General features: G+C 38.3%; 52 protein-coding genes and 5 tRNA genes (2 of these 57 running past the window's edge). 25 read left to right on the top strand and 32 right to left on the bottom strand.

The window, feature by feature from the left end:
- A protein-coding gene (locus FBD94_RS12580) for a KUP/HAK/KT family potassium transporter (protein WP_131609910.1) crosses the window boundary here: on the bottom strand, nt 1-1,911 show its 5' portion. 42 nt of this gene lie to the left of the window's left edge; the window shows 1,911 of its 1,953 coding nt (coding positions 1-1,911); it begins with the start codon at nt 1,909-1,911; the stop codon falls past the left edge of the window.
- Nucleotides 1,912-2,132: 221 nt separating this feature from the next.
- Between FBD94_RS12580 and FBD94_RS12575 the strand changes: the two genes are divergently transcribed.
- The 4 genes from FBD94_RS12575 to bcp all read left to right on the top strand — a co-directional run bounded on the left by FBD94_RS12575 (nt 2,133) and on the right by bcp (nt 5,562).
- Nucleotides 2,133-2,648: a T9SS type A sorting domain-containing protein gene (locus FBD94_RS12575; protein ID WP_225874738.1), complete on the top strand. Its 516-nt coding sequence runs from the start codon at nt 2,133-2,135 to the stop codon at nt 2,646-2,648.
- Between the two features lie 105 nt (nt 2,649-2,753).
- Nucleotides 2,754-3,365, top strand: coding sequence for a fumarylacetoacetate hydrolase family protein (locus tag FBD94_RS12570; protein WP_131609909.1), 612 nt, complete (start codon nt 2,754-2,756; stop codon nt 3,363-3,365).
- Between the two features lie 5 nt (nt 3,366-3,370).
- Nucleotides 3,371-5,095 carry a M23 family metallopeptidase gene (locus FBD94_RS12565; protein WP_136880409.1) on the top strand — a complete coding sequence of 575 codons (1,725 nt, stop codon included), beginning with the start codon at nt 3,371-3,373 and terminating at the stop codon, nt 5,093-5,095.
- Nucleotides 5,096-5,100: 5 nt separating this feature from the next.
- Entirely contained in the window at nt 5,101-5,562 is a 462-nt protein-coding gene (gene bcp / locus FBD94_RS12560) for a thioredoxin-dependent thiol peroxidase (RefSeq protein WP_131609907.1), read from the top strand.
- On the opposite strand, the gene FBD94_RS12555 is transcribed toward bcp, so the two are convergent.
- Both FBD94_RS12555 and FBD94_RS12550 read right to left on the bottom strand, forming a co-directional pair.
- Nucleotides 5,531-7,045 carry a response regulator gene (locus FBD94_RS12555; RefSeq protein WP_169472290.1) on the bottom strand — a complete coding sequence of 505 codons (1,515 nt, stop codon included), beginning with the start codon at nt 7,043-7,045 and terminating at the stop codon, nt 5,531-5,533. The genes bcp and FBD94_RS12555 overlap by 32 nt on opposite strands.
- 249 nt (nt 7,046-7,294) lie before the next feature.
- Entirely contained in the window at nt 7,295-8,578 is a 1,284-nt protein-coding gene (locus FBD94_RS12550; RefSeq protein ID WP_131609905.1) for a sugar MFS transporter, read from the bottom strand.
- Between the two features lie 400 nt (nt 8,579-8,978).
- Here FBD94_RS12550 and FBD94_RS12545 point away from each other — a divergent pair, with 400 nt between their 5' ends.
- From FBD94_RS12545 to FBD94_RS12520, 6 genes are read left to right on the top strand one after another with little or no spacing between them, the layout of a single operon-like run.
- Nucleotides 8,979-9,845 carry a transketolase gene (locus FBD94_RS12545; protein WP_262710990.1) on the top strand — a complete coding sequence of 289 codons (867 nt, stop codon included), beginning with the start codon at nt 8,979-8,981 and terminating at the stop codon, nt 9,843-9,845.
- 2 nt (nt 9,846-9,847) lie between these two features.
- On the top strand, nt 9,848-10,807 hold the full coding sequence (locus tag FBD94_RS12540) for a transketolase family protein (RefSeq protein ID WP_131609903.1): 960 nt from the start codon (nt 9,848-9,850) through the stop codon (nt 10,805-10,807).
- A gap of 18 nt (nt 10,808-10,825) precedes the next feature.
- The gene (locus FBD94_RS12535; RefSeq protein WP_136880406.1) at nt 10,826-11,386 is read left to right on the top strand and encodes an RNA polymerase sigma factor; all 561 of its coding nucleotides are present in this window, start codon (nt 10,826-10,828) and stop codon (nt 11,384-11,386) included.
- A gap of 34 nt (nt 11,387-11,420) precedes the next feature.
- The gene (locus FBD94_RS12530) at nt 11,421-12,068 is read left to right on the top strand and encodes a hypothetical protein (RefSeq protein WP_136880405.1); all 648 of its coding nucleotides are present in this window, start codon (nt 11,421-11,423) and stop codon (nt 12,066-12,068) included.
- 11 nt (nt 12,069-12,079) lie between these two features.
- Entirely contained in the window at nt 12,080-12,532 is a 453-nt protein-coding gene (locus FBD94_RS12525; protein WP_136880404.1) for a hypothetical protein, read from the top strand.
- A 16-nt stretch (nt 12,533-12,548) separates the two neighbouring features.
- On the top strand, nt 12,549-13,736 hold the full coding sequence (locus tag FBD94_RS12520; protein WP_136880403.1) for an aspartate aminotransferase family protein: 1,188 nt from the start codon (nt 12,549-12,551) through the stop codon (nt 13,734-13,736).
- 37 nt (nt 13,737-13,773) lie between these two features.
- Here the strand turns inward: FBD94_RS12520 and FBD94_RS12515 are convergent, their stop codons facing one another.
- The 4 genes from FBD94_RS12515 to FBD94_RS12500 form a co-directional block, all read right to left on the bottom strand.
- Nucleotides 13,774-14,694, bottom strand: coding sequence for a DUF58 domain-containing protein (locus tag FBD94_RS12515; protein WP_131609898.1), 921 nt, complete (start codon nt 14,692-14,694; stop codon nt 13,774-13,776).
- Nucleotides 14,695-14,761: 67 nt separating this feature from the next.
- Nucleotides 14,762-15,079: a thioredoxin gene (gene trxA / locus FBD94_RS12510; RefSeq protein ID WP_090785159.1), complete on the bottom strand. Its 318-nt coding sequence runs from the start codon at nt 15,077-15,079 to the stop codon at nt 14,762-14,764.
- 132 nt (nt 15,080-15,211) lie between these two features.
- A complete protein-coding gene (gene dnaE / locus FBD94_RS12505) occupies nt 15,212-19,642 on the bottom strand; it encodes a DNA polymerase III subunit alpha (RefSeq protein ID WP_131609897.1) in 4,431 nt (1,476 codons plus the stop codon).
- Nucleotides 19,643-19,730: 88 nt separating this feature from the next.
- Nucleotides 19,731-20,216 carry a lipocalin family protein gene (locus FBD94_RS12500; protein ID WP_131609896.1) on the bottom strand — a complete coding sequence of 162 codons (486 nt, stop codon included), beginning with the start codon at nt 20,214-20,216 and terminating at the stop codon, nt 19,731-19,733.
- 143 nt (nt 20,217-20,359) lie between these two features.
- Here FBD94_RS12500 and mdh point away from each other — a divergent pair, with 143 nt between their 5' ends.
- Together mdh and FBD94_RS12490 are read left to right on the top strand one after the other, a co-directional pair.
- Nucleotides 20,360-21,298, top strand: coding sequence for a malate dehydrogenase (gene mdh, locus FBD94_RS12495; protein ID WP_131609895.1), 939 nt, complete (start codon nt 20,360-20,362; stop codon nt 21,296-21,298).
- A 4-nt stretch (nt 21,299-21,302) separates the two neighbouring features.
- Nucleotides 21,303-21,728 (top strand): aspartyl protease family protein, encoded by a 426-nt coding sequence (locus tag FBD94_RS12490; RefSeq protein ID WP_131609894.1) that lies wholly within the window; start codon nt 21,303-21,305, stop codon nt 21,726-21,728.
- Nucleotides 21,729-21,787: 59 nt separating this feature from the next.
- Here the strand turns inward: FBD94_RS12490 and gyrB are convergent, their stop codons facing one another.
- A complete protein-coding gene (gene gyrB, locus FBD94_RS12485) occupies nt 21,788-23,746 on the bottom strand; it encodes a DNA topoisomerase (ATP-hydrolyzing) subunit B (protein WP_131609893.1) in 1,959 nt (652 codons plus the stop codon).
- A 256-nt stretch (nt 23,747-24,002) separates the two neighbouring features.
- Between gyrB and FBD94_RS12480 the strand changes: the two genes are divergently transcribed.
- The 3 genes from FBD94_RS12480 to FBD94_RS12470 all read left to right on the top strand — a co-directional run bounded on the left by FBD94_RS12480 (nt 24,003) and on the right by FBD94_RS12470 (nt 25,890).
- On the top strand, nt 24,003-24,590 hold the full coding sequence (locus tag FBD94_RS12480) for an OmpH family outer membrane protein (protein ID WP_131609892.1): 588 nt from the start codon (nt 24,003-24,005) through the stop codon (nt 24,588-24,590).
- Nucleotides 24,591-24,656: 66 nt separating this feature from the next.
- On the top strand, nt 24,657-25,160 hold the full coding sequence (locus FBD94_RS12475) for a nucleoside deaminase (protein ID WP_131609891.1): 504 nt from the start codon (nt 24,657-24,659) through the stop codon (nt 25,158-25,160).
- Nucleotides 25,153-25,890 (top strand): EcsC family protein, encoded by a 738-nt coding sequence (locus FBD94_RS12470; protein ID WP_136880402.1) that lies wholly within the window; start codon nt 25,153-25,155, stop codon nt 25,888-25,890. Before FBD94_RS12475 ends, FBD94_RS12470 begins: the two co-directional genes overlap by 8 nt.
- Here the strand turns inward: FBD94_RS12470 and FBD94_RS12465 are convergent.
- Complete coding sequence (locus FBD94_RS12465) at nt 25,887-26,285, bottom strand: RNA-binding S4 domain-containing protein (protein ID WP_131609889.1); 399 nt, start codon at nt 26,283-26,285, stop codon at nt 25,887-25,889. The two genes, FBD94_RS12470 and FBD94_RS12465, sit on opposite strands and share 4 nt — an antisense overlap.
- A 78-nt stretch (nt 26,286-26,363) precedes the next feature.
- Between FBD94_RS12465 and FBD94_RS12460 the strand changes: the two genes are divergently transcribed.
- From FBD94_RS12460 to miaA, 6 genes are read left to right on the top strand one after another with little or no spacing between them, the layout of a single operon-like run.
- Complete coding sequence (locus FBD94_RS12460; protein ID WP_169472289.1) at nt 26,364-27,182, top strand: 2,3,4,5-tetrahydropyridine-2,6-dicarboxylate N-succinyltransferase; 819 nt, start codon at nt 26,364-26,366, stop codon at nt 27,180-27,182.
- A 4-nt stretch (nt 27,183-27,186) separates the two neighbouring features.
- Nucleotides 27,187-28,302 (top strand): glycosyltransferase family 4 protein, encoded by a 1,116-nt coding sequence (locus FBD94_RS12455; protein ID WP_131609887.1) that lies wholly within the window; start codon nt 27,187-27,189, stop codon nt 28,300-28,302.
- A 55-nt stretch (nt 28,303-28,357) separates the two neighbouring features.
- Nucleotides 28,358-28,924, top strand: a complete 567-nt coding sequence (locus tag FBD94_RS12450) for an L-threonylcarbamoyladenylate synthase (RefSeq protein ID WP_131609886.1) — start codon at nt 28,358-28,360, stop codon at nt 28,922-28,924.
- A gap of 26 nt (nt 28,925-28,950) precedes the next feature.
- Complete coding sequence (locus FBD94_RS12445) at nt 28,951-30,357, top strand: CCA tRNA nucleotidyltransferase (protein ID WP_136880401.1); 1,407 nt, start codon at nt 28,951-28,953, stop codon at nt 30,355-30,357.
- A 57-nt stretch (nt 30,358-30,414) separates the two neighbouring features.
- Nucleotides 30,415-31,068: an IS1096 element passenger TnpR family protein gene (locus FBD94_RS12440; RefSeq protein WP_131609884.1), complete on the top strand. Its 654-nt coding sequence runs from the start codon at nt 30,415-30,417 to the stop codon at nt 31,066-31,068.
- Entirely contained in the window at nt 31,068-31,985 is a 918-nt protein-coding gene (miaA, locus tag FBD94_RS12435; RefSeq protein WP_131609883.1) for a tRNA (adenosine(37)-N6)-dimethylallyltransferase MiaA, read from the top strand. The genes FBD94_RS12440 and miaA overlap by 1 nt, the downstream gene beginning before the upstream one ends.
- Here the strand turns inward: miaA and FBD94_RS12430 are convergent.
- From FBD94_RS12430 to FBD94_RS12350, 17 genes are all read right to left on the bottom strand, one after another.
- Nucleotides 31,982-32,296, bottom strand: a complete 315-nt coding sequence (locus tag FBD94_RS12430) for a DUF3467 domain-containing protein (RefSeq protein WP_090785128.1) — start codon at nt 32,294-32,296, stop codon at nt 31,982-31,984. The genes miaA and FBD94_RS12430 overlap by 4 nt on opposite strands.
- A gap of 90 nt (nt 32,297-32,386) precedes the next feature.
- Nucleotides 32,387-36,673 carry a DNA-directed RNA polymerase subunit beta' gene (rpoC, locus tag FBD94_RS12425; protein ID WP_136880400.1) on the bottom strand — a complete coding sequence of 1,429 codons (4,287 nt, stop codon included), beginning with the start codon at nt 36,671-36,673 and terminating at the stop codon, nt 32,387-32,389.
- An 87-nt stretch (nt 36,674-36,760) separates the two neighbouring features.
- Nucleotides 36,761-40,564 (bottom strand): DNA-directed RNA polymerase subunit beta, encoded by a 3,804-nt coding sequence (rpoB, locus tag FBD94_RS12420; RefSeq protein WP_131609881.1) that lies wholly within the window; start codon nt 40,562-40,564, stop codon nt 36,761-36,763.
- A gap of 153 nt (nt 40,565-40,717) precedes the next feature.
- Nucleotides 40,718-41,092: a 50S ribosomal protein L7/L12 gene (gene rplL / locus FBD94_RS12415; RefSeq protein ID WP_131609880.1), complete on the bottom strand. Its 375-nt coding sequence runs from the start codon at nt 41,090-41,092 to the stop codon at nt 40,718-40,720.
- Between the two features lie 63 nt (nt 41,093-41,155).
- Complete coding sequence (gene rplJ / locus FBD94_RS12410; RefSeq protein ID WP_131609879.1) at nt 41,156-41,677, bottom strand: 50S ribosomal protein L10; 522 nt, start codon at nt 41,675-41,677, stop codon at nt 41,156-41,158.
- 1 nt (nt 41,678) lies between these two features.
- On the bottom strand, nt 41,679-42,377 hold the full coding sequence (gene rplA / locus FBD94_RS12405) for a 50S ribosomal protein L1 (RefSeq protein ID WP_090785203.1): 699 nt from the start codon (nt 42,375-42,377) through the stop codon (nt 41,679-41,681).
- 23 nt (nt 42,378-42,400) lie between these two features.
- Entirely contained in the window at nt 42,401-42,844 is a 444-nt protein-coding gene (rplK, locus tag FBD94_RS12400; protein ID WP_073232496.1) for a 50S ribosomal protein L11, read from the bottom strand.
- A gap of 88 nt (nt 42,845-42,932) precedes the next feature.
- Entirely contained in the window at nt 42,933-43,475 is a 543-nt protein-coding gene (gene nusG / locus FBD94_RS12395; RefSeq protein ID WP_090785117.1) for a transcription termination/antitermination protein NusG, read from the bottom strand.
- 9 nt (nt 43,476-43,484) lie between these two features.
- Nucleotides 43,485-43,682, bottom strand: a complete 198-nt coding sequence (secE, locus tag FBD94_RS12390) for a preprotein translocase subunit SecE (RefSeq protein ID WP_090785115.1) — start codon at nt 43,680-43,682, stop codon at nt 43,485-43,487.
- 13 nt (nt 43,683-43,695) lie between these two features.
- A tRNA-Trp gene (locus FBD94_RS12385) sits at nt 43,696-43,766 on the bottom strand.
- 110 nt (nt 43,767-43,876) lie between these two features.
- The gene (gene tuf / locus FBD94_RS12380) at nt 43,877-45,064 is read right to left on the bottom strand and encodes an elongation factor Tu (RefSeq protein WP_131609878.1); all 1,188 of its coding nucleotides are present in this window, start codon (nt 45,062-45,064) and stop codon (nt 43,877-43,879) included.
- A 118-nt stretch (nt 45,065-45,182) separates the two neighbouring features.
- Nucleotides 45,183-45,254 (bottom strand) — tRNA-Thr (locus tag FBD94_RS12375).
- Nucleotides 45,255-45,338: 84 nt separating this feature from the next.
- A tRNA-Gly gene (locus FBD94_RS12370) sits at nt 45,339-45,411 on the bottom strand.
- A 32-nt stretch (nt 45,412-45,443) separates the two neighbouring features.
- Nucleotides 45,444-45,529: transfer RNA gene (locus FBD94_RS12365), tRNA-Tyr, on the bottom strand.
- A 38-nt stretch (nt 45,530-45,567) separates the two neighbouring features.
- Nucleotides 45,568-45,640, bottom strand: a tRNA-Thr gene (locus FBD94_RS12360).
- Nucleotides 45,641-45,847: 207 nt separating this feature from the next.
- Nucleotides 45,848-46,195, bottom strand: coding sequence for a ribosome hibernation-promoting factor, HPF/YfiA family (gene hpf / locus FBD94_RS12355; protein ID WP_131609877.1), 348 nt, complete (start codon nt 46,193-46,195; stop codon nt 45,848-45,850).
- A 14-nt stretch (nt 46,196-46,209) separates the two neighbouring features.
- The gene (locus FBD94_RS12350; RefSeq protein WP_136880399.1) at nt 46,210-47,094 is read right to left on the bottom strand and encodes a tyrosine-type recombinase/integrase; all 885 of its coding nucleotides are present in this window, start codon (nt 47,092-47,094) and stop codon (nt 46,210-46,212) included.
- Nucleotides 47,095-47,428: 334 nt separating this feature from the next.
- Here FBD94_RS12350 and FBD94_RS12345 point away from each other — a divergent pair, with 334 nt between their 5' ends.
- Nucleotides 47,429-49,225 carry an ATP-binding protein gene (locus tag FBD94_RS12345; RefSeq protein ID WP_131609875.1) on the top strand — a complete coding sequence of 599 codons (1,797 nt, stop codon included), beginning with the start codon at nt 47,429-47,431 and terminating at the stop codon, nt 49,223-49,225.
- Nucleotides 49,226-49,279: 54 nt separating this feature from the next.
- Here FBD94_RS12345 and rpsU read toward each other — a convergent pair whose 3' ends face one another.
- Nucleotides 49,280-49,474 carry a 30S ribosomal protein S21 gene (rpsU, locus tag FBD94_RS12340; protein WP_008243148.1) on the bottom strand — a complete coding sequence of 65 codons (195 nt, stop codon included), beginning with the start codon at nt 49,472-49,474 and terminating at the stop codon, nt 49,280-49,282.
- A gap of 151 nt (nt 49,475-49,625) precedes the next feature.
- On the opposite strand from rpsU, the gene FBD94_RS12335 reads away from it, so the two are divergent.
- The gene (locus FBD94_RS12335; RefSeq protein WP_131609874.1) at nt 49,626-49,997 is read left to right on the top strand and encodes a hypothetical protein; all 372 of its coding nucleotides are present in this window, start codon (nt 49,626-49,628) and stop codon (nt 49,995-49,997) included.
- A 79-nt stretch (nt 49,998-50,076) separates the two neighbouring features.
- On the opposite strand, the gene FBD94_RS12330 is transcribed toward FBD94_RS12335, so the two are convergent.
- The 3 genes from FBD94_RS12330 to FBD94_RS12320 all read right to left on the bottom strand — a co-directional run bounded on the left by FBD94_RS12330 (nt 50,077) and on the right by FBD94_RS12320 (nt 52,902).
- On the bottom strand, nt 50,077-51,249 hold the full coding sequence (locus FBD94_RS12330; protein ID WP_131609873.1) for an acyl-CoA dehydrogenase: 1,173 nt from the start codon (nt 51,247-51,249) through the stop codon (nt 50,077-50,079).
- A 217-nt stretch (nt 51,250-51,466) separates the two neighbouring features.
- The gene (locus FBD94_RS12325) at nt 51,467-51,994 is read right to left on the bottom strand and encodes an adenine phosphoribosyltransferase (RefSeq protein ID WP_131609872.1); all 528 of its coding nucleotides are present in this window, start codon (nt 51,992-51,994) and stop codon (nt 51,467-51,469) included.
- Between the two features lie 2 nt (nt 51,995-51,996).
- The gene (locus tag FBD94_RS12320) at nt 51,997-52,902 is read right to left on the bottom strand and encodes a ComEA family DNA-binding protein (RefSeq protein ID WP_136880398.1); all 906 of its coding nucleotides are present in this window, start codon (nt 52,900-52,902) and stop codon (nt 51,997-51,999) included.
- Between the two features lie 400 nt (nt 52,903-53,302).
- Between FBD94_RS12320 and FBD94_RS12315 the strand changes: the two genes are divergently transcribed.
- Complete coding sequence (locus FBD94_RS12315; protein ID WP_131609870.1) at nt 53,303-55,054, top strand: lysophospholipid acyltransferase family protein; 1,752 nt, start codon at nt 53,303-53,305, stop codon at nt 55,052-55,054.
- 153 nt (nt 55,055-55,207) lie between these two features.
- Here the strand turns inward: FBD94_RS12315 and FBD94_RS12310 are convergent, their stop codons facing one another.
- The gene (locus FBD94_RS12310) at nt 55,208-56,086 is read right to left on the bottom strand and encodes a YARHG domain-containing protein (RefSeq protein WP_136880397.1); all 879 of its coding nucleotides are present in this window, start codon (nt 56,084-56,086) and stop codon (nt 55,208-55,210) included.
- The gene (locus FBD94_RS12305; RefSeq protein WP_136880396.1) at nt 56,083-56,643 is read right to left on the bottom strand and encodes a DUF2306 domain-containing protein; all 561 of its coding nucleotides are present in this window, start codon (nt 56,641-56,643) and stop codon (nt 56,083-56,085) included. The genes FBD94_RS12310 and FBD94_RS12305 overlap by 4 nt, the downstream gene beginning before the upstream one ends.
- A gap of 287 nt (nt 56,644-56,930) precedes the next feature.
- Here FBD94_RS12305 and FBD94_RS12300 point away from each other — a divergent pair, with 287 nt between their 5' ends.
- Nucleotides 56,931-57,671 carry the 5' portion of a hypothetical protein gene (locus tag FBD94_RS12300; RefSeq protein ID WP_136880395.1) on the top strand. Its footprint extends 462 nt past the window's final position, so only the first 741 of its 1,203 coding nucleotides appear in the window; it begins with the start codon at nt 56,931-56,933; the stop codon falls past the right edge of the window.

Raw genomic sequence — 57,671 nt, 5'->3', positions numbered from 1 at the left:
AAATATCAACGGAACTTTTTCCACATCGACATAACTCGAATCCAATCCAAAACTCCGTTCTTCAGAAAGACTCAAGCGTTTAAGGATGAAATAATAATCCATAATGGTCCGTTCGTAAAGGCTAAGCTTAGAGAACTTAGACAAATGTTTTTCTAACAATACAAACCTAAAATCTCCGGCAATTTTGTGCTTATTCAAAGAAGTATACTGACTGGTAATATCTACTTCACCATTCTTAACCAATTCCTCAATTACCTTCCTATACAATAAATTAACCCGCTGCTCTACTCTGAAACCTAGTTTAAAGTCAATCCTGATTAATTTACCTGGAATCAGAAACTCTACTTTGTACTCCCTGGTATACGGTTCATCAACTACATCAACGTGAACTAACCAATAAACATCAGCCCGTTTTGGCTCTTTCTGAATAATCGAGTAAATGATTTTCGACTCAATTTCTGTCTTAAAATTCGCACTTGTCAAATACACTAGCTGCGATGAGTATTTTGGCACAGAGATGTCTTCACTCAGTTCACTTATAATCTGATAATAATCTTCAATTTCAACGTATTTAACAAATCTGTTCTTGATTTTCCTGGCGATGTACCAACTCCACATTACGGTAAACAGTGCGGAACCGATCAATACGGTCACCCAGCCACCATGGAAGAATTTAGACATATTACCCACTAAAAACGTCAGCTCGATCATCACATAGACCATCAAGAATATCGCTATGATGTATACAGGTATCTTCTTGCGTTTCATATAGGCCGCAATCAGAATGGTGGTAGCCAAAAATGTAAGGTTAATGGCCAGACCGTAAGCGCCTTCCATTGCGCCAGAGTTTTTAAATATTAAAACAATGGCTATACATCCTGCCCAAAGAATCCAGTTGATTGATGGCACATAAATTTGTCCTTTCTGGTTACTCGGATAATTGATCCGTACTTTGGGCCACAGGTTTAACCTTACGGCTTCAGAGATCAACGTAAAAGAACCTGTAATCATAGCCTGACTGGCAATTACCGCAGCAACAGTTGCCAGGGCCACCATAAACAATAAGTATGGAGCAGGCACAATTTCAAAGAAAGGATTTAATCCGGTGTCGTAATTGCCATGATGTAGAATCCATACGCCTTGTCCCAGGTAATTCAAGATCAGCATGATTTTAACAAAGATCCAGCTCACTCTGATGTTAGAACGCCCACAATGTCCCATATCTGAGTACAAGGCTTCGGCTCCAGTTGTACATAAAAATACTCCACCCAAAATCAGCAGCGCCATAGGGTTATTGACCAGCAATTTAACTGCGTAATATGGGTTTAAAGCTGCAAATATGGTAGGATCTTTTACTACAAATAATATCCCCAACAGACCTAAAGCGCCAAACCATAAAAACATAATTGGCCCAAACAGCTTACCAACAAGGTTTGTACCGAATTGTTGTATGATGAATAATCCGGTAATAATGGCTATTACAATGGGTATTACACTTACATTAGGAAATTTTAACTGCAAACCTTCTATAGCTGAAGTGACGGTAATACTTGGGGTAATGATCCCATCGGCCAATAATGCACAGCCTCCTACAACGGCTGGAATAACTAACCACTTGGCTTTTTTACGTACCAAAGAATATAGAGAGAATATCCCCCCTTCACCTTTATTATCGGCTCTTAGGGTAATGATTACATATTTGACTGTAGTTTGCAATGTTAGTGTCCAGATGATACACGAAAGGGCACCTAGAACAAGGTCGGGTGTGACCACCTGTCCACCTCCAACTACGGAATTAAAAATTGCCTTAAGGGTATAAAGAGGTGAAGTACCTATATCACCGTATACAATGCCTAAACTTACTAGTAAACCGCCGGCAGTAAGCGCATTAAAATTCTTATGACTTGACACTATTTAATAATATAAATTGATAGTATTTAATTAAAACAGAGGGCAAAAGTACAGTAAATAAACAAAATTAACCGATTAATGTTTAAGAAGAAATCCTGGCTTCATAACAATCAAAAACGATATTCAACGGAGAAACATGTTAAATATTGTTAAATATGAAAATAGTAAACAAAATCATTGATTTTTTTATTTAATTATTTATATTTTTGGCAGTACCAAACATGAAGATACAACGAAAAGCTGCTCGTCTCTTGAACATTTCCTGCATATTATGCATGAGTGTTTTGTGCAGCGTTAGTGTTTTCGGTCAAAAAACAGATAGTTCGGCGGTTGGCATCAGGGCGAAAAAGATCAATAAAACGCCTCAGATCAAAGGAAGTGTAACTACTTACAAACCAAAATACAATTTTGGTTATGTTCAGTACAACGACATCATTTCTGCCAATAAAAATGCGAACAACCTTAAGCAAGAAAAAATTCTTACTGTTTTAAAAGTCTATCCTAATCCTGTTGATGATCAAATTAACCTGATTTTACGTATAGATAGGGAGTCTAACCTTTCTGTTAAAATAATGGATCTGTTGGGCAACGAGATCGTTACACTCTCGAATGAGCGTGTGCCGGCAGGTGAGCAGACCAAGAGCTACACCATTCCTAACCGTTTAAATAGCGGCATTTATTTTCTTAAAATCATGTCGGGCACTGAAACTATTGTAAAACGCATTTCCGTTTTATAATAGGCCTAAACCTTGTATCCTCCTATTTCTTTCGTATTTTTGATATCAGAAAACATCGTGGCTTAATCCTTGTTAGCTACATCATTTAAAATACATCCGCACAGCATGAAGATAATTGCCATAGGACGCAACTATGCCGAACACGCCAAAGAATTAAACAATCCCATTCCCGATAGCCCGGTCATCTTTTTAAAACCAGATACCGCTGCATTAAAAGACAACAAGCCTTTTTACATTCCTGACTTCTCCTCAGATATTCATTATGAGCTTGAGGTTGTGCTAAAAATAAATAAAGAGGGAAAGCATATATCAGAAAAGTTTGCGCATAAATATTACGAAGAACTTGGTTTAGGTATAGATTTTACAGCGCGCGACATTCAAACGGCTCATAAGGCAAAAGGGCTTCCCTGGGAGCTGGCAAAAGCATTTGACCATTCGGCTGCAATTAGCAACTTCGTCCCTAAAACAGAATTCGAAAACATCTACGATCTACCCTTCGAATTAAAGATCAATAATAACAGCAGACAGAATGGGAATACAAAGCACATGATATTTTCGTTTGAAAAGATCATCTCCTTCGTATCGCATTACATTACCTTAAAAAAAGGAGACCTGATTTTCACGGGCACACCTGAAGGAGTAGGACAAGTCCACCAAGGCGATAAACTAGAAGCCTGGTTACAAGGAAAGCAACTACTTAATTTTGATATAAAATAGCGCTAATGATTAAAAAATATATACTACTGGGTCTTACAGTCTTATTTTCATTAAATACTTATAGCCAGCAAATTTTTAGTAATAATAAATATCCTCTGGTAGACTTTAGATCGCCTTTAGACATTGTCCCTGTAGCCTTAGCGGGTTCTTTTGGTGAACTTCGTGGTAATCACTTTCATTCAGGAATGGATTACCGTACCAATCAGCGCGAAGGTTATCCGGTTTACGCAATTGCTGATGGCTACATTTCACGTTTGCGTGTTCAGAATAGCGGCTTTGGCTTGGCATTATATATAAACCACCCAAATGGCTATACTTCTGTTTACGGGCACTTACAGCGATTTTCGCCTAAAATAGCGCAGCAGGTTAAAGCGATTCAATATCAGAAAAAGTCTTATGAGATTGATGAGTTTCCTAATGCACAATTTCTCCCAGTACGCAAAGGGGATCTTATAGCTTACACGGGGAATTCAGGTAGTTCGGGTGGCCCTCACCTTCATTTTGAGATCAGGGATACCAAAACTGAGGCGACAATCAATCCGCTATTGTTTGGTCTTGAAGTTCAGGACAACGTCCCACCAGTGATTCATTCGATGTATGTGTATCGCTTAAACAAAAAACCTTTTAATGAGTTTACTCCAAAACAATACTTTCAGGTTATAGGAGCTGGTGGCACTTACCATCTAAATAAAGTAAACACCATTAACTTGGGTGGCGAAGTAGGTTTTGGCATTATTACTACAGATAAGCACAATGGCGCATCTGGAACCAACGGCGTCTATTCTATAGAACTAGCATTAGATGGTCAAACCATTTACACCTCGGCATTAGAGAAATTTTCTTTTGAGAACAGTAAGGGCATCAACTCACATATTGATTACCCTACTTACATCAATACGAAGAAAAGCATCCAGAAGAGCTTTGTGGACCCGGCTAATCCACTAAAAATTTACTATAACTTGGTTAATAATGGAAGGATAGAATTCAGCGATGGAAAACTGCACCAGTTAAAATATACCATTACTGATGGCAAGGGCAACAAGAGTGTACTGGCCTTTAATGTACAGGCTGATGCGAAAGCAACAATCAACACACCCGCAGAAAGCCCAGGTACTTTAAACTTTGCCTACAACACTATAAATGAATTTAACAATGCAGAGGCAAAGGTTGTTATCCCTAAAGGAAGCTTATACAATGATTTGAGCTTTGTCTATAAAAAACTCCCTAAGCCAGCAGGTAATGCCTACTCTGCCATACACCAGATCCAAAACAACCTTAGCCCATTACATACAGGTTTTGACCTTTGGATAAAAGCGGATAGCGCTTTAACTAAATATAAAGAAAAGGCACTTATCGTAAACCTGGCCAGGTCATCACAAGGTGGATCTTTTGAAAATGGCTATGTAAAAGCCACACCGCGCTCTTTTGGTAGCTTTTTTATAGCCGTAGATACGATACCTCCTACCGTTACACCGATTAACATTGCGAATGGCAAAAGTATGGTAGGGATCAGTAAAATGTCTTTTAAAATCAGGGACAACCTTTCAGGCATCAAAAGCTTTAATGGCTACATTGATGGCAAATGGATTTTAATGGAGTTCGACACTAAGTCGGCCACTTTATGGCACAACTTCGATGAACGTACCACATCAGGAAAACATACGCTGGAGATCATTGTTACTGACATGAAAGACAATAATAAAAACTATTCAATTACTTTTTACAAATAGACATTATGAGTGAATTAAAAGAAGGCCAAAAAGCACCAGCTATTTCTGCAAAAGATCAGGATGGAAATACGGTATCTCTTGATCAGTTTATCGGAAAAACAGTTGTGCTGTTTTTTTACCCTAAGGATAACACTCCAGGCTGCACGGCTGAAGCTTGTGATTTCAGAGACAACTACCAGGGACTAACGGCTAAGGGAATTGTTGTTTTAGGGGTAAGTGTGGATGATGAGAAGTCTCATCAAAGATTTATAACCAAGCACAGTTTACCGTTCACACTACTAGCGGATACCGATAAAAAAATTGTAACGGATTACGGCGTTTGGGGCGAAAAGAACCTGTATGGTAAGAAGTATATGGGAACGAACAGAACAACTTTTATCATTGATGAAAATGGACTGATTGCACATATCATCAGAAAGGTTGACACCAAAAATTCTACTGCGCAGGTATTGGAGTTACTTCCTTAACTAAGCTGCTGATTTTTTCGTACAATTCATTGGCATGAAAGGGTTTTGAGATATAATCATTCATGCCAATGGAAAGACATTTTTCCATTTCTCCTTTAATGGTATGGGCAGTCATTGCCACAATTGGCACATCCTTTTTATATGATTTCAAATTACGGATCTGAACGGTCGCTTCATATCCATCCATTTCAGGCATCTGCAAATCCATCAATATGATATCGAAATCATCATTAATATACTTATGCAGGGCGATTTCACCATTCTCGGCTACGGTAGTTTCATAACCATGTCTTTGCAACAGTTTGATCACCAGCAGCTGATTTATAGCATTATCCTCAACAATCAATACTTTCACTCCCTTTCCTGACACTACATCAGAAGTCAAAGTTAGGTCTTTGCTATGCTCATCCCAGTTATCCTTACAGAGGTTAGTTTTGAAAAATGACAAGCTAAAACAAAACTCTGAACCTTGATTAAGCACGCTATGCACACGAATTTCGCCTTGTTGCAATGTAATTAAATGTTTTACGATGCTTAGACCAATTCCTGTGCCCCCAAATTTGCGGGTCATGTGGTTTGTACCCTGCTCAAAAAGCTCAAATATCTTGTCCTGCTTTTCTATCGGTATCCCTATTCCTGTATCCTTAACCCTAAACTCAATTGCAATCCGCTCATCGTCATCACTCGATACAGCCTTAGCAGTTATAGAAACATGACCATATTCAGTAAATTTTAGCGCATTAGAAGTTAAACTTAACAGAATTTGAGAAAGTCGAACTGAATCCCCATATATAATGGAATCAGGAATATTATCATCCAGGCTGTAGCTTAGCCCTATTTTTTTCTGTTTAGCATTGGCCTCCATTAATTGATAAATAGAAGATACAGTATCCCTTAAAGTAAATGGCAGTTTCATAAAGCTAACTTCACCTGTTTCAATATTGGAGAGGTCGAGAATATCATTTAATGTTGCCAACAGATGCTCACCGGATTTTACAATCATCTTAATCGATTCCAGTTGATCTTTGTCTGTTAACGACTCTTGTAAATATCTTGCAAAGCCCAGTATGGCATTCATAGGCGTTCTGATTTCATGGCTCATATTTACCAGGAAGTGCTTTTTTGCCTTTTCGAAATGCTCAGCCCGCTCCTTCTCCCGAATCAGGTTCTCTTCGGTAAGTTTAAGTTCCACAATCTTTTGTTCAAATGTATTGGCCATATCGTTAAAGGCCATTGCTAAAATCCCCACCTCATCTCTGGAATAGACTTGAACCCTGGTTTTGAAACTTCCTTTTGTAACCAGGTCGGCACCTTTGGTAATGCCATTGAGGTCTTGAATCAAGCTTCGATTAATTGTAATTATAGTAATCGTACCCATTGCCCCTAAAATCAATAAAAGCAACGAAAGAGAATTTATAGCAAATCCGGTGGCATAAAGCGCAATGAGAACTAATACAGCAATGATGCTTATTATGAAATACAATTTCCTTGAAATTGATATATCATTCAACCTCCTTAATAGAGTGGAAATAACCATAAATGGTACGCGTTAAATATTTTTGACCCCTAGTATTTTAAATACAATTTAAAAATAGGCAAACACATGCCTATTCAGACTGTTCATTTTGTTCAAAAAAAAGTGCAAAAAGAGGGTTATTATGAAGCGTTTACACACAAAAAGGGGCCGTGTCATTGTATGATACAGCCCCACCTTTTAAACTTTTATGATCAGTTATGCTTTCTTTCCAATTTTATGTCCGGATACAGCAAAAAACCAGATGTATAAATAACAAGGTAATACACTAACAAAAAACGCCAATTGAAAATGCATACCTGTGTAATCTTTCAAATAACCATAAATTAAAGGCCAGATGGCGCCACCTGCAATACCCATAATCATGATCGCTGAACCTGTTTTAGTAAATTTACCCAATCCTTTGATACCTAGTGGAAAAATAGCTGGCCACATTAATGAGTTAGCCAATCCTAAAAGTCCTACAAATATTACTGAAGTATAACCGTCGGTGAAGTAAGCCGCACAAACAAAGATCACGCCTAGAATTGCACAGATTTTAAGGGCTGCCTGTTGTGTAATGTATTTAGGGATAGTTGCAATACCAATAAAATAACCGACCAACATACTGGTTAAGGTTAACGTGGTGAAGTATTTACTAATATCAGGACTAATGCCTAATTCTTTACCATAAACGCCAATAATATCACCGGCCATTACTTCTGCAGCCACATAAACGAAAATACAGAATGCACCTAAAAACAAGTGTGGAAACTGGAAGATAGATGTTTTAGCAGTTTTTGCGTCTTCATCTTCAATCACTTCTTCTTTATCTACGTCTACCTCTGGTAAATGTGAATATTTAATGAACAATGCAAAAGCAACGAAAACAACAGCTAAAACAATGTATGGCATGTATACACGACCTAAAACTTCAGCAAGTAATACTTCTTTCTCGGCAACAGTTGTGGTTACATCATTAATCTTAGCTTCGATACCAGAAGCATTTTTAAGAAACAGGGTACCCATGACAATTGGTACAATAATACCCGCAAATTTATTACACAAGCCCATGATACTCATGCGTTTTGCAGCACTTTCTATTGGACCAATGATACTGATATATGGATTAGAAGCTGTCTGTAATAAAGATAAGGCTGCGCCCTGGATAAAAATCCCGGTTAAAAACAAACCAAAGCTTCTTGAACTCGCCGCAGGTATAAAAACAAGAGAGCCTACGCCCAAAATGATTAAACCAATGACCAATCCATTCTTAAATCCAAGTTTTTTAAGTATCCATGAAGATGGTAATGCCAAAAAGAAATAAGCAATATATGATGCGAAAGTAACCAAAAAAGCCTCGAAATCGGTTTTAAGACCACAAGCAAGTTTCAGAAAGGGAATTAACGTACTGTTGGCCCAGGTTACAAAGCCAAAAATAAAGAACAAAGCTCCAATCGTTACAATGGGAGAAATTACTGACGATTTTGTTTGGTTTGTCATGATTAAGTTTAATGTTTTAATTTTGTGTAAGGCCTACTTCTTTAAGAATTTTAAAAACTTCAAGCTCTAAAAATATAAATTTTCATTGAATTCCATGCTTAATTAAAATATAGTTATGCTATTTATCAGCGCAAACGGTTGTTTTTATGGAAGATTGCGGCTGAAAACAATTGAGTTGATTACAATTACAGCTGATGTAACTTTATTATTAACTATTAGGACTTAATTTTTTCTGCACAAACGTTTGTTTTAGCATTCTGAACCTACAAACCCTACATTTTGAGCCGTTAAGGAGATTTAATGGTTATTATAAATACCAATTCAACTAAGGGGCGTGATTAACAACAGGAAGGCTGCACTTTTGGATACAGCCCAATGTATTTTTAATTACATTTGTCGTATTAATCAACAACCCCAATTAATGAAACATAAAATAAGTGAATTAGAGGATATCGCTGCTCAAGTAAGAAGGGATATTGTTAGAATGGTACATGCCTGCCAATCGGGTCATCCGGGCGGATCATTAGGATGTGCAGATTTTATGACTGCATTGTATTTTGAAATCATGAACCACTCTACTGATTTTAAGATGGATGGAAAAGGCGAAGATTTGTTTTTTCTTTCAAACGGACACATCTCGCCAGTTTTTTACAGCGTATTGGCCAGATCAGGTTATTTTGAAGTAAGCGAACTAGCTACTTTCAGAAAGCTAAACTCAAGATTGCAAGGTCACCCAACAACACATGAAGGACTTCCGGGTATCAGAATCGCATCTGGCTCTTTAGGTCAGGGTATGTCTGTTGCTATCGGTGCAGCTCAAGCTAAAAAATTAAATAAAGATCATTCACTTGTATTTGTTTTACTTGGAGATGGTGAATTACAAGAAGGTCAAAACTGGGAAGCCATTATGTATGCTCCCCATAATAAAGTAGACAATCTGATTGCGTCCATCGATTATAACGGTCAGCAAATAGATGGTCCTACAGAAAAAGTATTATCTCTGGAAAACCTTCAAGCTAAATTTGAAGCTTTTGGATGGCATGTTATCAATTCTGATGGTAACGATATGGATTCAATTACTAAAGCTTTGCACTATGCTAAATCATTGACGGGTAAAGGGAAACCAATTTTAAACTTAATGAGTACGCAAATGGGTTATGGTGTTGATTTCATGATGGGATCTCACAAATGGCACGGCGTAGCGCCTAACGATGAGCAGCTTGCGGCTGCCTTAGCTCAATTAAGTAGTACCCTTAAAGATTATTAAGCATGAAGAAGTATACATACACTGAAAAAAAAGATACACGCTCTGGCTTTGGAGCTGGATTGCTGGAAGCAGGAAAAAAGAATCCTGAAGTAGTAGCACTTTGTGCGGACTTAGTAGGCTCTTTAAAAATGGATGCCTTTATTAAGGAATTTCCAGAACGTTTTTTCCAAATCGGAATTGCTGAAGCCAATATGATTGGTATAGCGGCTGGATTAACCATTGGTGGTAAAGTACCTTTTACAGGAACTTTTGCTAACTTCTCTACGGGAAGAGTATACGACCAGATTCGTCAGTCGGTTGCCTATTCTGATAAAAATGTTAAAATCTGTGCTTCACACGCGGGTTTAACCTTAGGTGAAGATGGTGCGACTCACCAGATTCTTGAAGATATAGGTTTAATGAAAATGCTTCCTGGTATGACGGTAATCAATACTTGCGATTACAACCAGACTAAAGCTGCGACTATTGCTATTGCCGAACATCATGGTCCTGTTTACCTACGTTTTGGCCGTCCGGTAATTCCTGTATTTACTGATCCTGATCAGAAATTCGAAATCGGAAAAGCATGGATGGTAAATGAAGGTACAGATGTAACCATTATTGCTACTGGCCACATGGTTTGGAAAGCAATTGAGGCTGGTGAAAAATTAGCTGAATTAGGTATCGATGCTGAGATTATCAATATCCACACGATTAAACCTTTGGATGAAGAGGCTATATTGAAATCAGTAAAGAAAACTGGTTGTGTAGTTACTTGTGAAGAGCATAACAAATTTGGTGGACTTGGAGAAAGTGTTGCGAGATTGCTTTCAACAGAATTACCAACCCCGCAGGAATTTGTTGCTGTAAACGATAGTTTTGGCGAAAGCGGAACTCCTGATCAGTTGATGACCAAGTATGGCTTAGACAGCATTAATATTATTGAGGCTGCTCAAAAAGTAATGAAAAGAGCCAATAAATAATAATAAAAAGATCGATTAATGAAGCAGGTTGAAGATTCAGAGATTTTAGAGAAATTCTTAAATACAAAAACTCGTGATGAAGCCTTTAACCTGCTTCTACATAAATACCAGCAAAAGATATATTGGCACGTCAGACGATTGGTTATTGACCATGATGACGCCGATGATCTGGTGCAGGATACCTTTGTAAAGGTTTGGAAGAATCTGGACAAATTCCGCAGCGACGCTCAGCTGTATACCTGGATTTATCGCATTGCGACCAATGAATCCATTACTTTTTTAAATAAAAAGAAACAACGGAACAATACCCCTTTAGATGAAGTATCAGCAGAACTGTCTGAGACTTTAATTGCCTCCTCTCATTTTAATGGGGATAAAGTTCAGTTAAAACTTCAACAAGCAGTGCTTACGCTCCCAGAAAAGCAACGTCTGATATTCAATATGAAGTACTTCGACGATTTAAAGTATGAGGAAATCTCTCAAATTACTGGCACCAGTGTAGGGGCATTAAAAGCCTCATTTCACATTGCCGTAAAAAAAATTGAAACTTTTATGCTAAATGAAGACATTACCTTTTAAACCTTTTGGGATATAATGCATCAATATACTTGTAATGGATAATCAAGAAGAAAATAACGATTGGAAAAAGGAAGCCCCAATATTGGCTGGCTTGTCTGTACACCATCCTTTTTCTGTTCCCGAAGGATATTTCGAGGAATTACCGCTTCACGTATCAAACGCTGTATATCTCGAAAAAATAAAGACTAAAGCGGCCGAATCTGGCTTTACTACGCCTATCAACTACTTTAACGAGCTTAGGGAAGACATCAATGCAGCCTTACTGAAAGAAAAAATTAAAGCAGCTGTGCCTGAAGGGCATGACTATGCCGTACCAGCAAATTACTTCGAGCAGCTACAGTCAAATATCTTGAGTAAGACGATTTATGAAGCCAAAACACCACAATCACCAAGGGTGGTTCGTTTATGGCATTCAAAGCTCTTAAAATACGCTTCAGCAGCTTGTTTTATTATAATGAGTGCTACCGGAGTTTATTTTTACCAACAACACAAACCGGCTCAAAAATTGGCCTATAATGAATTGGCGACTGAGCAAATTTTATATGACATTGATGAGGACGTCATTATTGACCATATAAAAGACAATGACTTGCAACAAGCAAAGCCTGCAGCTAAAGATGTAGCTTTGGAAAACTATATTCTTAGCAATTATTCACAAAATGAAATCGCTTCGAATCTATAAATCAATATCAAATGAAACAGTTACTTATTGCTTTTCTATTCATCCTCCCTATCATGGTTTCGGCTCAAGGATATGGGGACCGCAAAAATGAAATTGAATCGTATAAAATTGCTTACTTAACCCAAAAGCTAGATCTTTCTGCAGAAGAGGCTAAAGTTTTTTGGCCAATTTATACCGATTGGCAACGTGAACAAGATGAGCTACGCAAAGAACGTAGTCAAAAAATGATCAGCTTTAGAAAAATCACTGAAATCGAGGAATTGTCTGACAATCAGGTACAAACTTTAATTACAAATGATTTTAATATGAGACAAAGAGAATTAAACCTGGATAGACGCTATTATTCGAAATTGAGGGAAAATCTACCGATAAAAATCGTTGGCAAGTTTTATAGGGCACAGGAAGCCTTTAAAAGAGAATTACTGTCAAAATATAGAAATAGCACCAAGCAGCAGCCAAATTAATTTGTAATTTTGGCGTATGCTTACACAACGTCAGTTATTTCTTCAACACAACGCTCAAACGACTTTAGAACCGCTTTTATTAGAATTTGTTAAAGCCAGCGGAATGTATCTTTATGATGTAGAGGGCAGGAAATATATGGATTTAATTGCCGGCATTGGCGTAAGCAATGTTGGACACTGCCACCCCGCAGTTGTAAGTGCTGTACAGCAACAAGCAGCAAGTTATATGCATATTATGGTTTATGGGGAGTTTGTACAAAGTCCACAGGTAAACTTCGCAAAAGCACTAGCAGATGTATTACCTGCCAACTTAAATTGCACCTACTTCGTAAACTCAGGAGCTGAAGCTGTGGAAGGCGCTATGAAACTGGCCAAAAGATATACACATCGCGCTGAAATCATTGCCTGCCACAACTCTTATCATGGCAGTACTCAGGGTGCGCTAAGCCTAATGGGTAACGAAGAATTTAAACAAGCCTACAGACCTCTTTTACCCAATATTAAATTTATCAATTACGGGTCGTTACCGGATCTGGACCTGATTACGACCAATACTGCGGCCGTGTTTATGGAGACTGTTCAGGGCGAGGCAGGCATAAGAGTAGCCGACAAGGCTTATTTTGAAGCCTTAAGAACAAAGTGTACTGAAACTGGTACTTTATTGGTATTTGATGAAATACAATGTGGTTTTGGACGTACAGGTAAGCTATTTGGCTTTGAGCATTTTGGCATTGTTCCAGACATCCTTTTATTAGCTAAAGGCATTGGTGGCGGTATGCCTATCGGAGCTTTTATCAGCTCACACGAAATCATGATAGCTCTTGCTACAAACCCTATCCTTGGTCACATTACTACCTTCGGTGGGCATCCAGTAAGCTGCGCTGCCGGTTTGGCAACCCTACAGACTATCTTAAGCGAAAACATTACGGATGGGGTAACAAAAAAAGGCTTACTATTTAAAAAGCTACTTCAACACCCGGCCATTAAAGAGGTTCGTGGTATCGGTTTGATGATGGCTATAGAGTTTGAAAACTTTGAGCTCAATAAAAAAATCATAGATGCCTGTATCGTAGATGGCCTAATTAGCGATTGGTTTTTGCATTGCAGCAATTCGATGCGCTTAGCACCGCCGCTTATTATCACTGAGGAAGAAATTGGATGGGCTTGTGGGATTATCCTGAAGAATGTTCAAGCTTTAGCATAGCGTATTTTGCGCGGATGAAGACCGAATAACGAGTTATTTAACTCATTTTTTGTCTTTTAATCAGGTAAGCCTGTAGTATAGGATGAAAGCCTTGTGCAATGTCAGCGTCTATCATATCTATTTTGTACTGTGTACATTTTAATTGGATAGCCTGCCGATATTCCTGCATTCGGGAAAGATAAGCATCCTTAACTTTTGAAGTGTGTGTTTTCAATACAGCGCCTGTCTCCATATCTAAAAACTCATAAGGACGGTTTTCAAACTTAAAATCTACTTCTTTAGCCTTATCGGTTACGTTAAAAATAATCACTTCATGCTTGTTAAACTTTAGGTGCTGCAGCGCAGCAAACAAGCCCTCAATTTGATGCTCATCGTGTACCGTATTTAGCATATCACTAAAAACAACAACCAAAGAGCGTTTATGAATCAATTCTGCGATCTGGTGTAATGCTTGTTCAAGATCAGTTTTAATGTTCATTTGATCTGTTTTCAGCACCTCTTCCAACTTGGCCAACAAAAACTTCTGATGCGTTGTGGTAGACTTTGCAGGTGTATTTAAAACCAGATGGTCAGTAAACAAGCTCAATCCAAATGCGTCACGCTGCCTTTTTAGCAGATAAATCAGTGCTGCGACAGATTGTACTGAAAAATTGAGTTTATTATACTCTTTAAGCGGAAAATACATCGATGAGGAAACATCAATGATAAATTGGCAGCGCAGATTTGTTTCTTCTTCGTAACGCTTGCTAAACAGCTTGTCGGTACGCGCATATAGTTTCCAATCTATATTTTTAACGTTATCCCCAACATTATAAATTCTGTGTTCGGCAAACTCGACAGAGAAACCATGAAAAGGGCTTTTATGCAGACCTGTAATAAAACCTTCGACTACTTGCCGGGCAAGCAATTCGAGATTGGCATTAAAATGTAGACTTTGTTCATCAATTGGCGACTGCATAGTGTAAATATAAAAAAAGCGTTCATTAATGTTATGAACGCTTTTTTATTGTATGATATTAAGTTTATTACAACTGTTTATCTAATTTCTGTGCAAGTACTGATTTAGGCACGGCACCTACTTGTTTATCTACTACTTCACCATTTTTGAAGAACAATAAAGCAGGGATGTTACGGATACCAAACTGAGTAGAGATTTGAGGATTGTTATCAACATTAACCTTTCCTACAATCGCTTTTCCTTCGTATTCTTTTGAGATTTCATCTACTACAGGACCTACCATGCGACATGGACCACACCATTCCGCCCAAAAGTCAACTAAAACGGGTTTATCTGATTTTAACACTAATTCTTCGAAGTTAGCATCTGTGATTTCTAAAGCCATAATTCTATTTTTTTATATTAGTTATCTTAGTTTTTGCCTGAGCGTTCTCTACTTCCTTAATGTATACCGCTTGCAGACTACAAATATATAATCAATTGTAATGCCATCAAGCCAGCTAATGCCATTATGACATTAGTTCAACTTTGACCCCACGTTTAAAGCCTCCAATTGGTCAAGAAAATCGTTTGTAGGGTTAATTTTAAATGATTTTGATGGCATTTTTACCACTACATTTTGCTCCCTGTCGTATATATCAAACAGCAATTGACAGTTTTGCTGGTCAGTACTCGCCTTATTGTTTTCCAGAACAGCCAGTATCTGACTCATAAAATCATCATTCACACGTTCTATGGGTACCTGGATAGTTACACTCTTGGCCAGCTTGTCTCTTAATTCAGATAACAGATTGATAGAGGTGATTTTAAACTCCCAATCCCCTTCCTTTCTAAATCGCTCACCAACTCTTCCGCGAATCTGAAGAAAATATCCATCAGTTAAAAACTGTTTAAATTTGATAAAATCATCACCAAATAAAGCCATTTCGCTGGTGTCATCATAATCTTCAAAAACCATGGTACCAAAAGGTTTTCCGGTTTTTGTCATACGTTGTGCTGACAAAACAACCAAGCCTCCTACTACAAGCTCTCTATTCTTTATCGTTTCAAACTCAGCAAGCACCTCTTCGTTGGTATCACCAGTTCTTATTTTATTTACCAAAGCCAAGTGTCTTACCTTATGTTGGCAAAACTCCTTTAGCTCTAACTTATAGTTATCTAAGGGGTGACCAGATAAAAAGATACCAATCGCATCCTTTTCAAATTTAAGTCGGTCTATCAAGCTCCATTCAGGTGCAACTGGTAAAGAAGGCTCCAGAATCAGATCGGCAATAGAGCCCCCAAATAAAGAGGATTGTGAAGATGATTCATTGTTCTGGAAATCATTGGCATATTTAATCACCTTTTCAATACCATTCAGCTTGTCGTTGATCCCTACAAAAAAATACTGCGCACGATGATTCCCAAAACCATCAAAAGCTCCACTGTAAACAAAACTCTCGTAAGCCTTTTTATTTACGGTACGCGTATTTGATCTTCTGGCAAAATCGTACAAATCCTTATACATTCCGTTTTCTTTGCGGTCTTCGATAATGCTCTCTACCGCCTTATCTCCTACTCCTTTAATACCAGATAATCCGAAGCGGACTTCTCCTGCTATATTTACAGAGAATTTAGTACCAGATTCATTTACATCTGGGCCCAATACGCGAACACCCATTTGCTTGCACTCTTCCATAAAGAAGGCAACTTGCTTAATGTCACTCATGTTGTTGGACAGTACTGCAGCCATATATTCTGCAGGGAAGTGTGCTTTTAAATAAGCGGTCTGGTAAGCAATCCAAGCATAACAGGTAGAGTGTGATTTGTTGAAGGCATAAGATGCAAAGGCTTCCCAATCTTTCCAGATCTTCTCTAGTGTTGCTGGGTCATGGCCTTTCTCTGCCGCCTGTTTCACAAACTTAGGCTTCATCTTATCCAATACCTCTTTTTGCTTTTTACCCATCGCCTTACGCAAAACGTCGGCCTCACCTTTGGTAAATCCGGCAAGCTTTTGCGATAAAAGCATCACCTGCTCCTGGTATACTGTAATCCCGTAAGTTTCTTTCAAATACTCCTCACAGGCATCCAAATCGTACTTAATCTCTTCCTCACCGTTCTTTCTACGTACGAAACTTGGAATATACTCCAAGGGCCCAGGACGATACAAAGCGTTCATGGCAATCAAGTCACCAAATACGGTAGGCTTTAACTCCTTCATGTACTTCTGCATCCCGGTACTCTCATACTGGAAAATGCCGATGGTTTCACCTCTTTGGAAAAGCTCGTATGTTTTGACATCGTCAATTGGGAAGCTATCAGGATCAAGATCTATATCGTGCCTAAACTTAACCAGCTTAACGGTATCCTTGATCAGGGTTAATGTTTTTAACCCCAAAAAGTCCATTTTCAACAAACCGGCACTCTCTACCACCGAGTTATCGAACTGCGTAACATACAGGTCCGAATCTTTTGCTGTAGCTACCGGAACGAAGTTGGTAATGTCGCTTGGCGTAATAATTACCCCACAAGCGTGAATACCTGTATTTCTTAAAGAGCCCTCTAAAATCTGAGCCTGCTCTAATGTTTTAGCACCTAAATCTTTAGCCTCAGCAAGATTTTTAAGCTCCAGCACCTTCTCGTACTCATCTGGGCGAAGTGCCTCTTTTAAGCTTTTTTCATCGAGGGTGAAAATCTTGGCCAACTTCATGTTAGGAATCAGCTTAGCAATTTTCTCTGCCTCAAACAGAGGTAGATCCAATACCCGCGCCGTATCCTTTATGGAAGATTTGGCAGCCATCGTACCGTAGGTGATGATCTGAGCTACCTGATTAGCACCATACTTTTTGATTACGTAGTCCATAACCCTACCACGACCCTCGTCATCAAAATCGATATCGATATCGGGCATGGATACACGATCCGGGTTCAAGAAACGCTCAAAAAGGAGATCATACTTGATCGGGTCAATATTGGTAATCCCCAAACAGTAAGCTACAGCAGATCCTGCAGCAGATCCCCGGCCCGGTCCAACCGAAACATCCAGATTTCTAGCCTCAGCAATAAAATCCTGTACAATCAAGAAATATCCCGGGTATCCGGTTTTCTCAATGGTTTGCAGCTCAAAATCTAGTCGCTCCTCTATTTCAGGGGTAATTTCGCCGTATCGTTTTTTAGCACCTACGTAAGTCAAATGGCGGAGATATTTATTCTCCCCCCTTTTACCTCCATCGGTTTCATCTTCTTTCACCAAGAATTCGTCAGAGATGTCGAATTTAGGTAAAAGCACCTCACGTGCCAGTTTATAAATCTCGATCTTATCTACAATCTCCTGAATGTTCACAATTGCCTCTGGCAAATCTGTGAACAGCTTTTTCATTTCATCAGGTGATTTGAAATAGTATTCCTGATTGGGCAAACCAAACCTAAATCCACGACCACGGCCAATTGGTGTTGCTTGTTTTTCACCGTCCTTTACACACAATAAAATATCGTGGGCATTGGCATCTTTTTTATTGATGTAATAGGTGTTATTGGTGGCGATCAGTTTTACCTCATGTTTCTTTGCCAGTCCTACTAGCATACCATTAACAATATCTTCGTCTTCCTGACTATGGCGCATCAGTTCGATATAGAAATCGTCGCCAAACTGTTCTTTCCACCACAGCAATGCTTCTTCGGCTTGTTTTTCGCCAAGGTTCAATAACTTACTTGAAATCTCTCCATACAAGTTACCCGAGAGCACCAGGATATCCTCCTTATATTGCTCTATAACGGCCTTATCAATCCTTGGGATGTAATAAAAACCTTTGGTATAGGCAATGGACGACATTTTAGCCAGGTTATGGTAGCCCGTCTTATTCTTTGCCAATAAAACTACCTGATAACCATTGTCTTTTCTGGATTTGTCCAGGTGGTTATCGCACACAAAGAATTCGCAACCAATAATTGGCTTGATAATTTGTTCTTCAGGCGTTTTTCCTTCTGCTACAGCAGCTTCATTTCTGGCCTCAACACCTTTGTTATGGTTCAGTACCTGAGCCACAAAGTGAAAAGCCCCCATCATGTTTGCATGATCGGTCATCGCCACTGCGGGCATTTTATAACCTGCGGCCGCTTTTATCAGTGAAGGGATATTGATGGTAGATTGCAGAACGGAGAACTGTGTATGGTTGTGCAAATGAACATAAGTTGCTGCTTCCAGCTCCTTTTTATTCTCTGCAAGTTCAGTTTTAGAAACCTTAGGACCTTCGGCCTGTTGTAGCCGCTTTCTGATTTCCTCAGAAGCAGACTTAAGGTTAATATGATTTAAACCAACGCGTTCAAATACTTGTGGTGTACTTTGTTTAAATCGGTTTATGTAAGCCTGATCAGCCTGTAACTGGTCGAGTCTGAAAACCTCTAACTTGATTAGTTGTAAAAAACAACGGGTAGTAGCCTCAACATCGGCAGTCGCATTGTGCGCTTCAGAAAATGGTTCGCCAAAAAGATACTGGTGAAGTTCTGTTAGTGTAGGTAGTTTGAATTTACCTCCACGTCCGCCCGGAAGTTTTAACAACTCGGCAGTGGTTTCAGTACAGGTATCTAACACCGGCATTTGGGCCATAGGACTGTCTACACCCAATCGGTGAAACTCACAACCCATGATGTTCACATCAAAGCCTACGTTCTGCCCTACAACAAATTTAGCTTTAGATAAGGCTACATTAAATTTCTCTAATACTTCGTCTAGCCCAATACCTTGTTCGGCAGCTAGCTCAGTTGAGATACCATGTATACGCTCGGCATCATACGGAATATTAAATCCATCAGGCCTTACCAGATAATCCTGATTTTCTATCAGGTTACCTAATTCATCATGTAGTTGCCATGCAATCTGAATACACCTGGGCCAATTGTCAGTGTCAGTAATTGGAGCATTCCAATTGCGTGGTAAACCGGTGGTTTCGGTATCAAATATTAAATACATAGCTGGTAATTATTCTCGTTTCCTGAAATCAAAATGAAGGGACAAAAATACGGAATTTTAGCTGCCCTTGATTAAAGCAATTGTAATTTTAAGCATGTTCCTTTTCAGGCTCCGGATGTACAGCCTTATGTTCCTGAAATACAAGTTTTGAGGTGTCATATCCTTTTTGGCGGCAACGGTCTACAATCTCTTTTAACAAGTCTTTTGGCAATTCTGGTTTACGAGAAAGAATAGCGAGGGTTTTGTGTTTAGGATGTCCAACTACTACGTAAGAATAATCCTCAGCGAGCTCAATCACCCAATAATCATTCTTAAATGGCCAAACCAATTGTGCTTTGAAAACAGCATTCCCCGTGCCACGCACTACAAACAATTTAGACCGGATGTATTTTCGTTTTTGTTCAGCCACAACATTATAGGTTGTAAATACGGCGTAATAACCATCTGGGTGAATCACATAAGTCTCCACCTTTCTGCGCCAGTGTTTATCCATAAAAGTAGGAATGGAGTACAGCGAATACCACTTCCCTGCATAAGCCATAATATCTACTCGTTTTACTGGTTGGTTATCCATAAGTTCTCCGGTCGTTTAGTATTAGGCAAATGTAAATTCTTTCTCATAAAACCCCTAACGAAGAAGAAAGTTTTCAAAAGCATTTTTTAAACTCATGTAATTTTATAACTTCGACAGAAGGTAACATACATAAAACAAATATTATGAAGATAACAGTTGTAGGTGCCGGCGCTGTAGGTGCCACCTGTGCAGATAACATTGCCAGAAAAGAATTAGCTGAAGAACTTATTTTATTAGACATCAAGGAAGGTTTTGCTGAAGGAAAATCGATTGACATGATGCAAACTGCCGCTTTACTCGGCTTTGACACTAAAATTAAAGGTGTTACCAACGATTATGCAAGTACTGCGGATTCTGAAGTTGTAGTGATTACTTCGGGACTACCTCGTAAACCGGGAATGACTCGTGAAGAGCTGATCGGAACTAATGCTAATATCGTAAAAGGAGTTACTGAGAATATTTTAAAATACTCACCGAACACCATCATCATTGTGGTATCAAACCCAATGGATACCATGAACTACCTTACCTTAAAAACTTCTGGACTACCTAAAAACCGTATTCTTGGTATGGGTGGTGCATTGGATTCGTCGAGGTTTAAATATTACTTAAGTCTGGAATTGGGCTGTTCTCCTGCTGATTTGAATGCCGTAGTTATTGGCGGTCACGGTGATACAACTATGATTCCATTGATTAATCATGCAACCTGGAACAGTATCCCAGTTACTCAATTATTGAGTAAAGAACAACAGGATAAAGTTGTAAAAGCAACAATGGTAGGTGGTGCTACATTAACCGGACTAATTGGTACATCTGCCTGGTATGCTCCTGGAGCTGGAACCGCTGCCATGGTTGAAAGTATTGTACGCGATGAGAAAAAATTAATCTCTTCAGGTGTTTACCTGGATGGCGAATATGGTCAAAAAGATATTTCATTAGTTGTTCCTGTCATCATTGGCAAAAACGGGGTTGAGAAAATCCTTGATTTTAAACTGACTGATGAAGAGCAAGCTGCCTTTGCTAAAAGCGCTGATGCAGTGCGCAGCATGAACGCAGTGTTAACTGATATGAAACTGGTTTAATTTGATGAGAACAATTGCTGTTCCCCTAACTTTAATAAACTTACAAGACGACGGTTTCCACCTTTTGGTGGAAATTGTTGTTTTTGGGCAAAAGTTATTCGCTGTTGTGGATACCGGTGCTTCAAGATCTGTGTTTGATAAAACGTTTATTCAAACGCATGTTAAAGAACTGGAACACACCGAAGAAGCGCATGCGACTACACTTTTCACTACTTCAAGCACTTTACAGGCAAGCATCCCTAAATTAAAGATAGGGAGTTTGATTTTAAGAGATTATGAGACTGTTGCCCTTGATCTGGAAGCCGTTAATCAGGCGTATGAAGGATTGGGACATCCACCAATTAGTGCCATTATTGGTGGCGATCTGTTGTTGAAATTCCATGCAATTATCAACTACAAGAAAATGAAAATGTTCTTATATAAGGAATAAAAATGGGCTGAATCATTTTCATGATCCAGCCCATTTTTTACTATAATATATTTTTAATACTAAGCATCAATCTTCGCATACTTCGCGTTACGCTCAATAAATTCTCTACGTGGAGCAACCTCATCACCCATCAACATAGAGAAAGTATGATCACACTCAGCAGCATTTTCAATAGTAGCTTGCATCAAAGTACGCGTAGCAGGATTTAAGGTTGTATCCCAAAGCTGCTCTGCGTTCATCTCACCCAAACCTTTATAACGTTGAATATGTACACTTTCTTCTTTACCAGCACCTTTTAGACGTTGTACAGCAGCATCACGTTGATTATCATTCCAGCAATATTCAAACTCTTTACCTTTTTTAACCTGGTACAAAGGCGGAGCAGCGATGTACACATAACCAGCTTCAATAAGCGCCTTCATATATCTAAAGAAGAAGGTTAAAATAAGTGTGGTAATGTGTGAACCATCAATATCCGCATCCGTCATGATCACAACCTTGTGGTAACGTAGCTTAGTAATATTTAAAGCTTTATCATCTTCTGGAGTTCCGATACTTACGCCAAGAGCAGTAAACATATTCTTGATCTCATCATTTTCATAGATCTTATGCTCCATTGCTTTCTCCACATTCAGGATCTTACCTTTCAATGGAAGAATAGCCTGGAAGTTACGGTCGCGGCCCTGCTTAGCAGTACCACCCGCAGAGTCTCCCTCCACCAGGTATAACTCGCATTTTTCCGGATCACTATCAGAACAATCGGCAAGCTTACCAGGTAAACCTGAACCGCCCATAACACTCTTACGTTGAACCATTTCTCGAGCTTTACGTGCTGCTGCACGAGCTGTTGCCGCTAGAATAACCTTGTTAACGATCATTCTGGCTTCTTTCGGATATTCCTCAAGATAAATCCCTAAGGCTTCACCTACAGCAATATCTACCGCACCCATTACCTCAGAGTTACCCAATTTAGTTTTGGTCTGACCTTCAAACTGAGGTTCCTGAACTTTAACAGAAATTACAGCGGTTAAGCCTTCCCTAAAGTCATCACCAGTAATCTCAAATTTTACATTTTTAAGCAAACCTGATTTATCAGCATAAGCTTTCAATGTTCTTGTTAAACCTCTTCTAAAACCGGCAATATGAGTACCTCCTTCATGGGTATTAATATTGTTCACATAAGAGTGAACATTCTCAGAATAACTATCGTTATATTGTAAAGCAAGCTCTACAGGAATTCCATTTTTAATACCTTCAACATAGATAGGTTCAGGAATTAATGAAGGACGAGTTCCATCAAGGAATTGAACAAACTCTTTCAATCCACCTTCTGAGTGGAATAGTTCAGTCAAGAATTTACCGTCTTCCATTTCTTCGCGTTCATCAGTCAGCGTTAGCTTGATTCCTTTATTCAGGAACGAAAGCTCTCTTAACCTAGAAGCTAAAGTATCAAAACGATACTCCGTGGTTTGCGTAAAAATAGTAGGATCTGGTGTAAACGTAATTACTGTACCTCTTTTATCAGATTCGCCAACGATTTTAACATCATATTGCGGCTTTCCTTTTTCATATTCCTGCGCCCAGATCTTACCTTGACCGTAAACTTCGGCCTTAAGGTGTGTTGACAACGCGTTAACACAACTCACACCCACACCGTGTAAACCACCAGAAACTTTATAAGTATCCTTATCAAATTTACCTCCAGCGTGTAGTACAGTCATTACAATTTCAAGAGCCGATTTTTGCTCCTTTTGCATGATCCCTGTAGGAATACCACGACCGTTATCCTCAACCCTGATAGAGTTGTCTTTTAAAATATTTACATAAATAGTATCAGCATGTCCTGCCAATGCCTCATCGATTGAGTTGTCTACTACCTCATACACAAGGTGATGTAAACCTTTAATTCCAGTATCGCCTATATACATCGAAGGGCGCTTACGCACCGCTTCCAATCCTTCTAATACCTGTATATTATCTGCCGAATAATTTGACTTTGGATCTTTTTCTTCGCTCATATTTTTTTATAAAACAATAAGATTCAAATTTAACCAATTATGGTCAATTTAAGGCAAATGTGGATAACTATTTGACCAAATAATGCCCTAAAAACATTCTAAAAAACACACTTCCTTAGGATACTGATTTTGAAATTTTATATTTGTTGAAATTTACCCATAAAAAATAAACCAAACGAGCTTAAATTACGCTTCATTAGGCTTAAAAAACAAGGTAAAAAACCTAATTTTTGACAAAAAAGAACAATTAATATAAATGAAGACAACATTAAAATTAAGCGGTATTGCTACTGCAGTTGCACTAGTTTCTGTGATGGCATCATGCCAAAATAAAGATGATAAAGGCGCTACGGTTAAAAAATCTGATTCAACCACAGTTTCAAACAATGAGAAAATTGTTTACGTAAACTCTGATTCTCTACTTACAAAATATCATTATTTCAAAGATCTGAAAGAGAAATTAGAAGCAAAATCTAAAACCGCACAAACTGACCTTGCTTCAAAAGAGCAAGCATTTAAACGTGAAGTTGCACAGTATCAACAACAAGCTAACACGCTACCTGCTGACCAAAGAGCTTCAACAGAAGAAAGATTAGCTCGTAAACAACAAGAATTACAAGCATACAGTCAAAACGCTGGTGCTGCAATTCAAAATGAGCAAGCTGCTGAAAACGAAAAATTATACGATAAAGTTGCTGACTATTTAAAAGAATACGCAAAGAAAAAAGGTTATAAAATGGTATTAGGTTACTCAAAAGGAAACGGTACAATTTTATTTGCTGATGAAAGCTTAGATGTAACCAGCGAAGTGATTGTTGGTTTAAATGATGCTTACAAAAAATAATCATTAATAAATGACATTCAAATGCCCCGACCAATCGGGGCATTTTTTTTGTGCAATATTTTAATTATGACAAAGATGAACCAACACGAAAAATTCATGAAAATGGCCATACAGCTTTCGGAAGAAAATGTCCTGAATAATGTGGGCGAACCTTTTGGTGCAGTAATAGTGAAAGACGGAAAAATGATCGCCAAAAGTGCAAATAAAGTAACCTCAACAAACGACCCAACGGCCCACGCGGAGGTATCCGCAATACGAATTGCCTGTAAAAAGTTAAAAACGTTTGATTTAAGTGGTTGTGTAATTTACACAAGTTGCGAGCCCTGTCCTATGTGTTTAAGCGCAGTCTATTGGGCAAAAATTGATACTATTTATTATGCCAACACCAAACAGGATGCTGAATACATCGGCTTTAGTGATAAATTTATTTATGACGAATTGAACAAACCGATGGACCAACGCAAACTCCCAATCCAACAAATGATGAGAGACGAAGCTCAACAGGCCTTTAAACTGTGGAAAAAAAAGTCCTTTACGAATAGCCTATTAAGCACCACAAACAATGAATAGCTATAACCAAAAAATACACATCGAACTGGAGTTCTGGAAAAGAGAGATGCTGCGCAAACCATCTTTTCTAAATAGGATGACCAATAATATCCAGAAAAAACTCAATAGCTATATTCCAGATAAAGTTCACAAAACCATTACCACAGCAATGAAAGCAATGGTAAAAACAGTGCTCTATGGCTCTACTTATACAACATCAGCTATGGCCCCAAAAGAGATGAGTATGATACACCGCGAATCTCTGATCTTACAAAAAATAGATAATTACTGCAAAACTGGAGCTGCAGAAGGTGGGATTACAGGAGCAGGTGGTTTTTTAACAAGTATGGCGGATTTCCCAATTCTAATTGCCATTAAAATGAAATTGCTTTTTGAAATCGCGGCTTTATACGGCTTTGAGGTGAAAGATTACCGGGAGCGACTTTACATCTTATACATATTTCAATTGGCATTTTCGAGCAAACAGGGCACAACAAAAGTGTTTATGCATATCCAAGACTGGGAAAAACAATTGTCAACACTTCCAGAAGACCCTAATGATTTTGACTGGTTGACTTTTCAGCAAGAATACCGCGATTATATAGACCTGGCTAAACTAGCCCAGCTACTCCCAGTTGTTGGTGCAGCAGTGGGTGCCGTTGCCAATTACCAATTGATTAAAAAATTAGGAAAAACAGCTATGCAAGCTTATAGGTTACGATTAATTGAAAATCCAAAACTGTCAAGTTAATCCTCTTCAAACATACCCCCTATTAAATCGTCAGTTTCGCGTCTGTCTTTTTTAGTTGGCCTTCCTGTACCTCGATCCCGCTTAAGCGCCGGTGCATGAAACATGGACTTAAATCCATGTGTTTCCTCTATAGGAGTAATATCTTTATATTTTGTAACAGCAATTTTAGCCTCAACCCTGTTGTACAAAAGCTCTACCACCTCAATTAATTTCTTTTCAATTCCTTTAGATACCTGATAAACATCTCCGGGCTTTACAATTGCCGAAGCTTTAAGATTTTGACCATTAAACTTCACACGCCCAGCCTTGCAAGCTTCAGTTGCCAAGCTCCTGGTTTTAAATAATCTTATTGCCCATAAGTATTTATCTATCCGTAATTTCTCTTGTTCAGCCATAAAAATCAAAAATACATTAAGAAAACACATCGTCAATACATAAAATTGATTTATTTTGTCAAAAAATAACAAACGATCATGATAGCAGAATTAAAAAAGTTGGTAGAAGCCGCTTGGGAAGACAGAACTTTATTAGAATATAGCGAACATTGCGAAGCAATTGAAACTGTAGTTATGCAGTTAGACAAAGGCGAATTACGCGTTGCAGAACCAGTCCTTAACTCTTGGGGTATTAATGAATGGATAAAAAAAGCAGTAATACTTTATTTCCCGATCAGACAAATGAAGGAAATTGAAATGGGCCCTTTTGTTTTTCATGATAAAATGAAATTAAAAACCAATTACAAAGAGATAGGTGTAAGAGTTGTTCCTGGTGCAAGTGCCCGTTATGGCGCATACTTAGCTAAAGGTGTAATTATGATGCCTTCTTATGTAAACATAGGTGCTTATGTTGATGAAGGTACGATGGTAGATACCTGGGCTACAGTTGGCTCATGTGCTCAAATTGGAAAACATGTACACTTAAGCGGTGGTGTTGGTATTGGTGGTGTTTTAGAACCTATCCAGGCTGCTCCAGTAATTATCGAAGACAACTGTTTCCTTGGATCAAGAGCGATCGTTGTCGAAGGTGTACGCGTAGAAAAAGAAGCTGTACTAGGTGCAAACGTAGTATTAACCGCATCTACAAAAATCATTGATATAACTGGCTCAACTCCTGTTGAGTATAAAGGTATCGTTCCTGCACGCTCGGTTGTAATTCCTGGTAGCTACGCTAAGAAATTCCCTGCTGGAGAATACCACGTACCATGTGCCCTGATCATTGGCAAACGTAAAGAATCAACAGATAAAAAAACTTCCCTTAATGATGCATTGAGAGAAAACAATGTAGCAGTATAACATAATGAATATTGGTTTTGACGGAAAAAGAGCAGCAAATAATCTTACAGGTTTAGGTAACTACAGCCGCTCATTAATTGGCCACCTGGCCAAATATTTCCCTCAAAACCAATATTTTGTTTACAGCCCCAAAGTAAAAGACATCCCACAGGTTAACGCTTTTATCAACACCAAAGCGATACACCTGAAACTGCCCGAAACAAAAGGTTTATTGTGGAGAAGCTTAGGGATAAAAAAACAACTGTTAAAAGATAGAATAGATCTTTACCATGGCCTAAGCCATGAAATTCCAATTGGCATCCATAAAACTGGCATCCCTTCTATAGTAACTATACATGATCTGATCTTCATTAAGTTCCCTAAAAACTTCGGTGTCATTGATCGATTTATCTATAACCTAAAAACCAGGTATGCCTGCAAACATGCGGATGGTATCATTGCCATAAGTGAACAAACCAAACAAGACATTATCCAGTTTTTTAAAATTGCTCCCGATAAAATTGAAGTCATTTATCAAAGTTGCGATGACAGTTTCAAATTGCAAGCAACAGCCGAAACAAAAAAGCTTGTTCATGAAAAATACAACCTACCGGATCAGTACATTTTAAATGTAGGTACCATAGAGACCAGGAAAAACCTGCTTACCTTAATAAAAGCATTGAAAAATGTAAACGAAGCGTATAAGCTGGTCGTAATAGGAAAAAAGACGGGTTATTATAAATTGGTAGAAAAAGAGATTCAAGAACAGGGCTTAATCGACCGGGTTCTTTTTCTTCAAAATGTCCCCTTTACCGATCTCCCAGTCATTTACCAAATGGCCACTGTTTTTGCATACCCTTCCGTATATGAAGGTTTCGGAATCCCCATCATTGAGGCCTTGTACACTCATGTTCCTGTAGTGGCTGCAACAGGTTCTTGCCTTGAAGAGGCCGGCGGCCCCAACAGCATTTACGTTCATCCTACTGATCATACCGCTTTGGCGAATGCCATAAATAAGATATTGGCCAATCCTGACCTACAAGCCGAAATGAAAGAAAAAGGCATAGCTTACGTTCAGAAATTTAATAACGAACACATCAGCAATCAGATGATGCAGTTGTACATCAAAACTTTTAAATAAATCATCTATAAAAATCGTCTTTGATGCAGTAAGGATAAAATTGTAATTTTACCCTATGCTAAGAACAGAAATTGAAAAAGCCCTTGCTGTTTTAAAAGACGGAGGAGTCATCCTTTATCCTACAGATACAGTGTGGGGACTTGGTTGCGATGCCACCAATGAACAGGCAGTCGCAAAAATCAATGAAATTAAGGGCCGTGCAGCCGACAAAAGCTTCATCATTCTTTTAGATACCGATAACAAACTACAAAGCTATGTAAATGAAGTACCTGATGTGGCATACGACCTGATAGAATACGCAGAAAACCCACTTACCTTAGTATTTCCCGGTGCTAAAAATCTAGCAAAAAATGTAATCAATGCCGATGGAAGCATTGGAATAAGGATTGCTAAACATGATTTCTGCCAACAACTTATTCAAAGGTTTCGCAAACCCATTACCTCAACATCTGCAAATGTATCTGGTGCCCCAACTCCACTCTTTTTTGACGAGATTAGTGACGAAATAAAAGAAGCAGTAGACTATATTGTTGACTTAGAGCAAGAACTCAAAACCAATAAAAAGCCATCAACCATAATGAAATTAGCGCCCGGAGGTCAATTTTCCTTTATTAGAAGGTAAGTTTTACTACTTTTGCAATCTCATCGATGGAACAACATTTACAACATCCTATTTTTAAAGCGCTTGCCGGCATAGCTGACACACACCATATCGAAGCCTATATTATTGGCGGTTATGTAAGGGATATTTTCCTAAACAGACCCTCTAAAGACATTGATATTGTAGTACTAGGCAACGGAATCGAATTTGCGGAGCTTGCAGGTAAACACCTGAAAAGTAAAGTCGCTGTTTTTAAAAACTTCGGTACTGCAATGCTTAAATACCAGGATCTGGAAATAGAATTTGTAGGTGCCAGGAAAGAATCCTATCGTTCAGATTCACGTAAACCCATTGTAGAGAATGGTACAATTGAAGATGATCAACTGAGAAGAGATTTTACCATTAATGCACTGGCCATATCTTTAAACAAAGCAAATTACGGGCAGCTGGTTGATCCTTTTAACGGGATAATCGATCTCAATAACAAGTTGATCCGGACACCACTGGAACCTGAGCTTACCTTTTCAGATGACCCTTTGCGCATGATGCGCGCAATTCGTTTTGCTTCGCAGCTTAATTTCAGTATCGACGAACAAGCTTTAAATGCAATAAAGAAGCAGAAAGAACGCATTAGCATCGTTTCTAAAGAGCGCATCACTGACGAGCTGAACAAGATTATAATGTCGGATGTTCCGTCAATAGGTTTTAAATACTTATTTGATACCGGACTACTTCAGCTCATATTTCCACAAATGGCCGGCCTGTATGGGGTTGACATCATTAATGGAAAAGGGCACAAAGATAATTTTTACCACACCCTACAAGTACTCGATAACATCTGCGAGACTACCAAAGACCTTTGGCTACGCTGGGCAGCAATCTTGCATGACATTGCTAAACCCGCCACCAAACGTTTTGAAGAAGGACATGGCTGGACCTTTCACGGTCACGAAGATAAAGGCGCACGAATGGTTCCTAAGATATTTGCTCAGCTTAAACTTCCCCTAAATGAAAAGATGAAGTTTGTGCAAAAACTGGTGCAACTACACCTTCGCCCCATTGTATTGGCACAAGAAGTGGTCACAGACTCGGCAGTAAGAAGACTATTATTTGATGCCGGCGAAGACATAGAGAGCTTAATGTTGCTCTGCAATGCCGATGTGACTACCAAAAATGAGTATAAGGTAAAAAAATACCGCAATAACTTTGAACTGGTAAAACAAAAACTCAAAGATGTAGAAGAACGCGACAAGATCAGAAATTGGCAACCCCCTATCTCCGGTAATGACATCATGGAGATTTTTGGTTTAAGTGCTGGAAAAGAAGTCGGCCTACTTAAAAATGCCATCCGAGAAGCAATTCTGGAAGGAGAAATAACAAACACATACGATAACGCGTTACAATTTATGCTTGAAAAAGCTAAAGAATTCGGGCTTCAGCCAATAAAGCGTTAACACAATTATATAAAGTATATTTTATTTTTTAATTTTATACCTAGAAAAGAGGCTAAAATGGCAATTTATAGATTTAGAATAAGTTTCGAAGATTTCGATGAAGTAGTACGGGAAATAGATATCAAGTCCACCCAAACATTTGAAGATTTGCATAAAGCAGTACACCGTTCAACTGGGTACTCTGCGGAGAAATCATCATCATTTTTTGTAAGTACTGACAACTGGATAAAAGGTGATGAAATTGCCTATCTGCCAACGCAACGTAAAACAGATAGAGGGGTAGCCTTGATGGAAACTTCTAAATTAAACAGATTCATCGAAGACCCACACCAGAAATTTTATTACATCTATAACTTCGACCGTCCATTTGATTTTCACGTAGAACTCATCAAGATCATCCTTGATCCAGATCCGAACATAGAGTATCCATTCTTGGTAAAAAGTACAGGAGAAGCCCCTAAAATTATCGAAAAGGATAACTTTGGCGCTGTTACAGTATCTGCGGCTCCAGCATCTACAGAATTTGATTTCTTAAATGAAATGGATTTTGTACCTGAAGACACAGAAGAAATCGAAGCGATGGGTGGCCGAGGCATCAATGCAGAAGAAAAATCTGACGACGCTGATGAAGAAGAAACTGATGATGCAGATGAATTTGCAGACAATGATGACTACGAAGACGAAGAATACAATAGTAAAGAGGACTATTAATGCCAGATATGGCATTAAATAAAACATTAATTGTAATTGTTGGTCCAACCGGAATAGGAAAAACTGCACTGGCCATTGCTTTGGCCAGGCATTTTTCTACTGAAATCATATCAGCCGACTCCAGGCAATTTTTTAAGGAGATGGAAATTGGAACAGCAAAACCTTCAGCCGAAGAACTGGCTGCTGCACCCCATCACTTTATCAACTCCCATAGCATAGAAAACTTATTTAGTACTGGTGATTTCGAAATACAAGCCATTGATCGAATTACTCAATTGTTTGAAAAGCATAACCTGTTGATCATGGTTGGCGGCTCCGGTTTGTATATAGATGCCGTATGTAATGGATTAGATGATCTTCCGGAAACAGATATGAACATCCGCGAAAAACTTAATCAACAGCTAGCAAACGAGGGCCTGGAAGCTATCAAAAAGCAGCTCAGCGAGTATGATCCCGAATACTATAACAAAGTGGATCAGTCCAATCCACAACGCATGATCAGAGGTCTGGAATTTTACCTATCTACAGGTACAAAACTATCTGCCCATCTTACCAACAGCAAAAAAATCAGACCATTCAATATCATCAAAATAGGTCTGAATATGGACCGTTCGGAGCTCTACAACCGGATAAACCAACGTGTAGATAAAATGATGGAAGCGGGTTTATTAGATGAAGTAAAGGGTCTACAACCCTTCAGAAAATACAATGCACTCAATACAGTGGGGTATTCAGAATTATTCGCTTATTTAGATGGCGAAATCGCGTTGAAAGACGCCGTAGATCAAATTAAGCAGAACACCAGACGTTTTGCAAAACGCCAGCTTACATGGTTTAGAAGAGATGACAGCACCGCCTGGTTTGAACCTGGCCAAGATAATGCCGTCATCAATTATATCGGTCAAAAAGCAGACTAAGCCTGCGCCGTAGGGCCACCAAAGTTCATCGGAAAGCCTGGAGGCTCCTCTTGAGTCTTTATACGTCCATTTACAGCTTCATATTTTTCAATATTATCCTGCATTGCAGCTACTAATCTTTTAGCATGCTCAGGTGTCAATATAATCCTTGATTTTACTCTTGCTTTAGGTACACCAGGCATAACCCTGATAAAATCCAATACAAACTCCGTATTCGAGTGTGTGATAATAGCCAGATTAGAAAATATCCCTTCTGCGATTTCTTCAGAAAGCTCAATATTTAATTGGTTCTCGTTGTTTTGTTCTTCCATAAGACAAACTTAGATAATTTTTAGTATTGACTGGCAAAAAAAATCCCCCAACTTAAAAGAAGGGGGATTTTAGAAAAATGTATTTAAATATTAAGCATCTACTTCTTCTTGTTTCGAAGCTAATAATTTATCGTATTCTTCCTGAGAACCTACAATGATACGCTCGTATCCACGTACACCAGTACCTGAAGGGATTAAGTGTCCAACAATAACGTTTTCTTTCAATCCAAGCATGTTATCACGTTTACCAGCAATAGCTGCCTCGTTTAACACTTTTGTAGTTTCCTGGAACGATGCCGCCGAGATGAACGATTTCGTACCTAATGAAGCACGTGTAATACCTTGTAGCATTGAACTCGCAGTTGCAGGTCTTGCATCACGAACTTCAATTTGTTTCAAGTCTTTACGTCTCAATTGAGAATTCTCATCTCTTAATTTACGTAATGAAATGATCTGACCAGGTTTAACCGTGTTTGAATCACCAGCTTCAATTACAACTTTTTTGTCGTAAATATCATCATTCTCAATCATGAAGTCCCAACGATCTGCAGAGTTGTTCTCTAAGAAAGTAGTATCTCCTGGATCTTCGATATGAACCTTTTGCATCATTTGGTGAACAATTACCTCAAAGTGCTTATCGTTGATTTTCACACCTTGTAAACGGTAAACCTCTTGGATACCATTTACTAAGTACTCTTGTACAGCTGCCGGGCCTTTAATAGCCAGGATATCTGCAGGAGAGATCGAACCATCAGATAAAGGCATACCTGCTTTTACAAAGTCATTATCCTGAACCAGGATGTGTTTAGACAATGGAACAAGGTATTTTTTAACTTCACCATCCTTAGATTCGATAGTCATCTCACGATTACCACGTTTCACGCCACCTAGCGTTACCACACCATCAATCTCTGTTACTACAGCAGGGTTAGATGGATTACGTGCTTCGAAAAGCTCAGTTACACGTGGTAAACCACCCGTAATATCCCTTGTTTTTCCAGTCGTACGAGGTATCTTAACTAAAATCTGACCAGTTTGAACCATATCACCTTCATCAATTGCGATGTGTGCACCAACAGGGATGTTATATCCACGGATCAATTCACCTTTCTTATCAACAACTCTTACTGAAGGATTTTTAGTTTTATCACGGGTATCGATAATTACTTTCTCACGGTGACCAGTTTGCTCATCTGACTCTTCACGGAAGGTTACACCCTCAATAATAGCGTCAAATTCGATTTTACCGGCAAACTCCGAGATAATAACCGCGTTGTACGGATCCCAAGAACAAATCCTATCACCTTTAGTGATGGTAGCACCATCCTGAACGTATAAGAATGAACCATAAGGAATGTTATTCGTCATGATCACTTTGCCTGTTACAGCTTCAACGATCTTGAACTCACCTGAACGACCCAATACGATATTAGTTAAGCCATCTTCAGTTTTTGTTTCAACAGTACGAACGTTTTCAAATTCGATGACACCATCAAATTTAGCCATGATCTGAGATTCTGCAGCGATGTTCGATGCAGTACCCCCAACGTGGAACGTACGTAATGTTAACTGTGTACCCGGCTCACCGATTGACTGTGCAGCAATTACACCAACAGCCTCACCTTTTTGAACACGCTTACCAGTTGCTAAGTTACGTCCGTAGCAAAGTGCACAAACGCCTCTTTTGTTTTCGCAGGTTAATACCGAACGAATTTCAATACCTTCTAAAGGAGACTCTTCAATTGTTTTAGCAATTTCTTCAGTTACATCCTCTCCAGCACCAACCAATAGCTTTCCATCTAAAGGATTGAATACATCATGTAGCGAAATACGACCTAAAATTCTGTCATATAATGGTTCAACGATGTCTTCATTATCTTTCAATGCAGTGGTAAACATACCTCTCAATGTACCGCAATCCGCAGAATTAACGATCATATCCTGTGCCACATCATGTAAACGACGTGTCAAGTAACCAGCATCAGCCGTTTTTAACGCCGTATCCGCCAAACCTTTACGAGCACCGTGGGTAGAGATAAAGTACTCTAATACCGACAGACCTTCTTTAAAGTTTGATAAGATCGGGTTTTCAATAATCTCACCACCTGAACCTGATTTCTGAGGCTTAGCCATCAAACCACGCATACCGCATAGCTGACGAATCTGCTCTTTCGAACCACGGGCTCCAGAGTCCAACATCATATATACTGAGTTGAAACCTTGGTTATCGCTCGATAACTGATTCATCACGAATGATGTTAATCTGTTATTGATACGAGTCCAGATATCGATAATTTGGTTGTAACGCTCGTTGTTGGTAATGAAACCCATGTTATAGTTGTTTCTTACCTCATCAACTTCTGCAGAAGCTTGCTCTAGTAGCGCTTGCTTCTCAACAGGGATGTTTACATCCTGTAAGTTAAATGATAAACCACCGCGGAAGGCCATTTGGAAACCTAATTCCTTAATGTCATCAAGGAACCTTGCTGCACGTGCCATACCCGTGATTTTAACAATCTCACCAATAATATCTCTTAGAGATTTCTTAGTAAGCAATTCGTTGATGTAACCTACTTCTACTGGTACCATTTGGTTAAACAATACACGACCAACAGTAGTTTCCATCAATTTATTAACGATCGTACCATCTTCTAATTTAACATTTACCTTAACCTTGATAAATGCATGAAGATCAATCATTTTCTCATTGTAAGCAATGATAACTTCTTCTGGAGAATAGAAAGAGAAATCTTGTCCTTTAACTACACGTCCTTCATCTGTTCTACGGCCTTTAGTAATGTAATAAAGACCCAAAACCATATCCTGAGAAGGTACAGTAATAGGTGTACCGTTTGCAGGGTTCAAGATGTTGTGTGCTGCAAGCATTAATACTTGCGCTTCAAGGATTGCGGCGTGCCCTAATGGTAAATGTACTGCCATCTGGTCACCGTCAAAATCCGCGTTAAAAGCTGTACACACTAAAGGGTGTAATTGAATTGCTTTACCTTCAACCAATTTAGGCTGGAACGACTGGATACCCAATCTGTGCAACGTAGGCGCACGATTCAGTAATACAGGGTGTCCTTTTAAAACATTCTCAAGAATATCCCAAACTAATGGATCTTTCCTGTCTACAATTTTCTTTGCAGATTTTACTGTTTTAACAATACCTCTTTCTATCATCTTACGGATGATAAATGGTTTGAATAGCTCAGCAGCCATATCCTTAGGTAAACCGCACTCGTGTAATTTAAGGTTTGGACCTACAACAATTACCGAACGAGCAGAATAATCCACACGTTTACCTAATAAGTTCTGACGGAAACGACCTTGTTTACCTTTCAAGATATCAGAAAGGGATTTCAAAGCACGGTTACCTTCAGTTTTTACAGCATTTACTTTACGTGAGTTATCAAATAACGAATCTACAGCTTCCTGTAACATACGTTTTTCGTTACGCAAAATTACCTCTGGAGCTTTGATCTCGATCAAACGCTTCAAACGGTTATTACGGATAATCACACGACGATACAAATCATTTAGATCTGAAGTTGCAAAACGACCACCTTCTAATGGTACTAAAGGACGTAATTCTGGTGGAATAACCGGAACGATCTTAATGATCATCCACTCAGGATTATTCTCAATACGCGATCTTGAACCACGGAAAGCCTCAACAACTTGTAAGCGTTTTAAAGCCTCATTTTTACGTTGTTGTGAAGTCTCGTTTGCAGCCTGGTGGCGTAAGTTATAAGATAAAGTATCTAAATCAATACGTTTTAACAAATCTTCTAATGCTTCAGCACCCATTTTGGCGATGAATTTATTAGGATCTTTATCATCCAGGTATTGGTTTTCTTTAGGCAACTTATCAAGAATATCTAAATACTCCTCTTCAGTTAAGAAATCCATGTATTGAATACCTTCTTCGGCCATAAAACCTGGCTGAATTACTACATAACGCTCGTAGTAAATGATCAGGTCAAGTCTTTTTGTTGGTAAGCCTAATAAGTATCCAATTTTATTTGGTAATGAACGGAAGTACCAGATATGCGCAACAGGAACTACCAAATTAATGTGTCCCATACGTTCTCTACGAACTTTCTTTTCCGTTACCTCAACACCACAACGGTCACAAACAATACCTTTATAACGGATACGTTTATATTTACCGCAATGACATTCGTAATCTTTAACCGGACCAAAAATACGCTCGCAAAACAAACCATCACGCTCAGGTTTGTAAGTACGATAATTGATAGTCTCAGGTTTTAACACCTCACCACTAGAGCGCTCTAAAATAGCCTCCGGCGATGCCAAACTAATGGTAATCGAGGTGAAATTGCTTTTTAATTTATTATCCTTTTTGTAAGACATAGCTCTTTTGTTTGAAAGTTGAAAAATTTAAAAAGTTGGGATGCTTTCAGAAAAGCCCTATACATCCCAACAAAATAACTTTCAACATTAGTCTAACGTAATATCTAAACCTAATCCACGTAACTCATGCACCAATACGTTAAACGATTCCGGTACACCTGGAGTAGGAAGGTTCTCGCCTTTTACAATCGCCTCATAAGTTTTGGCCCTACCGATAACATCATCCGACTTAACAGTTAATATCTCTTGTAGGATATTGGCAGCACCAAATGCCTCCAATGCCCAAACCTCCATCTCACCAAAACGCTGACCACCGAACTGGGCTTTACCACCCAATGGTTGTTGTGTAATCAATGAGTATGGTCCGATTGAACGAGCGTGCATCTTATCATCAACCATGTGTCCTAATTTCAACATGTAGATAATACCTACAGTTGTTGGTTGGTCAAATTTCTCACCCGTTAAACCGTTATGTAAGTAAGTTCTACCTGAAGCAGGTACACCCGCTTTAGCGATCCAATCTTCTACCTCGTCATGTTTAGCACCATCAAAGATTGGAGTTGCAAATTTAACACCCAATTCTTTACCGGCCCATGCCAATACAGTTTCATAGATCTGGCCCAAGTTCATACGTGAAGGTACACCCAGTGGGTTCAACACGATATCAACAGGAGTTCCATCTTCAAGGAATGGCATATCTTCATCACGAACGATACGGGCTACAATACCCTTATTACCGTGACGACCAGCCATCTTATCACCTACTTTTAACTTACGTTTTTTAGCTACATAAACTTTAGCCATTTGTACAATACCTGATGGCAATTCATCACCAACACTGATGGCGAATTTATCACGTTTGTAAGCACCTAGCTCTTCGTTTACACGAATACCATAGTTATGAAGCAACAACTTGATCTGATCATTTTTGTCATCATCAGTAGTCCATTTGTATGGATTGATGTGCGCATATTCTAGATCTGTTAAACTTTTCTGCGTAAACTTAGCACCTTTAGGGAACAACAATTCTTTATAAACGTTGAATACACCTTGAGATGTTTTACCATTCACAATTTGGAATAGTTTGTCTACCAATTCATTTTTCAGATTTAAAACAGCAAGATCATATCTCTTGTCTAATTTCTCTATTGCCGATTTCTCTTCAGCTTTAGTTGTTTTCTTAGCTCTTGAGAATAACTTAGTGTCAATTACCACACCTCTGATAGATGGTGGAGTTTTCAAAGATGCATCTTTCACATCTCCTGCTTTATCACCAAATATCGCACGTAATAATTTCTCCTCTGGCGAAGGATCAGATTCTCCTTTAGGAGTGATCTTACCAATAAGGATGTCACCTTCTTTAACCTCAGCACCGATACGGATAATACCGTTCTCATCTAAATCTTTAGTAGCTTCTTCAGAAACGTTAGGGATATCTGGTGTTAATTCCTCTTCCCCACGTTTTGTATCACGCACTTCCAATTCAAACTCTTCAATGTGTAATGAAGTAAAGATATCTTCACGAACAATACGCTCGCTAATTACGATCGCATCCTCAAAGTTATACCCTTGCCAAGGCATGAAAGCAACTTTTAAGTTTCTTCCTAATGCCAATTCACCATTTTCAGTAGCATAACCTTCACAAAGTACTTGCCCTTTAACAACTTTCTGACCTTTCTTAACGATCGGTTTCAAGTTGATACAAGTATTCTGGTTGGTTTTCTTGAATTTGATTAATTTATAAGTTTTGCTATCACCTTCGAAAGAAACTAAACGATCGCCGTCGTTTCTTACATATTTAATAGTGATCTCATTTGCATCTACATATTCAACTACACCTTCGCCTTCAGCATTGATCAGTGTTCTTGAATCGCGGGCTACGCGACCTTCCAAACCTGTACCAACAATCGGAGCCTCAGGACGCAACAAAGGTACGGCCTGACGTTGCATGTTCGATCCCATCAAAGCCCTGTTCGCATCATCATGCTCAAGGAAAGGAATCAACGATGCAGCGATCGAAGTAATCTGATTAGGTGCCACGTCCATTAAGTCTAATTTCTCAGGCTCAATAACCGGGAAGTCACCCTCATAACGCGCTTTTACACGTGAGGTAGTGAAATTACCTTTATCATCGTAAGAGGCATTTGCCTGAGCAATCGTTTTACCATCTTCATCTTCAGCAGATAAATAGATAACCGGTTCGTCCATGGCTACAATACCATTCTCAACTTTTTTATATGGTGTTTCAATGAAACCTAAACTGTTGATCTTCGCATGAACACACAGAGATGAAATCAAACCAATGTTTGGTCCCTCTGGGGTTTCAATCGTACACAAACGACCGTAGTGCGTATAGTGAACGTCACGAACCTCGAAACCTGCACGCTCACGTGATAGACCACCTGGGCCTAAGGCTGACAAACGACGCTTGTGCGTAATCTCTGCCAAAGGATTCGTCTGGTCCATGAACTGTGATAACTGGTTTGTTCCAAAGAATGAATTAATTACCGACGATAAAGTACGGGCATTAATCAAATCAGTTGGGGTGAAAACCTCGTTGTCACGAATGTTCATACGCTCACGAATGGTACGAGCCATACGCGCTAAACCAACACCAAATTGAGCGTATAATTGCTCACCTACTGTACGAACACGACGATTCGACAAGTGATCAATATCATCCACCTCTTCTTTAGAGTTGATCAGTTTAATCAAATATTTAACAATCGCAATAATATCTGCTTTTGTTAAAACCTTTACATGATCAGGAGTATCCATCTTCAACTTACGGTTGATACGGTATCTACCCACATCACCTAAGTCATAACGTTTATCCGAGAAGAACAAACGCTCGATAATACCTCTTGCAGTTTCCTCATCAGGTGGTTCTGCGTTACGCAAAGCACGATAGATGTTTTCAACAGCCTCTTTTTCAGAGTTCGAAGTATCCTTTTGTAAAGTATTATATATAATGGTATAATCAGCCTGGCTTGCACCATCATCTTTAGACAAGATGATCGTTTTAACACCAGCATCAATGATCATGTCAATATGGTCGTCTTCTAAAACAGTATCCCTGTCCAAGATTACTTCATTACGATCAATAGAAACTACCTCGCCAGTATCCTCATCCACAAAATCTTCAACCCATTTCCTCAATACTCTTGCAGCAAGCTTACGACCGATATATTTCTTCAAACCTGATTTGCTAACCTTAACCTCATCAGCAAGATCAAACAATTCAAGAATGTCTTTATCAGAATCATAACCAATAGCACGCAATAACGTGGTAACAGGGAATTTTTTCTTACGATCAATATAAGCGTACATCACGTTATTCACGTCAGTAGCAAATTCAATCCAAGAACCTTTGAAAGGGATTACACGGGCAGAGTATAATTTAGTTCCGTTAGTGTGACGGCTTTGGCCGAAGAACACTCCAGGAGACCTGTGTAGTTGTGAAACAATTACACGTTCTGCACCATTAATCACAAACGTACCTTTAGGAGTCATATAAGGTATGGTTCCTAAATATACATCTTGAATGATGGTTTCAAAATCTTCGTGTTCTGCATCATTACACGAAAGCTTTAATTTAGCTTTCAATGGAACACTATAAGTTAACCCACGGTCAATACACTCAGGTATATCATAACGTGGTGGGTCAATAAAATAATCCAGGAATTCTAAAACAAAAATGTTTCTCGAATCTGTGATTGGGAAATTCTCAGCGAACACCTTAAACAAACCTTCTGTATGACGGTTATCTGAAGTAGTTTCGATCTGAAAAAATTCTCTGAATGATTGCAACTGCACATCAAGAAAATCTGGGTAATCTATGATATGCTTACTACGTGCAAAATTTACTCTTTGGTCGACTTTATTTGCCAATGGACTAAAGTTAATTTAGTTTAAGAATAAACTATTTGTTTGGTTTGCCGCTAAACAATTTCATCAACCAAACTAAATGAAATGTTTATAAACAGGTATAGACTCCGACTATACAGTCGGAGTCTACGTTTAATTTATATTAAAATTAAGTGATTACTTAATTTCAACTACAGCTCCAGCTTCTTCTAATTGAGTTTTCAAAGCATTAGCTTCGTCTTTAGAAACACCAGCTTTTAATTCTTTTGGTGCACCGTCAACTAAGTCTTTAGCTTCTTTCAAACCTAAACCAGTTAAGTCTTTTACCAATTTAACTACTGCTAATTTAGAACCACCAGCTTCTTTTAAGATTACATCAAAAGTTGATTTTTCTTCAGCTGCAGGAGCATCAGCACCAGCAGGACCTGCAACAGCAACTGCAGCAGCAGCTGGTTCGATACCATACTCGTCTTTTAAGATTTGAGCTAATTCGTTAACTTCTTTAACTGTTAAGTTTACCAATTGCTCAGCAAACGATTTTAAATCTGCCATTTTTATAGATTTTAAAGATTTTACGTAAAAATAATTTGTTTAATATGAACTTTTAAGGTGTCCTTAACCTTCTCTCTCTTGAAGAGTTTTAACAATTCCTGCAATTTTGTTACCGCCTGACTGTAATGCCGAAATAACGTTTTTAGCTGGTGATTGTAATAATCCAATGATGTCTCCAATAAGCTCTTCTCTTGATTTCAAGCTTACTAAAGTATCTAATTGGTTATCACCAACAAATACTGTTGAATCGATATATGCAGCTTTAAGCTGAGGTTTATCAGTTCCTTTTCTCAAGGCTTTGATCAGCTTAGCTGGACCATTACCTACTGTTGAGAATAATAATGCTGATTGACCTTTAAGTGCAACAAAGATTTCTGATGCATCGCCTTCTAATCCTTCAATCGCTTTTCTGATTAAAGTATTTTTAGCAACTTGCATTTCAATCCCGCTTTCGAAACATTTACGACGGATACCGTTTATTTTCTCAACAGATAAGCTTGATGTATCGGCAATGTAAAAATTACCGTATTCCTGCATCTTCACTTGAAGAGCCGAAACGACTTCGTGTTTTTCTTCTCTGTTCATATTAAATACCCGTTACTGATTTAGCTTCGATTGCGATTCCAGGACTCATAGTTGAAGAAACATGAATGCTCTTAAAATAAGTTCCTTTTGCAGCTGATGGTTTTAATTTTGAAATTACTTGTAGAACTTCTAAAGCATTTTCATATATTTTATCTGCTGGGAATGATACTTTTCCTATTGAAGCGTGTATAATACCACTTTTGTCAACTTTAAAATCAATCTTACCGCCTTTTACATCAGTTACTGCTTTACCAACTTCGTTAGTTACAGTACCTGACTTAGGGTTTGGCATAAGGTTACGTGGACCTAAAACGCGGCCCAGTTTACCTACTTTTGCCATACAAGCAGGAGTAGTGATAATAATGTCAACATCAGTCCATCCACCTTCAATCTTGGCTACATATTCGTCTAAACCTACAAAATCTGCACCTGCCGCTTTAGCCTCTTCTTCCTTATCAGGAGTACAAAGAACTAATACACGTACAGTTTTACCTGTACCGTGTGGTAAAGTAGCAATACCACGTACCATTTGATTGGCCTTACGTGGATCTACGCCTAAAGATACGTCGATATCAACCGATGCATCAAATTTAGTTGTAGTAATCTCTTTTACCAAAGCAGCCGCATCCTTTAAAGAATACGTTTTACCAGATTCTAGTTTAGCATGTGCCTTTTTTTGATTTTTTGTTAATTTAGCCACTGTTGTAAACTGTTTTTTGTTAATTAATTTGTCCAAGGTGCATCACCGCTAACGGTGATTCCCATACTGCGTGCTGTACCTGCAACCATACTCATTGCAGATTCGATAGTAAATGCATTTAAATCAGTCATTTTATCTTCAGCAATTGACTTAACCTGATCCCAAGTCACCGAACCAACTTTCTTACGGTTGGGCTCAGCAGAACCACTCGTTAATTTAGTAGCATCCTTTAACTGGATAGCAACAGGAGGGGTTTTGATGATAAATTCGAAAGACTTGTCAGCATAAACAGTAATTACGACTGGTAATACTTTACCGGGCTTATCTTGGGTACGAGCATTGAATTGCTTGCAAAATTCCATAATGTTCACCCCTTTAGCACCCAATGCAGGTCCTACTGGTGGTGATGGATTTGCGGCTCCACCCTTGATTTGTAACTTAACAAGCGCACTGACTTCTTTTGCCATTTTCTGTTTTGTTAATTTGTAATACTCAATGTTATTATGTTGGAAGCATGTAACAATTAAGATCTTATATTGTTTTAATCACTTAAAACTATTCTTTTTCTACTTGCATATAGTTAAGCTCCAATGGAGTTTTTCTTCCGAAAATCTTAACCATAACTTTTAATTTCTTTTTCTCTTCGTTAACCTCTTCAATAACGCCAGTGAAACCATTAAATGGTCCATCCATAACTTTAACGTTCTCGCCTACATAATAAGCAACGTTCATGGTTTCGCCTTGCTGGCTCATCTCATCAACTTTACCTAAAATACGGTTAACTTCTGCTTGACGCATAGGAACTGGATTTCCACCCTTATCCCCTAAAAAACCAATCACACTATTAATATTCTTAATAATGTGTTCTAATTCTCCATCTAAAGTAGCTTCGATCAAAACGTAGCCAGGATAATAATTGCGCTCTTTTGCAATCTTTTTACCATCCTTCATCTGATAGTATTTCTCCATTGGTATCAATACCTGAGGTACCAAATGAGAAAATCCTAAACGACTAATTTCTGAATCGATATACTGTTTTACTTTTTTTTCTTTACCGCTAACAGCTCTAACCACATACCATTTCAACTGATCTTCCATTGAGCTATATTAATTAGAAAGTGATTTATAAAAAGTATCTAAAACAAAAGTAGATCCCTTATCCATTGCAAATACTACACATGCAATGATTAATGAAGCTACTAAAACCAATACTGCCGAATTTTGCAATTCACCCCATGTAGGCCAGGTAACCTTATGGGTCATTTCCTCGTATGATTCTTTTATAAATTGAACTACTTTAGCCATAATTATCTTTTTGCACGGGAACAAGGATTCGAACCCTGATCAAAGGTTTTGGAGACCTCTATTCTACCGTTGAACTATTCCCGTGTATATTTGATTCTTATCTTAAGAATCGGCATCTTTTAGAACAAAGTACTTAGGTGATAAAGCCTAAGTACTTTGCTTTATTGTTCACTACTTCCCGAAGGAGGTATTGATTATTTTAAAATTTCAGTTACCTGACCAGCACCTACTGTTCTACCACCCTCACGGATTGCGAAACGTAGACCTTTTTCCATTGCGATTGCGTTGATCAATTTAACTGTAATTGTAACGTTATCACCTGGCATAACCATTTCAGTTCCTTCAGCTAGTGAGATCTCACCAGTTACGTCTGTGGTACGGAAATAGAATTGTGGACGGTATTTGTTAAAGAATGGAGTGTGACGTCCACCTTCTGCTTTTGACAATACATAGATCTCAGCTTTGAAATCAGTGTGAGGATTTACCGAACCTGGTTTACAGATAACCATACCACGACGGATATCAGTTTTCTCAATACCACGTAACAATAAACCTACGTTATCACCAGCTTCACCATAATCAAGGATCTTACGGAACATCTCAACACCTGTTACAGTTGATTTAAGATTTTCTGCACCCATACCCAAGATCTCAACTGGATCACCAGAGTTGATTACACCACGCTCAATACGACCAGTTGCAACAGTACCACGACCAGTGATCGAGAATACATCTTCAACAGGCATTAAGAATGGAAGCTCAGTTAAACGTGGAGGAATTGGAATGTAGTTATCAACAGCATCCATTAATTCCATGATTTTACCTACCCATTTCGGATCTCCGTTCAAGCCACCAAGAGCTGAACCTTGAATTACAGGGATATCATCACCAGGGAATTCATAGAATGATAACAATTCACGAATTTCCATCTCTACTAATTCTAATAACTCAGGATCATCAACCATATCCACTTTATTCATGAATACAACCAATGAAGGAACACCTACCTGACGAGCCAATAGAATGTGCTCACGAGTTTGTGGCATTGGACCATCTGTTGCAGCTACAACAATGATAGCTCCATCCATTTGTGCAGCACCAGTAACCATGTTTTTCACATAATCCGCGTGACCTGGACAGTCAACGTGAGCATAGTGACGGTTAGCTGTTGAATATTCAACGTGTGCTGTATTAATAGTGATACCTCTTTCTTTTTCCTCTGGAGCAGAGTCAATAGAATCAAATGAACGCGCCTCAGATAAACCAGCATCAGATAACACTTTAGTGATAGCTGCTGTTAAGGTTGTTTTACCGTGGTCAACGTGACCGATTGTGCCGATGTTTAAGTGCGGCTTGCTGCGGTCAAACTTTTCTTTTGCCATGTTTTTATACTTATTAGTAGGTTAACTTTTTATTTATTATTTGTTTTGATACTATTTCAACACGAAAAACCTTGTTCAGCTGCTCTACAACAGTTTCACAAAGCATCTCTTTTTTTTGAGCCAAAGATGGGACTTGAACCCACGACCTCTTCCTTACCAAGGAAGTGCTCTACCGCTGAGCTACTTCGGCTTTTAATCTTAACCTGCATTCCATTTAACCGAAACAAGGGTTAAACTTTCAGGACTGCAGACCGCCCAGCTTTTTCCATTTTTGAGCGAAAGACGAGGTTCGAACTCGCGACCTATAGCTTGGAAGGCTATCGCTCTACCAACTGAGCTACTTTCGCTTTTAGATTTTCAATCTTTCGATCTTAAATCATGGTGGGGGGAGAAGGATTCGAACCTTCGAAGTCTTGCGACAACAGAGTTACAGTCTGTCCCATTTGGCCACTCTGGTATCCCCCCGCTTTTAATCATCACATATCACTACGTAATCTTAAAAGAGCCTCCTATCGGGATCGAACCAATGACCTACTGATTACAAGTCAGTTGCTCTACCAGCTGAGCTAAGGAGGCTTATATATCACATTACTTATAAATCAAGCAATGTTTTCTACAATATTAATCTTTCACAGAACATCCCTCTTTCTTACCGGGCCAACGCCCTCTCTGAATGGGAATGCAAATCTACAAGAATTTTAATACGATGCAAAATTATTTTCAAAAAAAAATTGGCAGAAGTAAATCTGCCAATTTCATATCAAAAACCTAAAAAATATGTACCTAGTAATCAGATACTTCATTCGCATTCAAAAGAACCTTGTGTTCACTCAACTTAATTCTCGTCTTATCTTTATGTTTAGTAATTTGCTTTCTTAATGATTCGATTGCCAAATCTGTCGCCTCTTCAAAGGTTTTACATTGCTCTTTTGCAAACATTGTAACCCCTGGTACGATAAGCTTAACCTCACTTATCTTATTGGCCTCGTCATCTACATTCTCTAATTTTAAATATATTTCCCCGCTAATGATTTGATCAAAAAACTGATCTAGCTTATCGACTTTTTTCTGGATAAAATCTAACAACTTCTGGTCTGCATTGAAATGAATCGATTGAACTGTAATTTTCATATTTTCCTCCTTTTTTATGCCTTTGGATGGGCCTGTTTATATATTGTTTTTAATCTCTCTACTGAATTATGCGTGTAAACCTGCGTAGCAGCTAAACTGGCATGTCCTAACAACTCTTTTATTGCATTTAAATCAGCACCCCTATTCAGCAAGCTTGTTGCATAGGAATGGCGCAACACGTGTGGACTTTTTTTATCCTGGGTGGACACATAAGTCAAATAACGCTGAACTATCCTTCTCACAAACGCAGGATAAGCTTCATCTCCTTTGTTAGTAACGATTAAGCCCCCCGTTTTGTTATCAAAATTTTGTAATGTTTTAAGCTTTACATAATCTTTCAATTGTTCGGCAAGTATTTTACTAATAGGAATGACCCGCTCCTTACTCCTTTTCCCCATTACCCGAATCGTTGAATCATAAAAATTAATATCCCCCTCCTTCAGCGATAGCAACTCAGCCAAACGCATTCCAGTACCAAAAAACGTCTCTATGATCAACTTGTCCCTTACCGAAGGAAAACTATCATCGAAAAACTCATCCGAATCCAGTAACAGATCTAACTTCGCATCATCTATAAATACAGGTAATTTTTTCGGCACCTTAGGCGCCTTAACCAGCGTCATGGGACTTGCGGATATTATATTCTGACGCAACAAAAACTTATAAAAACTGCGCAACGTAGATAATTTTCTGCCGACAGAATTTTCACCAACCTTATTATCCATCATGTACACCATAAAATCTCTTACATGCACATGCTTAACCTCGACTAAAGGTAAGTCGAATGTTTTCCTTATAAAATCTTCAAACTGAATCAGATCTGTTTGGTAAGACTGAATGGTATGCGAAGAATATCTCTTCTCGTGCTGCAGATAGGTTAAAAATTGCTCAACAGTCATAGAAAATCTTTACGTGCTCGGTTGAGTCAAGTTACAAAACATAGTTCAACTTTTTGTGTTTATTTTAACATAAAATTTAAACTAACCCACAAAATAAGGTAGTAACATAAGCTAACCTACTAATCTTCAAATTATTCACCTATCTTAACTATAATTAAAAAGAACACCATATACCAGCGTAATTAATTTTTATATTTTTAATAAAATATTGCCTAATTTAATTTCACATTTAAAATCTCAAAAAAAGAATTTGCACTAAGCGCTCACCGTCGTATTTAAAGCATTTATAACCACAAACTGAATGAAGAATTGCACAAAATAATGCGAATCAAATATGAATAAAGACATTAATGCCTCCAATAACCAGACTTTCTTTTTTGAAGTTAAGGAAAGATCAGATCGGTTAATGAATTACTTCCTGATTTGTTTCTTTTTAGTCGGACTTTTAATCGCCTCATACTATGACACCTGGTTAATTGCATTTGGAGTTGGTGGAATTTCTTTACTCGCCTACTATTCGGCAAAAATAGCATTACCCGACTCAACCTTATATCAGTATGTTTTAAGCACCGTACTAGGCATTTTCATGGCCCAGTTTATCTACCAGATGCACGGGATGTTTGAAATGCATTTTTTCGCTTTTATTGGTAGCGCCTTACTCATCACCTATCAGAAATGGAAATTGCAGATCCCCATATTAATTATTGTGGTCCTTCACCATACCATCTTCAGCCACCTTCAGAACATCGGCTTCAATAAAGTTTATTTCAGCAATCAGGACCACATTGATCTCCAAACTCTTCTAATCCACCTCCTCCTCGCCGCCGTAATATTCTTTATCTGTGGATTATGGGCATATCAGCTGGAAAAATATAGTGCAATGCGCAAGCAGAATGAAGAAGCCCTTGACAAATCAAATCAACAATTAAGAAAATTTAATTTAGAACTAGAAAAAGCCCGTCAGGATGCTGATCAGGCTAGCCAGGCAAAGAGCATATTCCTAGCTACAATGAGCCATGAAATTCGCACTCCAATGAATGGGGTGATTGGGATGTCTACCCTATTGGGCGAAACACCTTTGACAGAAGAGCAGCGAATGTTCAACGAAACAATAAACACCTGCGGAGAAACGCTGATCAATGTGATTAACGATATTCTGGATTTTTCAAAGATCGAATCAGGAAACCTCGAACTCGAAAGAGAAGACTTTGATTTGCGTCGTTTAATTGAGGATGTGCTTTATATTTTCGCCAGCAAAGCAGCACAAACCCATTTAAACCTGATTTATGATATCCAGGAAAACGTACCCCTACAGATTGTTGGGGACCATTTAAGATTGAAACAGATTTTAACCAACCTGGTAGGTAACGCAATGAAATTTACAGAACAAGGGGAAGTTTGCGTATTCGTTCACTTAGAAAATACCAAACCAGACGGACAAGTAACATTAAGATTTGATATACGGGATACGGGGATTGGTATACCAGAAGACAAATTAAATCGATTATTTAAAGCATTTTCCCAGATAGATTCATCTACCACAAGAAAATATGGAGGTACAGGACTGGGCCTCGCCATCTCAGAAAAACTAGTCGACTTAATGGGGGGACAAATCTGGGTAGAAAGCAAACCTGACCTAGGCTCTACATTTTCGTTTACGATAACCACTTATATAGGAAATCTGAACAGACAGGCTCCCTTTCAGGATGAAAAGCTGATTCCGAGTAAATTGTCAACAAACTTTAGCAAGAAATTCCCATTCACCATACTCATAGCAGAAGATAACCAAATGAACCAACATGTGATTCTGAATATCCTGCGTAAGATGGGCTATTCACCAGATCTGGCTAAAAATGGACAAGAGGCGATTGAAGCCGTCAAGCAGAAAGAGTATGAGATAATTTTAATGGACATCCAAATGCCTGTCATGGACGGACTGGAAGCCACCCAGATCATTCGCAAAACACTTAAAAAGCAGCCTATCATTATTGCACTAACTGCTAATGTAATGACAGACGACGAAGAAACATGTATAAATGCCGGGATGAACGACTATATCCGTAAGCCCTTTAAACTAGAAGAATTGATGAATAGACTAGAGAAATGGCATTTAATCGGCATTGAAAAATAAAAAAGCGCCACCGAATAATCGATCGCGCTTTAATATCATATTAAAATTTTAGAACTAGATTGTTCCTTCAAGTTGCATATTTTGCTTGTAAATAGCGTGTTTCACTAGTGTACGACGAGCTACAGATTTTTTCTCATAAGCTTGGCGGCTACGCAATTCTCTCAAAACTCCAGTTTTTTCAAACTTCTTTTTGAAACGTTTTAACGCCTTATCTAATGATTCGCCGTCTTTAATATTAATAATGATCATAACGTAAAATACCTCCTCTCGTTGTTTTTAGGACTGCAAAGATAGAGCTTTCATTTGATAATCAAAACAATATATTATATTTAATTATTAATGAGCCTAAACTCAAACCAGAATGTTATTTAATTACCTTTAATCATCAATAATCATATCTATGAAATCTAAAAAAACACTTTACATTATCCTTGCGATCGTAATCCTCGGCCTTAGTGGCTTCGTTTATTACAATTACTATTTTGTATTTGGAGAAGGTGTTAAAGCCGGACAACTTAATTATGTAGTTAAAAAGGGATACCTATTTAAAACATATGAAGGTAAACTAATCCAAACGGGATTCCGCACCGGACAGCCTGGAGCCATCCAATCGAATGAGTTTGAGTTTTCGGTGACCAATGATTCTATTGCTGAGAAAATGATGCTAAATAGTGGAAAAACGTTCGAACTGCATTATAAAGAATATGTAAATCGTTTGCCATGGAGAGGTTATAGCCCATTTGTGGTCGATAAAATCATCTCCATAAAATAAATAAATCCGGCTATCTTTCGATGGGCCGGATTTACCAGTTTTATATTTGGTTAGAATATCTCGTCTTAAATGGGGAGCACTAATCCTTCAACACTTCACGTGCGATGACTATTTTTTGAATTTCAGAGGTCCCCTCTCCTATTGTACATAGTTTACTATCACGATAGAACTTCTCAACCGGAAAATCTTTAGTGTAGCCATAGCCACCAAAAATCTGTACAGCCTCAGTAGCGCATCTTACACAAACCTCCGATGCAAAGTACTTGGCCATAGCCGACTCCTTAGTCATAGGTAAACCACGGTTCTTTAAATCAGCCGCCTGTCGGATCAACAAATCAGCAGCTTCAATCTCCGTAGCCATATCCGCAAGTTTAAAACTTATCCCCTGAAAGCTAGCTATTGGCTGTCCAAACTGATGACGCTCTTTAGAATAGGCAACAGCCGCCTCATAAGCACCCTTAGCAATACCGAGCGCCAGCGCTGCAATAGAGATCCTTCCACCGTCCAACACCTTCATGGCCTGTTTAAACCCGTCTCCAACATTACCTAAAAGGTTCTCCTTCGGAACGCGACAATTGTCAAAAATCATCTCTGTAGTTTCCGAGGCTCTCATGCCTAGTTTATTTTCTTTTTTACCAGCCGAAAAACCTGGTGTACCACGTTCAACTACGATCGCAGAAATACCTTTAGCTTCTCCCTTTTCGCCAGTGCGTACCATTACCACTGCAATATCACCACTTTTACCGTGTGTGATCCAATTTTTGGCTCCGTTAATTACATATTCATCCCCATCCAACGTAGCCGTGGTCATCATCCGCAAAGCATCCGATCCAGTATTAGCTTCCGTTAAACCCCAGGCACCTATCCATTCAGCAGAAGCCAACTTAGGTAACCATTTCTGTTTTTGCGCTTCATTTCCAAAAGCAAGAATATGCCCGGTACATAACGAATTATGTGCTGCAAGAGATAAACCGATAGAACCACAAACTTTTGCGACTTCAACAATTACATCTACATATTCCTGATAACCAAAACCTGATCCCCCATAAGTTTCTGGAACAAGTACGCCCATCAAACCCAGTTCGCCCAATTGCTTAAAAACTTCGACAGGGAAATGTTGTGCCTCGTCCCATTCCATCAATTTTGGCCTGATATTTTTTTCGGCAAAATCTTTCACCATGCTTCTGACCATCTCCTGATTTTCTGAGATACTAAAGTTGTATCCCACAGAATTATCCATCGTTTCTAACATATTTTATTGTTTGAATTTGGGCAATGATAAACAAATAAAACAACAGCATCACCAGTTAAAAATTCGCCAAAACATAGAACGAAATGGTATTTAGTTCATTAACCTTACCCTATCATTTTAGACAAATGAATAAGGCCAGAAATTTTACTGTTATTTTTTTTCAAAAATATTGCACTCAATAGCCAAAAGCTACAAAAAACAACAAATCAGCCAAATTCTAATAAGAGGCAAGTGAAAATATCTGCGTGTTATAAGGCGCCAATCTGACTCTTCCATTCAAGAAATCCAAAGCAATAATGAAAGAATAACCCGCAACCTCAGCGCCCAGCTGCATCACTAATTTAGAAGCTGCAACAACGGTTCCTCCGGTAGCTAGCAAGTCATCATGTATCAAAACTTTTTGCCCAGCAATTAATGCGTCCTCATGTAGCTCTATCGTTGCCGTTCCATATTCCAAGTCATACGACTGCTTTACCGTTTTATAAGGCAGCTTACCCGCCTTCCTAATCGGCACAAAAGGAACATTTAAAAGTTGCGCCAATGTCGGACCAAATAAAAAACCCCGGCTTTCAATACCTGCGACTACATCTATTCCCACATCTTTGAGTTGCTCCGCTAATGCTTTGGTAATCTCCATACACAACTGAGGATCTTTTAATATGGGGGTAATGTCTTTAAAAACGATCCCAGCTTTAGGAAAATCATTTACATCGCGTACAGTTGATTTTATTTTTGATTCTATCATGATTAAAATTCAAGATAAGCAGCCAAACGGTTAATTGTTTCCTGATTTAAAATAGCCACTTTATTTAAGTCTGCAATATTACTATAATTTCCATGCTGTTTTCTATATTGTATCAGTGCATTTACCTGTTTATACCTAATGTATGGGTGATTTTTAAAATCAACAAACTCGGCAGTATTCACATTTATCCTTTTTAATTTAGTCACATCAACTACAACCTGGTCTTTAATCTCTTCGTACTTTACGGAATCCAGGCCAAAAACTTCCATCAGTTGTTCTTTTTTATAAAAGCCACCAATGCGTTCTCTATAGTTAATGATGCGATTGGCAAAGGTCATCCCAATCCCCCTTATTTGATCGAGCGCTGTAGTATCGGCCCCATTAACTTCAACAACGACAGGCGCCAACTTTATATGCACTTGCTTGGGATATGTTTTCGAATTAAGCGCCGGGCTGTTTTCTAAATCATTCGCAATCCTAATATAGGGCTCCCATTGTTGATACATCTTTAAGCTTATCGTGTACATTTTACGTAAGTCTTCTTTCTTTCTAAATTGACCACCTTTTGCCCGGTATTTTAAAATAGCCCCAGCTTGTTTGGCTGATAGCCCTAGCCTTATCCATTCCTCCACGCCTATCATATTCGGATCAAAAGCAAATAGGCTGACTTTCCTTTTAACTGTAGGTTGTTCAAAATTATATTCCTTTTTATCGCTCAGCTTTTTCTTTTCCAGCAAGGCTAATGTCAAAACTGCTTGTTGCTCAGCTTCGGTTACCTGTTCCTCCTCTTTCACTAAACCATATAAATAAGGAAAGCTCATCATTAGCCCAATAAGGACAAAAAGCGTCATTAATCCATTAAACTCTCTCTTGGTAAATCCAAAATAAACAGCCAACCATTTCTTCATCAGCTAATTTAACCAACTTACTTAAGACTAACCAACCTACAATCGATACTGCAATCACATTTATTAAATTGTTATCATTTTATTAACTTGCATTCAATCCGGCAGGCTTCCACAAAATTCATCAACCAAACAGCAGAAAAGAAGCTGTAGTTAATAACCAAGGATATACCAGAACGTTGCTCCTCCCTTTATAAGGCCTGGGCGCCAGCAAGGCCCCAGCAATGTCCCGGCAATTATAAGCCATCCCCACAGCGTTTCCTAGCCTTAAATCCGTGTATAAAATACCGTTTTGAACATAATTATAGCAATAGTTAATTGCTTATATTTCTAGCTTGTAACTCGCTTTAAAAATATAAATCTTATTTTTGAACTTGCTTTACAATCCATTAATCCAATTTAAATGAAGATTATAACTACGAAAGAGTTTGCAAAGGCCACGAAGATAGATAAGTTAGGTGTACCGGGTTTAGCAGCTTTACTCATGGAGATGATGAAACTGAATGACATCAACAAGGTTTTTTCTCAAAATGAACACTTTAACGGACTTGAGTTTGTTGACAAAATATTAGAAACAATAGGTGTAAGCATCGATTTTGATGAAGATGATCTTAAAAGCATACCTAAAACAGGCGGTTTTATTGCCATAGCCAATCATCCTTACGGTGGTATTGAAGGACTCGCCCTCGTAAAATTGTTATGCACAGTAAGGCCAGAGGCCAAGGTAATGGTTAATTTTATCCTTAAAAAGATCCCTAACCTGAGCGAGTTCTTTGTAGCAGTAAACCCCTTCGAAAATGTTCAACATACCTCCAGCATCAGTGGCTTAAAAGCTACATTCGACTTATTGAAAAGTGGGACTCCTATTGGGATCTTTCCTGCGGGTGAGGTTTCTACCTTTAGCTTAGATAAACAAGAGATTACAGACCGTATATGGCACCCTGTAGTGGGAAAATTAATAGCAAGAGCTAAAGTACCTGTTGTACCAATTTACTTCCATGGCAACAATGGAGTATTGTTTAATATCCTAAGTTTTATTCATCCTACTCTTAGAACGGCCAAATTGCCATCTGAATTTTTAAATAAACAAGGACTTAAAATAAAGGTTCGGATAGGTAAACCGATCAATATCGAAGACATCTCTTATCGGAACAACACCAATAAACTACTCGACTTTTTGCGCGCCCGCACCTATGCGCTAGGCACCGGATTGGAAGAAGAGAAAAAAATGTTTAATCCGATCAACCTCTTCAAGATTAAGAAAAAACCAGAGCCGGTTATCGAAGAGACAGACCGCAACTTAATGGTTCAAGAAATTGAAGAGTTGGAAGGCTTTAGGGTATGGCAGGAAAAAAATTACGAAGTGTACATTGCGCCAACCATAGCTATTCCAAATGTATTGAGAGAAATTGGCCGTTTAAGGGAAATCACCTTTAGAGAGGTTGGCGAAGGAACCAACAAAAAGATCGACCTTGATAATTACGACATTTACTACAGTCACTTATTTATATGGGATAAAGAACTACAAAATATTGTAGGCGCCTACCGTATTGGTAAAGGTGATGAAATATTAAATACGATGGGCCGCAGAGGTTTTTACCTGTCGGAGCTGTTCAAAATTAAAGAGCCATTTTACCCATTGCTCAGAAAAGGAATAGAACTTGGTCGTTCATGGATTAGAAAAGAATATCAGCAAAAACCATTGCCCCTGTTTTTACTATGGAAAGGTATCTTGAAATACCTGTTAGATAATCCACAGTACAGGTATATGTTTGGACCTGTAAGTATCAGCAATAACTTTTCTAAGTTTTCTAAATCGCTGATTGTTGATTACATCACCAAAAACCATTTCGATTATGAATTGGCACATTACGTAAAACCTAAAAACAAGTTTAAGGCGGACTTGTCGGCCATTGATAAAGACCTGCTCATAGAAAGTAGTGAATCCCTAAAAGATTTGGATAGTTTGATTTCTGACATTGAAAACTCACACATCAAGATTCCTGTGTTGCTAAGACAATACATGAACCTGAATGCAAAAATCATATGTTTCAATATAGACCCTAAGTTTTCTGATTGTCTGGATGGCTTTTTAGTGGTTGATATGCAGAATATCCCACCAGAAATGTTAGAGAAAGTTGGAAAGAACTTTTAAACCAAAAAGCCACGACATCCATCGTGGCTTTTTGTTATCAACTAAACCTAAACTTTATAAATACTAACCAAATATTTATGTCACAAAAGTAAGGTCGTGATGTTAAGAGCTTGTTAATTAGCAATTATGATAAATATTTTTTTCAAAGTTTCATTAGCGTCCAAAAGTATCATAGTTATCCTCGGCATATTTTTCAAAACGAAGTAAAAGCTTTATGTTCTGTCTTTCTAAATTCGTTAATTCCTTATCAACATTGCCCGAAATTGGGACATACCAATCTATCGGATTAAAAAAGTCCTTATAAGTTTGCTTTTTAAAAGTAAAACCGTGACGGGCAAAAATTGTATTTCTTAAAATCTGAAGATCAAGTTTTCTTAAATTCTTCAAGTCATTTTCCTTAAGTGCGGTATTTGATGCATTTATTTTAAAAATCTTATCAGAAGCACTTCTATAAAACGAATTAATTGAAGTGGTATCAATAGTGCCATCTTCTAATGTATCAAGTTGCGATTTAACTTTTTCTGAAGACCAGTCTACGTAGCCATAATCTGCTGACAGCATTAGGTTTGGATTATAAACAAATGCTTTTCTTAATAATTTGAATGATTTTTCCGGCCATTTCAGTTCCGTTTTGTATGCATTCCAAACGCCTATTAAGGTATCGCCTTTAAGTTTAAATTCAAATCGTCCATCATATTTATCTGTTCCGGGTTCATCAAGAATAAAACTTATTTGATTCCCATTTGCAGAAATCTTCCCTGATAAGGGTCTAACATTTCCAGAAACAATACTTTGGCCAATCACTCCGTCCTTTGTTATGCTTTTAATAATAATATTGATCTTGTCATTAGCAGAACTCATATCCCCTTCATACTCATCACTGCCAGCGACAATAAAATCGCCAACCCAGGATCCATATAAATCCTTATGAGTCTCTTTTTGTGCCGTTTCGACATCTTCTGTTCCTGATTTCTTTTCTCTGCACGAGAATAAAAAGAGAACTACACAACTTAACCCTATTATTTTTTTCATATTTTTCTTTTAATAAGCCATTCGGCGATTAACAAATTAGGAATCCAACCCAACCAGGCAATAATTTGATATACATCCATGGGTGCCGGATGGAATAAATATACTAGAATCACTTTCCAAAGTCTTAAGGTAATTGCGGAACAAGCCAGGGCAAAACTGCGCCACATATATTTTTTATGATCAATGACATCACCTTTCAGAATTAAAATGATCGCTTTTAAAGTAAAATAAAACCATAGTACACCAAGTAAAACAAAAGAAACTTTAGCGATCAGTCCCCCATTGGCAAAACATCCTATAAATATTCCGGATGGGGCAGCCAGTAAAATTACCACCCCCGAATAAAAATAGCCCGAAACCTTATGAACCCTTTTATACTTGGCCAGTATTGTTGAGTTAAACTGAGTAATACCTGCAAGAAGCACAAAGATCGCACTATATACATGCACATAAAATATCGGTAGATAAGATTTTATGCTGCTAACTTCTGTTTGCTTAATCTGGAGAAACGCCACATCGCTACCGAAAGGAATATACCTCAAAGTAATTTGTAGCATAAGTATAAAAAAATACACAAAGAACAGAAGTAGGAAAATTCCCTTATAGTTTAAATCTCTCATTCGGTTATTCGTCAACCTGGATGGTTTTATCCTTAAAGCGACAATTACAACAGCAAATGTAACACAACAAATTACTTACTAAACATTTATTTTTTACAAAGAAAATAATACTGTTAAGCAATTGTTAAACGCTAGCCTTTCCACAAACCAATAAGTCTGAAAGTTTAATACACAACCCATGTTAATTATATGTATATTTAATATGAATATAATATTAAATAGCTATGAACCGTTTGCTCAAAATATTCGGTACACTCTGCCTACTTCTGATCATGGAACAATCCTATGGTCAGCCCAAAGGGTATAACATCAGCTTCGAGTTTTATAATGACACATTTAATATTGAGGTAGATTCCTCTATCATTGTGGGTAATGACACCACATTGTCCAAACTAGCGGTTATAGCCTACTATGACAAGGTAAACCAGGGCAAATACAACACAATCCTAGATAAACTACTAGCCTATAAAAAAGCACATGAATTAAACGACTGGCTCTATTACCAGTTGATCAGAAAAACAGCACAAGCCATCAGCCCGAAAAAAGAAAACTACGAGCGTTATACTTTTTACAAATGGTTTTTTCTGGGCAAATCAGGCTACGATGCACGACTAACGCTGGCGGATAACAGAATGATATTTTATGTGTACAATGATGAAGATATCTCTGACATACCATTTGTCAACTATCAGCATAAAAAGTACATGTGTTTAAACCGTCACGATTATGCCTATGCCGACTTAAACAAAGTTCCGGCACAGGAGATGATAAGTATCCCTGAAGCAAAAGGAGCCTTCTCTTATAAAGTAACGCGGATGCCCGATTTTAAACCTGAGGACTATTACGAAAAACAAGTACAGTTCAACTATAAACATAAAACCTATCACTTTAACATCAAACTCAATTCAGACGTCGAAGCGATCTTTGCCAATTACCCGGTGGTTGATTTTGAATCGTACTTTAAC

The organism is Pedobacter hiemivivus (assembly GCF_005144565.1).
Taxonomy (GTDB): Bacteria; Bacteroidota; Bacteroidia; order Sphingobacteriales; family Sphingobacteriaceae; genus Pedobacter; species Pedobacter hiemivivus.
The sequence above is the reverse complement of the archived record's forward strand: the minus strand, read 5'-3'. Positions and strand labels throughout refer to the sequence as shown.

What these genes read in the sequence shown, in the direction of transcription:
- FBD94_RS12570 (WP_131609909.1), top strand. Translation starts at nt 2,754, where the DNA reads ATGAAGATAATTGCCATAGGACGCAACTATGCCGAACACGCCAAAGAA.
- FBD94_RS12440 (WP_131609884.1), top strand. Translation starts at nt 30,415, where the DNA reads ATGGCAATTTATAGATTTAGAATAAGTTTCGAAGATTTCGATGAAGTA.
- rplK (WP_073232496.1), bottom strand. Translation starts at nt 42,844, where the DNA reads ATGGCAAAAGAAGTCAGTGCGCTTGTTAAGTTACAAATCAAGGGTGGA.
- FBD94_RS12325 (WP_131609872.1), bottom strand. Translation starts at nt 51,994, where the DNA reads ATGATAGAATCAAAAATAAAATCAACTGTACGCGATGTAAATGATTTT.
- FBD94_RS12565 (WP_136880409.1), top strand. Translation starts at nt 3,371, where the DNA reads ATGATTAAAAAATATATACTACTGGGTCTTACAGTCTTATTTTCATTA.
- FBD94_RS12470 (WP_136880402.1), top strand. Translation starts at nt 25,153, where the DNA reads ATGAATAGCTATAACCAAAAAATACACATCGAACTGGAGTTCTGGAAA.
- FBD94_RS12315 (WP_131609870.1), top strand. Translation starts at nt 53,303, where the DNA reads ATGAAGATTATAACTACGAAAGAGTTTGCAAAGGCCACGAAGATAGAT.
- FBD94_RS12455 (WP_131609887.1), top strand. Translation starts at nt 27,187, where the DNA reads ATGAATATTGGTTTTGACGGAAAAAGAGCAGCAAATAATCTTACAGGT.
- FBD94_RS12480 (WP_131609892.1), top strand. Translation starts at nt 24,003, where the DNA reads ATGAAGACAACATTAAAATTAAGCGGTATTGCTACTGCAGTTGCACTA.
- FBD94_RS12310 (WP_136880397.1), bottom strand. Translation starts at nt 56,086, where the DNA reads ATGAAAAAAATAATAGGGTTAAGTTGTGTAGTTCTCTTTTTATTCTCG.
- bcp (WP_131609907.1), top strand. Translation starts at nt 5,101, where the DNA reads ATGAGTGAATTAAAAGAAGGCCAAAAAGCACCAGCTATTTCTGCAAAA.
- FBD94_RS12575 (WP_225874738.1), top strand. Translation starts at nt 2,133, where the DNA reads ATGAAGATACAACGAAAAGCTGCTCGTCTCTTGAACATTTCCTGCATA.
- FBD94_RS12525 (WP_136880404.1), top strand. Translation starts at nt 12,080, where the DNA reads ATGAAACAGTTACTTATTGCTTTTCTATTCATCCTCCCTATCATGGTT.
- FBD94_RS12450 (WP_131609886.1), top strand. Translation starts at nt 28,358, where the DNA reads ATGCTAAGAACAGAAATTGAAAAAGCCCTTGCTGTTTTAAAAGACGGA.
- FBD94_RS12530 (WP_136880405.1), top strand. Translation starts at nt 11,421, where the DNA reads ATGGATAATCAAGAAGAAAATAACGATTGGAAAAAGGAAGCCCCAATA.
- FBD94_RS12330 (WP_131609873.1), bottom strand. Translation starts at nt 51,249, where the DNA reads ATGTTAGAAACGATGGATAATTCTGTGGGATACAACTTTAGTATCTCA.
- FBD94_RS12445 (WP_136880401.1), top strand. Translation starts at nt 28,951, where the DNA reads ATGGAACAACATTTACAACATCCTATTTTTAAAGCGCTTGCCGGCATA.
- miaA (WP_131609883.1), top strand. Translation starts at nt 31,068, where the DNA reads ATGCCAGATATGGCATTAAATAAAACATTAATTGTAATTGTTGGTCCA.
- FBD94_RS12490 (WP_131609894.1), top strand. Translation starts at nt 21,303, where the DNA reads ATGAGAACAATTGCTGTTCCCCTAACTTTAATAAACTTACAAGACGAC.
- FBD94_RS12320 (WP_136880398.1), bottom strand. Translation starts at nt 52,902, where the DNA reads ATGAAGAAATGGTTGGCTGTTTATTTTGGATTTACCAAGAGAGAGTTT.
- rpsU (WP_008243148.1), bottom strand. Translation starts at nt 49,474, where the DNA reads ATGATCATTATTAATATTAAAGACGGCGAATCATTAGATAAGGCGTTA.
- FBD94_RS12535 (WP_136880406.1), top strand. Translation starts at nt 10,826, where the DNA reads ATGAAGCAGGTTGAAGATTCAGAGATTTTAGAGAAATTCTTAAATACA.
- FBD94_RS12500 (WP_131609896.1), bottom strand. Translation starts at nt 20,216, where the DNA reads ATGGATAACCAACCAGTAAAACGAGTAGATATTATGGCTTATGCAGGG.
- FBD94_RS12305 (WP_136880396.1), bottom strand. Translation starts at nt 56,643, where the DNA reads ATGCTACAAATTACTTTGAGGTATATTCCTTTCGGTAGCGATGTGGCG.
- dnaE (WP_131609897.1), bottom strand. Translation starts at nt 19,642, where the DNA reads ATGTATTTAATATTTGATACCGAAACCACCGGTTTACCACGCAATTGG.
- rplJ (WP_131609879.1), bottom strand. Translation starts at nt 41,677, where the DNA reads ATGAACAGAGAAGAAAAACACGAAGTCGTTTCGGCTCTTCAAGTGAAG.
- gyrB (WP_131609893.1), bottom strand. Translation starts at nt 23,746, where the DNA reads ATGAGCGAAGAAAAAGATCCAAAGTCAAATTATTCGGCAGATAATATA.
- trxA (WP_090785159.1), bottom strand. Translation starts at nt 15,079, where the DNA reads ATGGCTTTAGAAATCACAGATGCTAACTTCGAAGAATTAGTGTTAAAA.
- FBD94_RS12465 (WP_131609889.1), bottom strand. Translation starts at nt 26,285, where the DNA reads ATGGCTGAACAAGAGAAATTACGGATAGATAAATACTTATGGGCAATA.
- rplL (WP_131609880.1), bottom strand. Translation starts at nt 41,092, where the DNA reads ATGGCAGATTTAAAATCGTTTGCTGAGCAATTGGTAAACTTAACAGTT.
- nusG (WP_090785117.1), bottom strand. Translation starts at nt 43,475, where the DNA reads ATGGAAGATCAGTTGAAATGGTATGTGGTTAGAGCTGTTAGCGGTAAA.
- FBD94_RS12550 (WP_131609905.1), bottom strand. Translation starts at nt 8,578, where the DNA reads ATGACAAACCAAACAAAATCGTCAGTAATTTCTCCCATTGTAACGATT.
- FBD94_RS12345 (WP_131609875.1), top strand. Translation starts at nt 47,429, where the DNA reads ATGAATAAAGACATTAATGCCTCCAATAACCAGACTTTCTTTTTTGAA.
- FBD94_RS12335 (WP_131609874.1), top strand. Translation starts at nt 49,626, where the DNA reads ATGAAATCTAAAAAAACACTTTACATTATCCTTGCGATCGTAATCCTC.
- rpoC (WP_136880400.1), bottom strand. Translation starts at nt 36,673, where the DNA reads ATGTCTTACAAAAAGGATAATAAATTAAAAAGCAATTTCACCTCGATT.
- hpf (WP_131609877.1), bottom strand. Translation starts at nt 46,195, where the DNA reads ATGAAAATTACAGTTCAATCGATTCATTTCAATGCAGACCAGAAGTTG.
- FBD94_RS12475 (WP_131609891.1), top strand. Translation starts at nt 24,657, where the DNA reads ATGACAAAGATGAACCAACACGAAAAATTCATGAAAATGGCCATACAG.
- FBD94_RS12350 (WP_136880399.1), bottom strand. Translation starts at nt 47,094, where the DNA reads ATGACTGTTGAGCAATTTTTAACCTATCTGCAGCACGAGAAGAGATAT.
- tuf (WP_131609878.1), bottom strand. Translation starts at nt 45,064, where the DNA reads ATGGCAAAAGAAAAGTTTGACCGCAGCAAGCCGCACTTAAACATCGGC.
- FBD94_RS12430 (WP_090785128.1), bottom strand. Translation starts at nt 32,296, where the DNA reads ATGGAAGAACAAAACAACGAGAACCAATTAAATATTGAGCTTTCTGAA.
- secE (WP_090785115.1), bottom strand. Translation starts at nt 43,682, where the DNA reads ATGGCTAAAGTAGTTCAATTTATAAAAGAATCATACGAGGAAATGACC.
- FBD94_RS12460 (WP_169472289.1), top strand. Translation starts at nt 26,364, where the DNA reads ATGATAGCAGAATTAAAAAAGTTGGTAGAAGCCGCTTGGGAAGACAGA.
- FBD94_RS12520 (WP_136880403.1), top strand. Translation starts at nt 12,549, where the DNA reads ATGCTTACACAACGTCAGTTATTTCTTCAACACAACGCTCAAACGACT.
- FBD94_RS12515 (WP_131609898.1), bottom strand. Translation starts at nt 14,694, where the DNA reads ATGCAGTCGCCAATTGATGAACAAAGTCTACATTTTAATGCCAATCTC.
- FBD94_RS12540 (WP_131609903.1), top strand. Translation starts at nt 9,848, where the DNA reads ATGAAGAAGTATACATACACTGAAAAAAAAGATACACGCTCTGGCTTT.
- mdh (WP_131609895.1), top strand. Translation starts at nt 20,360, where the DNA reads ATGAAGATAACAGTTGTAGGTGCCGGCGCTGTAGGTGCCACCTGTGCA.